We start from the raw sequence: 57,671 nt of genomic DNA, 5'->3' as shown, positions 1-57,671 counted from the left end.
CAGGAAGATGGCCGAAACGACCGTCGTCACGTGCGTGTCAATGATCGTCAAGAAGGCTTTGCCGAAACCTTCCTTGACCGCCGAGGCGACCACCTTGCCGTTGCGCATTTCTTCGCGGATGCGCTCGAAGATCAGCACGTTCGAGTCAACGGCCATGCCGATGGTCAGAATCACGCCGGCGATGCCGGGCAGCGTCAGCGTCGCGCCGAAGATGACCAGCGCCGCCAGCAGCAGAATCAAGTTCAGAATCAGCGCCAGCACCGCGTTGATGCCCGAGCCGCGATAGTAGAAGAGCATGAAGGCGATGACCGCAAGCAGCCCGGCGATAGATGCCGTGACGCCCTGGCGGATGGAGTCTGCGCCTAACGAAGGGCCGACCGTGCGCTCTTCAAGGTAGACCGCCTTCGCCGGCAGCGCACCGGAGCGCAGAATCAACGCCAGGTCTTCGGCCTGCCGCTTGGTGAATGCGCCGGTGATCTGTCCCTGATCGTGAATCTGCCCTTGAATGGTGGCGCGCGATTTGACCTCGTTGTTCAGCACGATGCAGAGGAACTCGCCGATGTTCTTGCCGGTGACCTCGGCAAAACGGGTCGCGCCGCTCGGCGTCAGCGAAAAACTGATCTCGTAATTCGAGCTGCCGGTGGCCGACTGGCGGGCGCTGGCGTCGCGCATGTCCAGGCCGCTGACGACCATGTTCTTTTCAAGGATCACCCACTGCTCGGCGCCGCTGCTGCCTTCGGCGGTGCGCTCGCGATAGGCGAAGACCTCGTACTGGTCGGAATTCGGCAAGCCTTTGACGGCCTGCTCGGCGGCGTCTTTCGTCGGATAGACCGCGGTGTTCTTGGCCTCAAGCCGCAGCTCAAGATTCGAGTCGGCGTTGAGCGTGTTCTTGACGCGCTCGGTGTCGTCAATGCCAGGCATCTGGATGAGAATCTGGTATGTGCCTTCGCCACCCTGACGGACGACGACCGGCTCGGTGACGCCGAAAGCGTTGACGCGGTTTTCAATGATCTGCTTGGCCTGATCGGTGGCGCGGTCGCGCAACTGGTTGGCAAAGCCTTCGTCGAGCGTCGCGGTGATTGTGCTGCCGCGGTCGCTCACTGTCCAGCCCTGGCCGTAATCGCTTTCAATCTCGCGAACGATGTCGCCGTTGCGGGAGCTGTCGGGGACGGTGACGACGACCTGATTGATGCCCTGCGCCTTGATGTCTGTAAACGGCAGGTTTTTCTGCTGCAAGCGCGTCTTGGCGGCTTCGACGTTGCGCTGCGTCATCTTGTTGATGACATCGTCAACCTGCACCTGCATGACGAGATGGCTGCCGCCCTTGAGGTCGAGGCCGAGGTGAATGTTCTCGCCGAGGTTCTGCTTGATCTGCGACCAGCTAGTGAAATCCTGTACGGTCAGCTTATGGTGCGGCTTGAAGATCACCGCTAGCCCGGCCAGCGTGACCAGCAGGATGATGAGCATGCGATTGCGTATATTTTTACCCATAACAGCGTTGCCCTATAAATTGATTACGCTCACTTGGCGGCTTCGACGTCTTTGACGTCTGCGGATTGCAGCCCGGCAATCGAGCTGCGCAGAATTTCAATCGACACCGACTGCGCGACGCGCAGCTGCACGGTGTCGTCTTTCTCTTTGACCTGGACGATGGTGCCGTAGATGCCGCCGCTGGTAATCACCTTGTCGCCCGGCTTGAGCGCCTTGAGCAGTTGATCGCGTTCCAGCTGTTGCTGCTTCTGGCGGCGCTGCTGCGGGCGGATGATCAGGAAATAGAAGATGCCGAAGATCGCTACCCATGGCGCCAGGAGCATGAGGATGTTGCCGCCGCCGGGTTGACCCTGCAAAAGAAAAAGCGGATAAGCGAGAGCGGTTGTCATGTTCATTGATTTTCGTCCGGCACTTCTAGTGGGAGGTTCCGCTCGCGGGGGCTGCGAACCGAAATCCTTCGTGGTAAGGATCAGTCCTGTCCGCGTGCCAGGTCTTCTAGAAAAGAATGTTGAAACTCGTTAAAAGTGCCAAGCGTGATAGCTTGCCTGATTCGCGCCATGGTGTCAAGGTAGAAGCAGACGTTGTGCAACGAACTGAGCGTCGAATAAAGAATCTCGCCGCTCATATACAGATGCCGCAGATAGGCCCGCGAATAACGCGCGCAGACCGGACAGCGACATATCTCGTCGGGCGGGCGCGGGTCATCTTTATAGCGCGCGTTCTTGACGTTGACGCGCCCCTGGCCGGTAAAGAGCTGGCCGTTGCGAGCGTTGCGCGTCGGCATGACGCAATCGAACATGTCAACGCCGCAGGCGACCGCGCTGACGATGTCTTCGGGGGTGCCGACCCCCATCAGGTAGCGCGGCTTGTCGGCGGGCATGCGCGGCGCGATCCCTGCTACGACTTCCCTCATCGCCGCTTTCTCTTCGCCGACCGACAAGCCGCCGATGGCATAGCCGTCAAAGCCCACCTCAAGCAATCCTTCGAGGCTGCGCTCGCGCAGGTCGAGGTAGACGCTTCCTTGATTGATGCCGAAGAGCGCCTGCGCCGGGTTGACGATCTTCAGCCCGACGCGCCCGGCTTCGCGCGGGTCGCTGTGCAATTCGGTGAGCCGTTGTTTCGAGCGCCGCGCCCAGCGCCCGGTAATTTCGAGCGAGGCGCGCGCTTCGGCGACCGTCGCCGGGTAGGGCGTGCATTCGTCGAAGCACATGACGATGTCCGAGCCGAGCGCCGCCTGGATTTCCATCGAGCGTTCGGGCGACAGGAAATGGCGCGCGCCGTCAATATGCGATTGGAACTCGACGCCGTCTTCATTCATGCGACGCAGGTCTGTGAGGCTGAAGACTTGAAAGCCGCCGCTGTCGGTAAGGATGGCGCGCTCCCAGGAGATGAAGCGGTGCAGGCCGCCGAGTTGATTGATCAGGAGATGGCCGGGCCTTAAGTAAAGGTGGTAGGTATTGCCGAGGATGATCTGCGCGCCGGCGTCTTCGAGCATTTGCTGGGTCAACGCCTTGACGCTGCCTTGCGTGCCGACCGGCATGAAGACCGGCGTGTCAATTATTCCATGCGCCGTCGTGATGCGCCCGGCGCGCGCCCCGGTGGCGCTGTCGGATGCGGTGACCTCGAATGAGAATTGTTCAGCCATAAGGTGAAACGTTTATGTTGCCCGTTCTCCCTGATGGCTCGCAAGGCAAGAGGCACTCAGTTGGCGGGCGGGGCGGGCTGTTCGTCTTCGGGGGAAGGGAACTCGATGCGGTCGTACACGTCGCGCAGGTTGAGTGTGCAGCCAATCGAAGTGAGCGTCACGGTGTCGTCCAGATCAGTAAAAGACTCGACTGCCCACTCGCCATTGGGCTGGCGGCTGTGATGTTCAATCCGGGGCTTATCCTGAGCGACGGTGAGGTAATCGATCAGTGATTCAAGGTAGGTAAGATAGCGCAGGAACTTCACGCCGCGATCAAAGGCTCCGGTCATTGGCGACAGGACTTCGACGATGACTCGCGGATTGAGTACCACGTGCTGGTATTCGTCAAGATAGACCGGCGTGCCGCAGACCACGAGCAGGTCAGGATAGGAAAACAGCCCTTCCATCGAATAACGAGTTACTGGAAGCGGGCCGCTACGCACTTTGGTATCTTTCGACCATGCCTGGCAATGTGTCCCTTTCAACTGGCTGCCAACGATGATAACAAGATTGGTGCAGATCGTTCCGTGTGCCGGGCTTTCGCCGGCCATCAGGTAGATCAGCCCGTCGAGAAATTCGTGCCGCTCCTCGGACGCGCGCTCCAACGCCATGTACTCGACTTCGGTGAAAAGCGTTTCGGCTTTCGGCCAGCTCATCGGCGTTCACCTCCCCAGCACAAGATAGCTGCACGGATTATAGCCCCAGCCATCAACCGTACTAAGCGGCGGTCGAGTTACTGCTGCGTCGTCTTGTAGCCGGGCCGCGCCCGCACGATGGCGTCCGGGCGCGTGACTTTGACCGTGATGCGCCGCGACTCGATCTTCTTTTCGTGCGGCGGGTAGTAGCCGAGCAGGTATTGTTTGCGCAGCTCGTCGGCGATGCGCGCCAGCGCCCCTTTCAAGTCGGCGATCTCGTCGGCGCGCTCGATGACGCCGCCCGACAGTCGCGCCAGCTCGTCCAGATACTCGTCAGCCTGACGGTAGGTGCGATCCAGCTCGCGCAGGGCTTTCTGGCGATTCGCCTCGGCCTTCTGCGGGTCGGTGAGCCGTTCGGTATTGAACCGGCGTTCGAGGCGGCGCTCGACATCGGCGCGCGTGCTGTAGCGAATCGGGTAGACGATGACGTCCTCGCTTTCGATGATCGCGTCGAGCGTGTCTTCTTCGACGATCTCGCTGCTGGCGGTGTCAATCCCGTCGGTAAACAGGATGACCGCTTTGCGGCCCTCGATGTCGGCGAGCCGCTCCCAGACGGCGGTGTAGACGGCTTCGTACACCTGTGTATATTCGCCTGAGCGAATGTCGGCGATGGCGCGGCGCAGTTGCTCGCGGTCGCTGGTTAGCTCTGAGAGGACGCGGACGCTGTCGTTGAATTCGATGAGCAAGACTCTATCCTGCGGGCGCAGGTTATCGATAAAGGCGAGCGCCGCATTCTTGATCTGCTGCAACTGGTCGGCGGTCGAGCCAGAAGAGTCCAACAGCAGGGCGACATTGAAGGGCGCTTCCGTGGTGCCGAAGTATTCAATCGCTTGCCGCGTGCCGTCTTCGTAGATGCTAAAGTCGTTTTTGCTCAAGTCGGTCAGGTAACGACCGCCCTTCTCTTTGACGACGACCGGCACCTGCACGAGCGTCGTGTGCAGCTTGATCGGCTCGTCGTCGGATGGCGCGGGCTTCTGTTTATCCGCCTGCGCGAACACCGAGGAGGCCAGCAGTAAGCCGACCAGTGCGAGCATCGAGCATCGAGCGAGCCATTTCATAAAACCACCTCGATGGAGAAAACGTTGGATGACGGCACGCGTTCCATTCTCTGTCGCAGGTATGTTGCGCCGTCCCGGCATTTGGTTGCAAGCCGGGCGGGGCGGCGGCTTCAACGGCGTATGACGTTCTTGTTTCCCGATGGCGGGCGCGCGACGTTCTTATTGCCTGGTGATGGCGTCGGCGGCACGCCGACGCTTTGCGGGCGGCATTCAGTGTAGCCGTGCCTTTGCGCAGCGTTGGGGCATGTCCCGGCCAGGTCGATTGCAAAGGCATCCTTGTTGAACTGACTCTTCACCAGTTCGAGATTCTGTGCGGCCTCCTCGGCGCTGGCATATTTGGCGATGACCAGGAACCGGTTGTCTATGTGATAAACGAGCAGCACGGCATTGCCTATCTTCCCGTATACATGGCCCGCCCCCTCCTCCGCCTTGGCCAGAGTCTTTGCCGAATCGACGGCGAGGGCGGTCAGGCGCGCGTCAACCGGCGGTTTGGGCCCGCCCTCTAGCTGCTGCCGTAATTGGCTCACCTCTTCGCGGGCCTGGTCGAGGTCGGAGGTCAAACGCTGATTTGCGCTCACGAGGACATTCCGCTGCGCTGTGAACCGCAGATACTGGTATATGGAGGAAAAGGTGGTCAGGCCGAGCAGGATAGCGGAGGCGAAGGCGAGCGCAGCGATGGCCTGCTTCAGGAATCGCCGGGATTGGAATGCGCCCCGGAGCGCGCCGAAGCGCCGGCCCGGTTGCGCCGGGCGCGGCCTAATCTCTGGCAGGGCGGCGGCCTCCACAAGCGACTGCGTCAGGTCTTCGAAGGCGGCGGTCATCTCGTTCAGCGGCGAGTTCGGCACGGAAAGCGGCGTCTCGCCGAAGGCGTAAGCGCCGATGTAGGGGATGTTCTTCTTGGCCATGAAGCGGATGGGGTCTTGCCTGTCGGTCTCGCTCAACAGGTCATGCAACCGCGCGGCGGCCTTCTCCTGCCAGTCTTTCAACTTGTCCTCCTCCAGGTAGCGTTCGACCCTGGAGGGCCGCAGGATCAACTTCGGCGGCTCGCGTTCGACGAGCTGCGGCGTCCGTTCGAGGATCTTGTCGGCAATCTTGCGCACACCATCAACGTTCTGCGCGTTGAGCGCGAATAAGAGTACGACGGTGTCGGGCAGTTGCAACGTGCAGATGCCGCCGATGTCTGTCACCCCTGTGCGGCTGTCGATGAGGACGATGTCGGCCAGTCCCTTCACCTGCTTCTTGAAATTCTCCATGAAGCCGAAGCCGAACCACTTGTCATAGAATTCCTTCCAGTCAAAGTCGTTGACGCGGCCCGCGTACTTGCCGTCTTGCCGCCCGGCGGCGAGGATGGAGATCGAGCCGCCGCCGCCGCTATAAGTCGGCACGGGCTGGACGTACTTTTTGACTTTGACGACGTCCTCCGGCAGCGGCCCGGTCGCCTCCCTGAGAATCTGCTTGTAGTCGTAGAGCATGTCGAGCAGGCCGTGGCGGATGTCCAGGTCGTCCATGTCGAAGAAGTGATGCAGACCCGGCGCCTCCAGGTCCCAGTCGATCACCAGCACGTTCAGCCCGTGCTGGCTCGCCAGCAGCCATGCGACGTTCGCCAGCGCCATGCTGCGCCCGACGCCGCCCTTGTAGGAGTAGAAGGTGATGATGGTCGGTTCCGGTATTGCCATTTCAGACTCAAGCCAGAGACGTCAGGGGGCGGACTTCGGTGCGGCTCGCCAGGGAGCGGCTGGCCGGGCCGCTTGGGCCGTCCCCTTCCGGCTGGAGCCAGCGCCCGGAATAGAGGAAGCTGTCCAAGTCGTCGGCTTCGTAAATGAATTCGTGCGGCTTCCCGTGGCGATGATCCCAGCACACCACACGCCAGCATTCGCAGTAGTTCTTGCGGAGCTGTTTTTTCAACTCGTCGGGCACGCTGCCGTCTATGAGCAGGCAGCAGGTGGCCACCTCCGACACCCCGAAGTCAATCATCCTCGCCAGCCGCTCGTACTTTTCGAGGAAGAGCGCGAAGGGGTCTATGAAGAAGACCGTGATCGGCGGGCGTCGGCGCAGGGTGTAGAGGTTCTCGAAGTTATCCGCGAGCTTGTCAATCAACTGCGTCCCCGACTGAAACTCCGATACCTGATCGATATGCTCGGCCACCGTCTTATCGCCGAATGGCTGCCACCGCTCGTTGAGGCCGCCATACCGATTGCTCTGGCTGTCCCTGAGATAGTCGGCCAGGGCCTTAAGTCCCAGCCCCGTGAGCCGCTTGACCACGCCGGCGATTTCGTCTTCCTTCAGCGCGATGACTGCGTAATAGATGTCCGCCATATCAGTCTCCGAGCTGCAATTGCCTCACCCTTTGCAGAGAGTCGTAGAGGGTTTGCCTCTCTTTCTCCCGCCGCAGCTTTTGGTCCGTGGGCGACAGCTTGCACTCCTCCTCGAAATAGATGCCCCATCGGGCCGCCATCAAGTCGGGGCTGCCTTTAATGGACTTAATGATTTCCAGCACGTTGGCCACGTCAGCCGCCACCAGTTGCAGTGACTGCTTGGCGAGCCAGTGGCCGGGCTCCGCCATCAAGCTCCTGAAATTGGTCAGCACCTCCTCTACCAGCTTCCTCAGTTCGCCGATGGCTTCCGCGCTGTCGGGGCTGGCGTGCCAGATCGGCTGACCCTGGAACCGCTTGAGGCCCTGGCGGACCTTGCCCAACAAAGTGACGAAGCCGGTCAACGGCAACCCCGGCAGGTCGGTGCCTTTGGTTAGGATCGTCATGAACAGGGTCGAACTGAAGACCAGCGTGGCGATGCCGAACAGGAACGATTCGCCCGCCGTCTTCAAGTGCGCCGGCGTGAACAGGCCGGCCAGGCGGAAATCAAAATCCCACCTGTACTCGCCCTGGATCAGCCGGGCGGCGCCGGTGATCAGACTGGCGAGGAGAATAATCATCGCGCAGGTAATCGCGCTGCGCAGCGCCAGCCGGTCGGTGGCCAGATACCATTCCTTTTGACGCGTGCGGATCAACAGGTAAGTCGTAATGACGGGCAGCGGCACGACGAAGAGAAACAGCGGCAGACTGGCCTCGAGTTTCATTTCTACTTTCACCGCGCCGATGAGCGCGAGGTTAGCCGGGAGTGCGCCATACAGGACCAGCCCCCACCCCCTGAGCCCGAGCAGCCGGTCCAAACGCACCAGCTTCGCCGGCTCGCTTCTTGGGGCGGCTTTGATCCGTCTGACCTCCGTGGCCATGCGTTCACCTGGCGGCTGGTAACCCGGCCGAATGCCCTGCGGCTTGTCTGTAAACCTTCCTCGGTCATTCGTCCGAGGACGCAGACGCTCGTGACTGCGATCCTGGCGTTTCGTGGCTAGGCGCGGGCCGCCGGTTCAGGCGATCCGCCAGGCCCCGCGACGTGTGAGTTGATCCCATTTCAATAGGCCGCGGGGAGGTTACAAAAAATACATGTTGATGTCAACCTCTTAACCTGGCCTCTTCCCGCGATGCCAGCCCTGACCGCAGCCGCTTACTTTTTGCCCCGCGTTGATGTAGGATGTGCGGCGCACCAGGTTGATTCATCATGCATCAGGCGCTCTCAGGAATTCGCGTGCTCGATCTGTCGCGGCTGCTGCCCGGCCCGTTCGCTTCGATGATGCTCGGCGACCTCGGCGCCGAAGTCATCAAGGTCGAAGAGCCGCGCACCGGCGACCCGACGCGTTGGAGCAAGCCGGCCATCGGCAAACAGAGCGCCGCCTTTCTGCAAGTCAACCGCAACAAGAAATCGATTGCTCTTGATCTCAAGCAACCCGCCGCCCGCGACCTTTTTCTCAGGCTAGCCGAAACCGCCGACGTCGTCCTTGAGCAGTTCCGACCGGGCGTCGTTGATCGTCTGGGGGTTGGCTACGAAGCGTTGAAGCCAGTCAACCCGCGCCTCGTCTACTGCTCGCTCTCGGGCTTCGGGCAGACCGGGCCGCACCGCGAGCGCAGCGGCCACGACATGAATTACCTGGCGCTGGCGGGCGTCCTGGGGCTGACGACCGACGAGCGCGGCAAGCCAGTGATTCCCGGCGTGCAGGTCGCCGATCTGGCCGGCGGCATGGTCGCGGCATTCGCCATCCTCGCCGCGTTGATGGCGCGCGAGCGCACGGGGCAAGGCCAGTACGTGGACGTCTCGATGTTCGATGTGATGCTGGCGATGCTGGCGATCCCTGCGGCGCACCACTTCGCCGGGCATCGCCTTGAGGTCGGCGGCAAGTACGCGCTCAGCGGTGCTTACCCGTTTTATAACGTCTATGAAACGAGTGATGGCCGCTACATGACATTGGGCGCACTGGAGCCGAAGTTCTGGGCGAATTTCTGCCGTGCGGTTGGGCGCGAGCAATGGGCCGCCCGGCAATTCGATGACGGCGAGCGCCGCGAAAATCTTTTCAATGAACTGCGCGCGCTCTTTAAGTCGCGGACGCAGAGCGAATGGATCGAGCTGATGCGCGACGCCGACTGTTGCTGCGAGCCTGTGCTGTCAATGAGTGAAGCCTTCGCGCATGCGCAGACCACGGCCCGCGAAATGGTCAGTCAGGTAGCGACGACAAGCGGCGAGCCGGTCGCGCAGCTCGCGCCGCCTTACAAGCTGAGCGATACGCCGACCGAGATGCGCGTCGGTGCGCCGGCGCTCGGCGCGCACACGGACGAGTTGCTTGAAGCCATTGGCGTCAGCGCACCGGAGCGCGAGCGTTTGCGCGCCGCGGGCGCGATTCGCTGATCGTCGAACGAATGAGGAGATGCACATGGATTACACCTTGACCGAAGAACAAGAGCAGCTCTTGAAGCTCGTCGAGGAGTTCGTGCGCGGCGATGTGAAGCCGTACTTCGAGCAGCACGGCGCAGACGAATTCCCCTGGCCGCTGTTTCGCAAGCTCGGCGAGTTGGGGCTTGCGGCCATCCCTTTCCCGACCGAAACCGGCGGCGGCGGGCTCGATTATTCGACCTACGCGGTTGTCCTCGAAGAGCTGACGCGGCTGGGCAGTCATCTCGGCGGCTTGCTGGCGGTTCACGGCCTGCCGCAGCTCATCATCAATCAATTCGGCACCGCCGAGCAGAAGCAGAAGTACCTGCCGGCGATGGCGCGCGCCGAACTGCTCGGCGCGTTTGCGCTCACCGAGCCACACGCCGGCTCGGACGCGCAGAACATCCATACCCGTGCAGAGCTGCGCGGCGATACCTACGTGCTGCGCGGCCAGAAGATTTGGATCACGCACGGCGGCGAGGCCGATGTTTATATCGTCATGGCAGTGACTGAAAAGGGCAAAGGCGGCCGCGGGATCAGCTCGTTCATCGTCGAGAAGGGCGCACATGGGCTGGCCTTCGGCAAGCGCGAGCGCCCGATGGGCCTGCCGCATCACACCCGCGAGGTCTTCTTTGAAGATTGCGAGGTGCCGCGCGCCAATCTTGTGGGCCGCGAAGGCGACGGGTTCAAGGTGGCGATGACGGCGCTCGATTCGGGGCGCATCACGGTGGCGGCGACTTCCGTAGGCACCGCGCAGCAGGCGTTCGAGCACGCCTTGCGCTATGCGGTCGAGCGCCAGGCGTTCGGCCAGTCAATCGGCAGTTTTCAAGGCATTCAGTTCATGCTCGCAGACATGGCCGCCGGCATCGAAGCGGCGCGCTGTGTCGTGCGCAAAGCCGCGTGGCTCAGAGATCGCGGGCTGCCGTTTAATGCCATCGCTTCGATGGCCAAGCTCTTAGCGACCGACACCGCAATGAAAGTGACGACCGACGCCGTGCAGATTTATGGCGGCTACGGCACGAGCGAAGATTATCCCGTCCAGGCGCTGATGCGCGAAGCCAAGATCGGCCAGATCGTCGAAGGCACCAACCAGATTCAGCGCATGATCATCGCCCGCGAGCTCTTAAAGAAATTTGCGCGGTGATCTGCTCTCCGTCTGCCAACCTTTGTCGTCGCCGGTGAATCGAAGGGGCCGCTATGCAAAACCAACTTGTCAACTGTGCGCGCCGGTCGGCATGGCTTCTGCTGCTGGTCATCGCCTTATCCGGCTCACTTGCGGCGCAGAGCGATGAGACTTCGCGCTCATGGAATCGCCCGGTGAAGCCGTTTCGCATCATCGGCAACATCTATTATGTCGGCGCGACCGAGGTCAGCGCCTTTCTGATCACCTCGCCGCAGGGCCACATCCTGCTCGACAGCGGATTCGCCGAGACCGTGCCGCAGATTCGCGAGAACCTCAAACAGCTCGGCTTTAAGCTCGAAGATGTGCGGCTGCTCATCAATGGCCACGCGCATTATGACCATGCCGGCGGGCTGGCGGAGTTGAAAGCCCTGACCGGCGCGAAACTCGCGGTAAGCGAGGCCGACGCCGCGCAGCTTGCCGTTGGAGGCCGTGGCGATTTCCAGTGGGGCGACACGCTGGCCTTCGCGCCGGTCAAAGCCGACCGCATCCTGCACGACGGCGACACGGTCGAAGTCGGCGGCGTCTGGCTGGTGGCGCACCTGACGCCCGGCCATACCAGGGGCAACACCACCTGGACGATGGAAGTTAAAGATGATGGTAAAACCTATAACGTCGTCTTCATCGGCAGCACCTCGGCCCCCGGCTACAAGCTGGTCAATAATGCGAAGTATCCGAAGATCGTTGCCGATTATCAGCGCAGCTTCCGCGTGCTGGAATCCTTACCGTGCGACGTTTTCCTCGGCCCGCACGGCTCGATGTTCGGCTTGCTCGACAAGATAGCCAAACTCGAACAGGGCGCAGCGGCCAACCCCTTCATTGATCCGCAGGGCTATCGCCAGTTTGTCGAAGAATCAAAAAAGAGCTTCTACGAACAGCTCAAGGCACAGCAGGCGACAAAGGCAAAGTAAGATTCGCTTCAAGGTGCGCCCATGGACTTTGGTCTTTCCGATGAGCAGCAGCAGTACCTGAAATCGCTCGGCGAATTCCTGGCGGCAGAGGTCGCGCCGCACGCCGCCGAGATGGATCGCACGGAGTCCTTCCGGCGCGACACGCTGACCCAGCTTGCGCGCTTCGGCTACACCGGCTTGAACTTTCCCGAAACCTACGGCGGCACCGGCGCCGACTTGCTGACGGCGACGATGGCTTCAATCGAGCTGGCGCGCGCCGACGCGGCGACGGCACTCTCCGTGGGCGCTAGCCTGGCGCTCTGCGGCTATCCCATCTTGAAATACGGCACAGAGGCGCAACGCCGGCATTATCTCCCCCGACTGATCGCCGGCGAATGGATCGGCGCGCTGGCGCTGACCGAGCCGGGCGCGGGGTCAGACCTCGCGGGCGTAAAGACGCGCGCCGTGCGCGAAGGCGATGACCTGGTTCTGAACGGCTCGAAGACCTACATCACCAACGGGCCGATTGCCGACGTGATTCTGACCTTCGTCGTCACAGCGCCCGACCTCGGCACGCGCGGCTACAGCTTGATTCTGGTAGACGGCGACGCGCCGGGCCTGACGCGCGGGCGCAAGCTTGAGAAGATGGGCGTGCGCGGCTCGCCGACCTCCGAGCTGTTTTTTGAAGATTGCCGCGTGCCGGCGGCGAATCTGCTTGGCGAAGAGAACAGCGGCTTTCCGACCTTGATGCAATGTCTCGCTTATGACCGCGTCGGCATGGCCTGTTTCTGCCTCGGCATCGCCAAAGCCAGCCTTGATGAAGCCCTGAAATACGCCACGACGCGGCAGGCGTTCGGCGCGGCTATCGCCGGCTTTGAAGAGATCAGCTTTAAGCTGGCCGAGATGAAGGCCGAGATCGATACGGCAGAGCTATTGATCTATCGCGCCGCCTGGCTGCACGATCAAGGTGAAGACGTGACAGTGGTTGCTTCGATGGCCAAGCTCTACGCCTCTGAGGTCGCCAAGCGCGCTGCCGATTACGCCGTGCAGATTCATGGCGGCGCCGGATACTTTCGCGATTACCGCGTCGAACGCCTCTACCGCGACGCGCGGCTCTGCGAGATCGGCGAAGGCACAAGCGAGATTCAACGCATGATCATCGCCCGCAGTATTCTCGGCACGAGCAAATGAGTGACGATGGCCTGGGAGCGCGGGCGTCTCGCCCACTTGCTGCGCGCATACGCAAGCCCGGCGGGCAAGATGCCCGCGCTCCCAGGCTACGCTGATTAAAAGGGTTTCAGTGCTTGGCCGAGCCGTTTTTGTGAGACTGTCTGCGCCGCCGCTCGACAGGTGAGTGGTTGCGGCTACGCAAATGACGAGCAGAAACGATGCGCGCAATCAGCGACAGGAAATGATCGAATTCGATAGGCTTCTGAGCGACGGCAATCGCTCCGAGTTCCATCGCCCGGTTCAGGTATTGTCTTTCGACGGCGCTCATGGCGACAATCGGAATTCCATCAATGCGCCCGTCGGCGCGCACCAGGCGGATCAAATCCAGGCCATTGATGTTGGGCATGTTGATGTCAGTGACGATTAGATCGGGGCGTTCAGAGACGGCGCGCAGGTAAGCTTCCTCGCCATCAGCCGCGGTGATAACGTCGAATCCTTCAAACTCAAACAGCATGGTCAGCGCCGCCTGCGTATCGGCGTCATCCTCGACCAACAGTATTCTGTTTTTCACTTCCTGTGACATCTCATTGACCAAGTACGACAATTTTCTATTGCCGGTTCAAGCCCGATTATGATGCTATTTGTTACATCCGGCTTAAACTCACAACTTTATTTTGCAACATCCGTGCCGCGAAATTGACTGGTTTTGGCTGGGGAATAAAGGCAAGCAATGTCCACAACATGACGCCGCTTGATGCGAACCGCGTGTTGGCTGACCGTCCGGGTTGTCTTGCTTCGATGCAACCTGCGGCTGATTCCATACTCTGTGAGGGAGTCACCTTAGAACAAAAACTGCCACGCCGCGGTCACGGATTATGTTCTCTATCAAAGCCGCGCGCGCCCGGCGACGGGTTGACGATTAACGGATGAAACGCGCCGCGACAATCAAGCAAACTCCAGCTCGACCGGGTTGGGAATGATCCCGGCGTGATGCGCGCGTTCAAGCAGCAAGCGCACCGCCTCGCGCCCGCGCTCGCCATAATCGATGGTGTAGTCGTTGACATACATGCCGACGAACTGGTCGGTCAGTGACTCTTCCATGCCGCGCCCATACTTCATTGAATGGCGCACCGCCACCTGACGGTGTTGTAAGCCGTACTCGATGGACTGGCGCAGCAGCCGCGACACTTTAGCAATCAGCTCCGTGCCGAGCGACTTCTTGATGGCGTTGCCGCCAAGCGGCAGCGGCAAGCCGGTTTCGACCATCCACCACTCGCCGAGATCGATCACCTTATGAAAGCCGCGCGCCTTATAGGTCAACTGGCCTTCGTGGATCAACAGTCCGGCGTTGACCTCGCCGCTCTCGACCGCGTCCATGATCTGGTCGAACGGCACGACACGGGTTTCGACCTCGCCGAGGCAGAGCCGCAAAGTCAGGTAGGCTGAAGTCATCTCGCCGGGGATGGCAATCGTCTTGCGCCGCGCCTCGTCTATCGAGAGCGGCTGGCGGGCGATTACCAGCGGCCCGTAGTTGTCGCCCATCGAAGCGCCGCTCGTCAGCAGCGCATAGCGGTCGAGCACATAGGCATAGGCGTGAATCGAGATGGCCGTGACGTCCAGCTCGGCATTCATGGCGCGGCGGTTGAGCGTTTCGATGTCCTGGATGACGTGGCGAAACGTCAGCCCTTCGGTATCGATCTGGTCGGTCGCCAGCGCGTAAAACATGAAAGCATCGTCGGGATCGGGACTGTGGCCCAGGGTAATCTCGCGTTTGTCCATCGGGTGTCGTGCGCTTGAAAGCGCGCTCCTTCTTTATACAAAGTAATCATTCAAGATCAGCCACGCAAGCCCATAGCTTGCGCTCACGAAATGGCAAACTATAGCGACCGGCGCAAAGCTTTCGCAAGCTCGCGGGGCTGGGTTATACTTGCCGGTCTATCTTATGCGGCGCGCCGCTGTCTGAGCGCGCCGCCGAAATATTCATGGAGGCCATCAATCAATGACGGTGATCGAGCGAGTAACTGCAAGGGAGATTCTGGATTCACGCGGCAACCCAACAGTCGAAGCAGAAGTGACACTCGTAAGCGGCATCATCGGGCGTGCGGCGGTGCCGTCGGGCGCTTCGACCGGCGAGAACGAAGCGCTTGAGCTGCGCGACGGCGACAAGAAGCGTTACCTCGGCAAAGGCGTCAGCAAGGCCGTCGCCAACATCAACACGCAAATCGCCAAGTTGATCGTCGGGCGCGACGCGCTGATGCAGGCCGATATCGATCTGGCGATGATTCAAGCCGACCAGACCTCGAACAAGCGCAAGCTCGGCGCTAACAGCATCCTTGCCGTGTCGCTAGCGACGGCGCGGGCGGCGGCGGACGCGCTCGGCGTGCCGCTCTACGCTTACCTGGGCGGCGTCGGCGGGCGCACCTTGCCTGTGCCGCTGATGAACATCGTCAATGGCGGCGCGCACGCCGACAATAATGTCGACCTGCAAGAGTTCATGATCGTGCCGGCGGGCTTCGCGTCGTTTTCGGAAGGCTTGCGCGCCGGCGTCGAAGTCTTTCACGCGCTCAAGTCGGTTCTGAAGAAGCGCGGTTACTCAACTTCGGTGGGCGACGAGGGCGGCTTCGCGCCGAACGTGAAATCGAACGAAGAGGCCATTGAATCCATCCTCGAAGCCATCGCGAATGCGGGCTACAAAGCCGGCGAGCAAATCGCCCTGGCGCTCGATGCGGCGTCGAGCGAGTTCTATACGGATGGCGCTTACGTCTTCAAGAAATCGTCCGGCGAGCGCAAGAGTGCAGACGAGATGGTGCGGCTCTACAGTGATTGGGTGAGCAAGTACCCGATTGTTTCTATCGAAGACGGGCTTGCGGAATCCGACTGGCGAGGGTGGGCGACGTTGACCGCAGAGCTTGGCGACCGCGTGCAACTGGTCGGCGATGATCTGTTCGTGACCAACGTGGCCTACCTGTCGCGCGGCATCAGAGAGAAGGCCGCTAATTCGATTCTCATCAAGGTCAACCAGATCGGCTCGCTCACGGAAACGCTCGACACGATTGAGCTGGCGAAGACGCACGGCTACACGTCGGTGATCTCGCACCGCTCGGGCGAAACCGAAGACACCTTTATCGCCGACCTGGCGGTGGCGACCAACGCCGGCCAGATCAAGACCGGCTCGGCGTCGCGCACCGACCGCGTCGCCAAGTACAACCAGTTGCTGCGCATCGAAGAAGAGCTGGGCGCGGCGGCGCGCTTCGCCGGCTTCAATGCCTTTACCAGCGTCGACGTCGAGCGCTTCGGCAAGCGCCCGGCGCGCAACGCGGCGAAGAAGTGACGAAGTCATGACCGCCCTGGAAACGCTCGGCTGGAATGCGCATTTCGACAGCGCCTTCGCGCCGCACCGCGAGCGCGGCGCCGAGGCGGCGCGCGTTGCCCTCGAATATCAGGGCCTCTACCGCGTGATGACCGAGCGCGACGAATTGCTCGCAGAGGTGCGCGGCAAGCTGCGTTACGAAGCGCATGGGCGTGAAGGTTTTCCGGCGGTCGGCGACTGGGTAGCCATCTCCAGGCTGCCGAACGAAGGCCGCGCCGTGATCGAAGCGGTGCTGCCGCGCACCAGCAAGTTCTCGCGCAAGGCGGCGGGCGAAACCAGCGAAGAACAGATCGTCGCCACCAACATTGACACGGTCTTTCTGGTCGTCGGCCTCGACAACAACTACAACCTGCGGCGCATCGAGCGTTACCTGATCCTCGCCTTCGAGAGCGGCGCTCGCCCGGTCATTATCCTGAGCAAAGCCGACCTGGCGAAAGACGTCGAAGCCTGCCTGCGCGAAGTCGAGCCGGTGGCGCTCGGCACGCCGATTCATGCGATCAGCGCCAAGCGTGGCGAAGGCATCGAGCCGCTCGAAGATTATCTCGGCGTCGGCAAGACGATTGCGTTTCTCGGCTCAAGCGGCGTCGGCAAGTCTACGTTGATTAACCGGCTGTTGGGCGAAGAGCGGCAAAAGACACAGGACGTGCGCGAAGAAGACAGCAAGGGAAGGCACACGACGGTGCATCGCGAATTGATCGTGCTGCCGGCGGGCGGCCTGTTGATTGACACGCCGGGCATGCGCGAGTTGCAGTTGTGGGAAGCCGGCGAAGGCTTGACCGACAGCTTCGCGGATATTGAAGAGTTGGCTGGTGATTGTCGTTTCTCGGATTGCAGCCACGAGCGCGAGCCGAATTGTGCGGTGAAAGCGGCGATTGCCTCAGGCACGTTGTCAGCGAGCCGCCTGGAGAATTACAAGAAGATTCAAAAGGAGCTTGAGTTCCTGGAAGCGCGCACTGACGTGCGCTTGCAACAGAGCCGCAAAGAGCGCGACAAGCGGATTCACAAAACCTTCAACCGCATGAAGCCGAAACGCGGATGATGGCAGAGGTCTTTGAAAGTATGTTTTGAAATTCTCAGTGCCGTAGGCACACAATGTTTATAGATGGAGACAAGTCATGAAAATCAAGCTCCGTAGGAGCGAAATGTCGACATTTCGCTCCTACGGAGCTTGATGAAATAGCTGCCTGGCATTCTATAAACATCGCGCTCCTACGGAGCTTAAAATTCCAAAACACGCTCTGAGAAGATTCAACTCGCACCCAGTGATTCCAGCCGCAATCTCAACTCCACCGCATCCTGATAAAACAATGCCGGATCGTCAGCCAGTGCCACATCGCGCGAGCCGTTGAGGATGGCTTGCAGCTTGGGAATCATCGCTTTGCCTCTGGGGCCAGCTTGTGTTTTCAGATATTCAGTTAGTTGCTGTACCAGCGCGGTTGTCTCTCCCTGCGCAATCGCCTCGGCGACAGAGGCGCACCATTGCGCGCCCCATTCATAACTCTGCCCGCCATCACGCCGGTAAGCCAAGTAAGCTTCCATCGCCCGCTGCCGCGCCTCGGCGGCGGCCTGCTGATCACCGGTGGCCTGCTCAAGGTCGTGGAGAATATCCCACGTTGTCCACGGTGTGGCAGCGTGGCCGTAAGGCTGCTTGCACTCGATGGCGCGCATCAGCTCGCGGCGGGCTTCGTCGTAATGTTTCAGCTTGATGAGTGTATTGGCCAGGTTGTTGCGGTCTAACCCTTCATTCTTCTGATCTTGCAACCTGACGTCAATATCCGCCGCCTGCCGGTGGCATTTCACCGCCTCTTCTAGCCGCCCCATCTGGTCATACAGATTGCCTAGCTCGCCCAGGCTGGCGGCCTCACCCGCAAGGTTCTTCTCCCGCACCTCGATTGCCAGCGATTGCCGGTAAGCGGACTCCGCCTGTTCAAATTGCTCGGCTTGGCGGTGTACTACTCCGATCTGATGCCAGTAGATGGCGACGTGTCCCGGGTCGCCCAGACTTTCAAAGCTCAAGCGCGCTTCGGTGAAAGCCGCCAGCGCCTCCTGATACCGCTCTTGCAGCATTCGGACTGTGCCGAGGTTGCCTTTGTTGACGGCCATCCCTCTTCTATCATCAAGTTTCTCAAAACGCCCGATGGCCTCCTGGTAAGCCGCCGTTGCTTCATCTAATCGTCCTAAATCACTCAGGCAATCCGCCGTTTCGGTAATCGCTGTCGAGGCCATCCTTGCGGCGGCAGTGTTCCCCGCATCGGCGAGCGCCTGGAAACGCCGCTGCGCCTCACCGAGCGGCCCGATGGCGGCTTTGGCCTCTCCGCCCTGCTTTAGCACTCTCCCAAATCTGAAATGCGTCATTGCGATGTCATAGCTCGCCCCCGAATACGCCGCTTTCCCTGCTTCCAGCGACCGCTCAAGCAGTTGTTGCGCTGCCTCGTAAGCGGCGGGCAACTGGCCACCTTCCAGCTGCCGGTCAATCTTCGCGCTTTCGGCCAGGTAGCGGGCATGGCTCCACGAGTCCTCTTGATCCAGCCGGAGCGCGGCCCCTTCGCGCGCATGAGTCGCACGGGCGAGCGCCTGTGAACGACCCAGGTGAGCGAGCAGCGCTTCCAGACTTTGCGCCAGATCAATCACTTCTTCCGGCGTCGCGCGCTCCTTGATCCAATCGAGGAGCGCCATCAGGTTGGGCAGTTCCAGCAGCGTCAGCCGAGCCGATAACTCGGCATCCTGAAAGTGTTGCTCATATAGAAACCGCGTCAACTCCAGCATCGCTTCCGCCCGGCGCGAGCGTGCCGCTTCTTGCTCCGCTTCGCCGAGGTCGCGCAGCAGGTAAGGCGGCAGCGCCGGGTCGAGCCGCAAGTGGCCGTAAGGCATCGCTTCCGCCAGTCCGACTTCGATGAGCCCCCGGCCAATATCGAGCGAAATTTCCTTATCAACCCCAAGCACGTAAGGCAGCACCATCAGATTTGCACCGCCGTGAAAGACGCCTAGCGGTTTGATCTGCTGCCGCATTTCGGGAGGCAGGCGGCGCAGCGAGAGTTCGACGCTGGCATAGAGCGAATTCTCGCGCTCGCCCGGATGCTTGCGCTCCAACTCTTCCATCAGCCGCTGTACGTTGCCGGTCGTCGCGCTCACTCCTTGAATAGCGATCTCGCGCGCCAGCAGCGCCAGCGCCCGCGCGTGGCAGCCGACCGCTTCGACCAGCTCTGCGACCTCTGTCGGCGTGTTGCCGGCGTCGTCGTGCTTCGGCTCCAGCCCCTCGCGCTTCATCACCTGGCTGACCAGCTCGATGGCGTCGTTGGGATCAAGCTCGCGCAATTCGGCGGTGCGAGCGACGGGCGCAAACGGCTCCGGCAGCGGCTCGCGCGAAGTAAAGATCAGCCGCGTCGACGGCCCGCCGTCGAGCATGGCGGCGCAAAGGTCGAAGATTTCTTTGAGCGCAGCATCATCTCGCCGCGTCTCCGTGTCACCGCGTCCCCGCGTCCCCGGGTCAGGCAGCACGCTCTCCATGTTGTCCAGCACGATGATCGTCCGCCGGTCACGTAGCGCGCGCTCGACTTCGAGCCGGCCTTGCTTGAATTCTTCCGCACTGTCACCGACGTGCCACTTCTCGCCTTCGGGCAAGAGCTGCTGCCCCAGCTTGATCAGCACGCCGCGCGCGTCGGAGTATTCTTCCAGACTGACAAAGGCGGCGCGCTCGAATCGGCGCGTCTCGACCAGCCAGCGCGCCAATTCCACCGCTAGCGTCGTCTTGCCTTCGCCGCCGCGCCCGCGCACCACCACGTAACGCTGCTCGGTGTTTGCAAGCATGCGCTCCAGCTTCAGCAAGTCGCGGCTGCGCCCGACGAAGCTGTGCGCCGGCGGTTCGGGCAGCGCGCCGAGGCTCAGCCGCCGTCGCTGCTGGTGTAGTCTCTTGCTCTCTTCGGGCAGCAGATGAGTAATCAGGCGCGGGTCATTCTCTTCCTGATACAGCACCGGCACGAACCAGTCTTTGAGCCGCAGCTCGCCCGCGCCCATCACCTGAAAGCGAAAGTCGTCGTCGTACAACGTCTGTTGCCCGGTCAGCATGGCCGTGCCGATACGTTTGCCCTCGGCCAGCTCACCATAGAAGGCCGTCACAAATCGCCGCGCGGTTTCGACCAGCACGCTATGCGTCATCGCCACGACCGACGTGACGCCTTCATCGAGCAGCTTTGCCGCGACCGAAGCCGATGGTTTCGCTTCCGCCGCGCTCTGGCAGGCTTCGAGGAAGACCAGCGGGATGCGGTGTTCTCTGACCAGCGCCGCCAGCTCTTCCGCATCAATCAACTGGCTGGCGCGTTTCTCCGACTTGTCGCTGTCTTTCGGGTCTTCAAAGCAGAGCGCGCCTAGCCCGCGCTGCCGGTCATAAACGCCATGACCATCGAAATGAATCACGTCGAACGGATGTTCCGCCTTTCGCAACGCCTGGCGCAATGCGGGCAAGGTCGGCGGGTCGAGCGCCGTTAGCTCGGCCAGCTCACCCAGCGATTCGATGGCCGCAACCAGTGGGCGGGCGCTGATGCGATGGTCGATGTAGGGGGCGCGCTCGTCTTCGGGGCGTGGGCTAACGAGCAGGATGCGAATGGGCAGGCTCGACGCGACGGCAGGCAGGGCGCGCTGCTTCGGCAAGCAGCGGCGCACGCAGACGGCGTTTTTGCCTTGAAAGAGAAAGCTGCGCTCGTCATGCATCAGCTCCCACGGCAAGGCGAGCAGGGCGCTGGCGGCTTCGTTGGCGGCGGCCTGTTCAGCCTCATTGCTGCCTTCGATCAAGCGGCTGTCAACGAAGATCGAAAAGCGCCGCTCGATGCCGTCTGCCGACTGCTGCCAATCGGCCATCAAGTCGCGCGCCGACTGCGCGACGGTCGCGGCGTCGTAGAGCTGCCGGCCCCACTGCGGCAGTTGCGCTTCGATGCGCCTGGCGCGCTCGGTGAAGAACCTCGTCGGCCAGCGGTAATACTCTTCCAGATACCAGCGCAGCTCGTCGGTTTCAATCGGGCCGAGCGGCGCAGTGAATTGGAACTCGGCGCTTTCGGCGGCGGGGCGAGCCGCATCAGCCGGGTCGTAAATCAATTGCGCCGTCGCGCGGACTCGCCACTTGCCCTCGCTGATTTTTTCGATGCTGGCCTGCTTCAACTTCAATTTAAGCTCAGCGACCGCGTGAGCTGGCGGCTCCGGCGCGGGCTGACGGTCATCAGGCAACTGTTCGCCGAGCGCTGCGAGTATCTGTGGTAGAGCTTCGCTGACCGCGCCGGTTCTGAGCTCGACCGGGATGGCGACCGGCTGCTCATCGAACCAGTTATCGAGCGCCGCAGGCTTGATGCCCGGTAGCAGCAGCGGGATGACGCGGTAGCCGGCATCCTTCTTCTCTCGCTCGACTTCGAGCGCCTTGCTGATCTCTTTGCGCACCCAGGGCGAGTTGACTGTGTCGGGGCTGAACACGACGATGACCTGCCGTGCCTGCTCGATGGCGGCGTTGATTTCAGGGGCGAGCTTGGCACCGCCGCGCAGCTTGCGCGAATCAACCCAGACCGGCAAGCTGTGAGCTTCGAGTGCATCGCGAAGCTCTTTGACGAAAGGGTCGTCGCTGCTGGCGTGTGAGATGAAGATGTAGGCCGAAATGACTGCACCTCTGGACGACGAACCAGAGGCGCGTAGCCTATCACACTCAGCTCTGTTGTTCTACCTCGGCAGGCTCGGCAGTCGGCAGGACGCCGTTTTCTTCGAGAAACTTGCTCAGCACCCACAGCGCGATCAGCGCCAGCACCACAAGATTCGGCAATAACAGCGGAGCGAACGGCGGCGCGCCATGCACAACGTTTTGAAACATACTCGCCGACGGCCCATGCAAGTCTGCCAGCCCGTGCAGCAGAAAGCCCAGTATGCCGATGGCGGCCTGGGCCAGCAAAACCAGCGCACAGAGACCGAGGAAGCGGCGACCGACGCGGACGAAGAACGGCACCAGCAGGAAGCTCACCGCAAAGGCGCTGCTCGCGACCGGCAGCCATTCAATCGGGTGAAAAAAGCCATTCGTCGCATGGTCGGTCAGGCTGAAGATGAAGTTGCCGGCAAAGCCGCCGAGCGCCAGCAACAGCACCCAGTAAGCCCAGGCCATCGTGCCCGCCGTCACCATGCGGTTTAACAACAACAACAACCCCACGCCGGTGTAGGCGAGCGGGGCCGCGAAGGGCGCGGCGTAAGTCAGGCTCTTGACCGTGCGCTCGTAGAAGAAGCGGCTGTCGAGGTGCAGCACGACGCCGGTGATGCCGATGATAATCGCCGCCCAGCCGACCAGATAGCCCAGGTCGCGCCACACCGCCGCATAGCCGAACCGCGCTCTGGCAATCAGCCCGACGAGCAGGATGATCGGAGCCGCCAACGAGAAATAGAGCGGGATGTATTCGCTCTGATGACGAAACTCGTTCGTCGAGTGCGCCAGGTAGATGTCCAGCGCCAGGCACGCGAGATTAAACACCACGAAGGCTTCGATCCAGAGCTGTGGATCATTTAGCCGCGGGTGGCGGCCCGCCCACCGGGTTAGCCTTTCCATGCCCCCTCCGTAACTCGTCGGCCATGCTCTTAAGCTCGACCGTCTTGTAGAGCATCGGGTAATTGCCATGCCACTGCACGAAGTCTGCGCCGCCCATGAACGCCCCGTGCTTCGAGGTGCGCCCGTCATAGTGCCAGAGGTCGAAGTAGATGAAATCAATGGGGTGCGAGAACGGCTCGCCGGCGAGCGCGCCTTCCTGCTTCAAGCCGTTGACGATGTTCAGCGCGTTCTGCACTTTTTCATTCGTGCTGGTGACGACCTGTTCGGCCTGGTCATAGACCCGATTGATTAGCGTGCTGGTGTGGCACTGTGTGCAGGTTCGCGGCAGGCGGGCGATCTCAACCGAGCTGGTATGGCGTGTGTGACAGGCTGTGCAGGTGCCAATTGTGCCATCTTCGTTCGGTCGCCCGACGCTGTGGCACTGAGCGCAGCCGCTGGTCATCGCCGATGTCCCTTCGAGCTTGACGAAGGGGTGAGGCGGGCGCTTGGCATAGCCGGGCTGATACTTTTCGGCGAAGGCGACCTGCTCTGCCGACAAGCCTTGCTCGCCGTAGACCGCCGCCCACGAGACCGCCGCGTGACGGCTGCGAACGAACTCCTGATAAGTGCCCTCGTGACAACTGCGGCAGTTGCCCGCGGTCATCTGTTTGGTGATGACGAAGCCGTGATGATCCTGGCGCTGCTGGTTGTCTGCCGGCTGGTGGCAGTCCAGGCAACTGACGCCTTTCTGAGCGTGGCGGCTCATCTCGTATTCGTGAACGACGGAATACTGCTGCTGAGTATGGCACTCGGCGCACTTGCCTGAGGCGCGGACGAGCGCCGCTTCGGGCTGGTCAGTCTCGACCTTCGGTCGCTGGCGGTTAATCAGGAAGGCGGCGACGATCAACGCAAATCCAATGACGATGGCAAGGAACACAGAACGGAATGACATGGCACAGGTTCACTCTAGCACAGAGGAATTATTTCCAGCGGTCTCGAATCATCGAACTTTCACACTACCGTCTATTTTGCATTTCTGACCGAGCTTGTAAAGGAATCCGCGCCGCCCATTGATGATGCCATGTGCGGCTGTTAGACTGCCTGAGAAATGATGAGATAAGATAGAGTTTCTTGCCGTCGCCATGCAGGCCGCAAGCAGCGCTGACGGCTATCGAGGAGCGTGTTGCAATTTGAGTGAGGGGAAGGCGATCAGAAAAGTTGAAACAGCCATGCCCGCGTGCCGTGTGCTAGACATCGGCTGCGGCGCTAACAAAGTCGCGGGCGCTATCGGCATGGATATGAACCCGCGCACTGCCGCCGACGTGATTCACGATCTCGACGATCTGCCTTATCCGTTCGCCGACGATTCATTTGACGAAGTCATCGGCAGGCACGTTATCGAGCATGTTCAGAACCCCATGGCGGTCATGAGCGAGCTGCACCGCATCACGCGTGCCGGCGGCACGGTCAAACTGCTAGCGCCGCACTGGACGAATCCCGACTTCGCCACAGACCTGACGCATCGCAATCACCTGAACAGCTACTCGTTTCGCAACCTGACCGATGATCGCGCCGTCTTCGACTTCTACGCCGAAGCGCGCTTCAGACAAAAAGTCTGTCGCGTCACCTTACTGAATCTGTGGAAACTGACGGGCCTCGAATACCTGATCAACCTCGACAACCGCCACCCGCGCTGGCGCTTCGTGCGCAAATTCTGGGAGCAGTATCTGAACGCCGTGATGCGCGGCAAAGAAATCTATTTTGAGCTGGAAGTGGTCAAGCCGGGTGTCGGGCGTTAGCTGTTGGTGTCGGGGAAGAGAGCGCCGTGTTATCCGGCACCCGGCACCTGCTAGAATATCAACGGAGGAAAACACGCATTGGTTAGTGTCAAACAGACGCCGCTCGTCCTGGTGATTCTTGATGGCTTCGGGTATTCGCCGAAGCGCGAGGGCAATGCGATTGCGCTCGCGCGCACGCCGCACTTTGATGAGTGGTTTGCGAAGTATCCGAACACGCTCATTGAAACATCGGGCGAAGCCGTCGGCGTCACCGCGGGGCAGATGGGCAACAGCGAGGTTGGCCACCTCAACATCGGCGCCGGACGCATCGTCCGCATGGACATCTCGCGCATCGATCACGCCATCGAGGCCGGCGCGTTTTTCGAGAACACCGAGCTGGTCGCGGCAATGGAGCATGTCAAGAATCAAGGCTCGGCGCTCCACTTGATGGGCCTGGTGTCGCACGGCGGCGTCCATTCGTGGGACGAGCACATCTATGCCTTGCTGCGCATGGCCAAGGAGAGACAGGTCGGGCGCGTCTACGTCCACGCTTTTCTCGATGGCCGCGACACCGCGCCGGATTCGGGCGTCGGCTATGTCGCCGACTTGATCGGGCGCATGCAAGACTACGGCGTTGGGCGCGTCGCTTCGGTTGTCGGGCGTTACTACGCGATGGATCGTGACCAGCGCTGGGAGCGCATCGAGCAGGCGTATCGCTTGCTGCGTTACGGCGTGGGCCGCCCGAGCCATGATGCTTTGCAGGCGATTCGCGACTCTTACGCCGAAGGTGTCTCTGACGAGTTCGTCAAGCCAATTGTGATCGTCGGAGATGATGAAAAGCCGGTGGCGACCGTTAATGATGGCGACAGTGTGATCTTCTTCAACTTTCGCGCCGACCGGGCGCGCGAGATCACGCGGGCGTTCACCGAAGAAGACTTCCCGTTCTTTGATCGCGGCCCGCGACCGGGCATCCGCTTCACTTGCCTGACGCAGTACGACCGCACCTTCCCGCTGCCTGTCGCCTTCGGCCCCGAGTTTCATGAAGAGATACTGGCCGATGTGATGGCCGCCGCCGGCTTGAAGAACCTGCGCATCGCCGAGACGGAAAAGTACGCTCACGTCACCTTCTTCTTCAACGGCGGCGTCGAGAAAGAATATCCCGGCGAGAGGCGCATCCTGATCCCTTCGCCGAAGGTCGCGACCTATGACTTGCAGCCGGAGATGAGCGCCGACACGCTGACTGACACGGTCGTCGAGCAGATCAACAGCGGCGAATTCGACGTGGTGATTATGAACTACGCCAACCCGGATATGGTCGGGCACACCGGCAACCTCGAAGCGACGATCAAGGCTATCGAAACGATTGACCGCGACCTCGGCCGCGTCGTCGAAACGGTGCAGGCCAGAGGCGGCGCGGTGATTATTACCGCCGATCACGGAAACGCCGAGCAGATGATCGACCCGGTGAGCGGACAGATCTTCACGGCGCACACGACCAATCCCGTGCCGCTGATCGTCGTCAGCGATTATCGAGGCCAGTTACGCAAGGGCGGTGCGCTAAGAGACATTGCGCCGACCATGCTCGGCCTGCTCGGATTGCCGCAGCCGCCGCAAATGACCGGCACCGATTTGCGCATGGATGTGTAGCGATGATGTAAGGAGGTGTGAGCGATGTCCGCATCAGATTTAACGCCCGAATTAGCAAAAGAGATTCTCGCCGCCGCCGCGTCGCGCGGCCTTACGGTCGAGGAGTTTCTTGAATCTGTCGCCAGCAACCAACAGAGTGACTCGTCATCTTCACCGCAGAGTGCGACAGATGATGAACATTTTCAACTCACGGCCACGCCCGAAGAATGGAGCCGAGCGTTGCGCGAATGGATAGGTGGATTCCCCTCAGACGCCCCGCCGCTTTCAGATTATGCAGTCAGCCGGGAGAGTATCTACACGAGAGAAGATGAGATGTTATGAATTACGTTGTAGATACCAACGTTCTGCTGCGTTCGGTTCAAAGTAAACATTCCATGCAAAGGGATGCTTACATGGCCATAGCGACACTGCGCAGCCAGGGCGAAAGACTTTGTTTAACCTCACAAAACGTGATTGAGGCTTGGGCGGTGGCAACACGCCCGCTCGCCTACAACGGACTTGGCATGACAATAGAACAAGCCGCACGGCAGTTCGGCAGGATAAAACGTTTTTTTGCGATTCTCCCTGATAATCCAGCTATTCTCGCCGAGTGGGAGCGCCTCGTCGTTCACTATCGAGTGCAGGGCAAGCAGGCTCACGACGCGCGCATCGTTGCGGCGATGAAGGTTCATGGCGTGACGCAATTGCTGACGTTCAACACGGATGACTTCAAACGTTACGCAGACGTCACGGCGGTTCACCCGACGAGCGTCGCCGCGCCGTGACATAATTCACTGACGATAGGAAAAGCATGAAAGTTGGACTCGTAGGATTCGCAGGGTCGGGAAAGACGACCATCTTTAATACGCTCACAGGGCTGGCGGCCGAGGTCGGCGGCTACGGCGCGAAAGAGAAAGCCAACGTCGGCGTCATCAAAGTTCCCGACCACAGGGTTGACGCGCTGGCCAACCTCTTCAACCCGAAAAAGAAGACGTTTGCCGAAATCAGCTTCGTTGACGTCGCCGGGCCGCCGACGGAAAGCGGCGAGCGCTCGGAAGGCGGGCTTGACCCGAAGCTCGTGCAGCACATGCGCGACGTAGACGCCCTGGTTCATGTCGTGCGCGGCTTCGACAATCCGATGCTCTTGCAGGATGCCGACCCGCTGCGCGACATCCGCGGCTTTGACGACGAGCTGATGCTGACCGACCTGGTGCAGATCGAGAATCGCATCCAGCGGCTCAAGAAAGAGAAGGGCAAAGAGCGCGAGGCCGAGTTGATGGTGCAGCTCAAAGCCGCCCTCGAAGACGAGCGCCCGCTGCGCGACCTGGAGCTTGCGCACGAAGACTTGACGCTCGTCGCCGGCTTCCGCTTCTTGAGCCTGAAGCCGCTGCTGCTGCTGTTGAACGTCGATGAGACCAACGCCGCCGGCGAGGTGCCGCCGGGCGTTGTCGAAGTCGCGAAAGCGAAAAATCTCAGCGTCATCGCCATGGCCGGCAAGGTCGAGATGGAGATTGCGCAGCTCGACGCCGAAGAACAGCGCGAGTTTTTAAGCGACCTCGGCATCAAGGAACCGGCGCGCGACCGCTTCATTCGCGCCGCGTATGCGCGGCTCGACCTGATCAGCTTCCTGACTGCCGGCGAAGACGAATGCCGCGCCTGGTCAATCAAACGCGGCACCCATGCCCAGAAGGCCGCCGGCACGATTCATTCCGACATCGAGCGCGGCTTCATCCGCGGCGAGGTCGTGCGCTTTGAAGACCTGATCGCGCTGGGCAGCGAGGCGAAGTGCCGCGAGCAGGGCAAGCTGCGGCTCGAAGGCAAAGACTACGTCGTGCAGGACGGCGACGTCGTCCACTTCCGCTTTAATGTGTGATTTGCCATCTCCGTTTCAATGACCAATGACTACTGACCACCTGCGCGTCATCCTTTTCGACATTGATGGCACACTGATTCGCGCTGTGCGCCGGCCCGAGTATCGCGGGCGCATCCGGCAGATGTTGATCGATCAATTCGGCACCTGCGGGCGCATCAGTGAAGTCGATTTCGGCGGCAAGACCGATCTGGCCATCTACCGCGAAGCGCTCGAATGCGAGGGCTTCACGGCGGAGCAGATCCGCGAGCGGCTGCCACGGCTCGAAGCGACGATGGTCGAAATCCTTGAAGAGATGGCGGCGACCGGCGAAGTCTTTCGCCTCTGCGAAGGGGTCGGCCCATTGCTTGACGCGCTCGCCGCGGATGCGCGCTTTGTGACGAGCCTGCTGACCGGCAATGTCGAGAAGCTGGCCGAGGCGAAGCTGCGCAGCGTCGGCATCTGGTCATACTTCAAAGGGCGCGGCGCGTTTGGCAGCGACGCCGAGGAGCGCGACCACCTGCCGGAGATTGCCGCGGCGCGCATTCAGGAACACTTCGGCGTGACGCTTGCGCCCGACCGCTTTGTGATCGTCGGCGATACGCCGCGCGACATCAAGTGCGCCCGGCACTTTGGTGCGCGGGTGGTGGCTGTCGCCTCAGGGTTTAATGCGCTCGATCAACTTGCCGCGCACCGCCCCGACGCGCTGCTTGCGGACTTGAGCGACACCGCTTCAGTTATCAATCTGCTCGCGGAAATTTGATCACACCGAGCGCGGCATCGCCCCCTTGAGCCGCACCCGCCTGACCGCCTCACCGACGATGGCAATGATGAGCACGCCGATCACCAGGTTGATCGCATCAGCCGCCGTCTTGATCGAACCGGGCCCCACTGTCCGGCGTGACGATCAACGCCTGCGGCGCGGTGTGCTTAATCTGCGAATCAATCCATGCGAGCTGGCGCTCGACTTCAGCGAGCGCGGTGTCGCAGGCCGCTACGAGGTCTTTGTCGTGCAAGGAATTGGCGGCCTGCGAAAGCGAAGTCCAGCAGATGTGCGATTGATGGCCGAGCAGCGCCAGGTCTTGCAAGTCGCGCAGCAACCCCAGACCGCCGACCCGCACGCCGTGAAAGAGCGCGCTACGCACGCGCTCAGGCCCTTCGCTCGGCTGCTTGCCGAAGCGCGCTTCGAGAGACTTGAGCCGCTCGACGTGGGCACGCGTCCAGTCGCATAGCTGCTTGCACATGTCGCGCACGCCGGGGTCGCGCTCGTGGCGGTTGGCCACCAGCAGAAAGGCGTCGGCGAGCTGCTGCTCGCTGGCTTCGGTCATCCCGATGTATTTTGCGACCTGCATCACAGACCTCCTTAGAGCTTGCGTAGGCGCGCCGCCGCGAACTTGAAGTGCGGCTGCTTGCTGACCGGGTCCCAGGCGGTGATCGTCAGCTCGTTGGCGGCCCGCGGTTGCCCCTCGTGATCCCAGTAGCCATAGTGGAAAGGGATGAAGACGTGACCCGGCTCGATGTCGCCGACGCGCGCCGCGGCCTGCACCTTGCCGCGGCGGGTCTCGACTTCGACCATGTCGCCATCTTTGATTTCATAATCCGCGGCGTCAGCTTCCGAGACCTGCACGAACGGGTCGGGCGCCGCGAAGTCGAGCGCCGCCGAGCGCGCCGTCTTCGTCCGCGTGTGAAAGTGGTAGACGACGCGCCCCGTGGTCAGCCATAGCGGGTAATCTTCATCCGGCTCTTCGACCGGCGGCACGTAGTCGGCGGCCTTGATGACGGCGCGGCCTTGCGGGTCTTCGGCGCGGTACTGTTCGGGAGGGACTTCCGCGCCGGTCATGATGTCGTGGCCATAAATTTCGCAGTAGTCGGCGCTCGTGTTGAAGACGCCGTCTTCGTACAATCGCTCCTTGCCTTCGGGGTGCTCGTCGTTACACGGCCACTGGATGCCCGACCCCTGGCTGAGCTTTTCGTAGCTCAAGCCGGTGTAGTCACAGGGGCGGCCCCGCGTGACTTCTTTGAAAGCCGCGAACGCCTCTTCAGGGGTGCGCCACTTGATGAGCGGCGCGCCGTCCTTGTCGCGAAAGTCCATGCGCTCGGCGTAGTGGAGGAAGATGTCGAGGTCGGGCCGCGCCTCGCCTGGCGGCTCGATGGCTTTGTGCGAGATGTGCACCGTGCGGTCGGCGTTGGTGAAGCAGCCGGTCTTCTCGCCCCAGATCGCCGCCGGCAGGACGACGTCGGCGAGCGCCGCCGTCTCGGTCAAGAAGGCGTCCTGCACGACCACGAAGAGGTCGTCTTTGCCGAGGATCGTGCGGATGCGCTTCAGCTCAGGCAGCGACACCGCCGGGTTGGTGCAGACGATCCAGAGCATCTTGATCGAGCCTTCTTCGGCATAACGGAAAATCTTCATCGCATGCGTCGGCGGCAGGTGGTGCGGGATCACCTCCGGGTCTACGTTCCAGATGCGCGCGAGGTCGGCGACGTGGTCGGGGTTCTTGAAATTGCGGAAGGCCACCAGCTCGCCGTTGGCGCCGCACTCGCGGGTGTTCTGCGCCGTCGGCTGGCCGTTCATCTGAAAGACGGTGCTGCCCGGCTTGCCGATCAGGCCGCGGATCAAGTGCAGGTTGTTGACCTGCACGGCTGAAGCCGTCGCCTGCATCGATTGGTAGACGCCCTGCAACACTGTAGACACGAGCGTCGGCGTCGTGCCGAGTATTTCCGCTGCTTCTTCGAGTTGCTTGACCGGCACGCCGGTCAGTTCGCTGACGCGGTTGGCAGGGAACTTGGCGACCATCTCTTCAAGCCCGGCGAAGCCGACCGTGTGCGCGTCAATGAACTCGCGGTCAATGTTGCCGGCCTTGATAATCAAGTGGAGCAGGCCATTCATCAGCGGCAGGTTCGAGCCGACGCGCGGCGCGATGTGCAAGTCGGCTTCTTTCGCCGTCGGCGTCCGGCGCGGGTCTACGACGACGAGCTTCGGCGGGTTGCTGCCGTGCCGGCGGTCGAGGATGCGCATCCATAGCACCGTCTGTGTGCAGGCGATGTTGTGGCCGATGTGGAAGATGGCGTCGGTGACGTCAAAGTCCGTGTACGAGCCGGGGTCGCCGTCCGAGCCGAACGATTCCATCAACGCCATGGCCGCGGTCGCCGTACACAGCCGCGTGTTGCCATCCATGTGTACGGTCTTGACCCCCGCGTCGCCCATGATCGAGAGCGTGTAATACTCTTCAAGAAAAAGCTGCCCGGTGTTGTAGAAGCCGATTGCGTGGCCCGTGTACTTCTCGATCAGCTCTTTCGAGCGCGCGACGACTAGCTCCATCGCCTCGTCCCAACTCGATTCGACGAGCCGGCCATCGCGGCGCACGAGCGGGCGCAGGAGCCGCTCGTTGCTGTGGTTGGCGACCCAGCCGTGCAAGCCCTTGGGGCCGAGCCGCCCGCGGTTGACGCGATCCTCTTTGCGACCGCGGACGCCGACGATGCGGCCATCTTTGACGCCGATGTCGAGCGCGCACCCCGTCGAACAGAGCACGCAGGCCGACTGCACCCAGCGGTCAGGCTCTTCCGTGGTGTTCTCATCAACTCGGATGCGCCAGTGGCTGCTCTTAAACGGCGTCCGTTCGCCCCAGACATCTGCAATGCTGTCACGTGTCTCTTTCATGGTCTTTCTCCAGGTTTGCGCGCGAGCTAGGGAAGTCCCTCATGTCAGCTAGAGGGGTTGAGAAAGGCAGGTACAAGGATGAGAAATTATGGCGAGTATTCCGGAAATAAAATAGAAACAGCTTCATGCCGCAATTGAACTGCAAGCAACATACCGTTTTTCCGGCGGCCTGCATCTGTACCGCCGCGACGAAAGCCTCGCTCGCGTCGCGACGCCGTGGAGCGAGTTTGAGATCGTCAAAAAAAAGGTTGTTGAATTTCTAAGCCGCAGGCTGATAAAATCTTTAACGGCTGGCGGTCTCCTCCCCGACCTAAGACAGACCAGCAAGCACCAGCCACCTCAGCACAGCCCGAGATCAATAGCGTGTCGGACCAGCGGGCGTGCGTCCCTCAACCGGGATTAACGAGCCAATGGGACAGGTTTAGCAGTTAAGGAGTGCAATCATGAAGTTCAGAAATAAGGTGTCCGGGCGCATTGTCGCCACGGCGCTCGTGTGGATGCTGTTGGCCGGGCCGGCGGCAGTCCTGGCGCGCGACAGCGAAAAGAAGAGCGACGACGCGAAACCCGCGCCGCTCAAGAAAACCGAGCCGCTCAAAGATAAAGAGAACCCGGAACTGATCGGCAAGCGCGACATCAACAAGGGCAGCCTCGACTTTTATTCCAACGACAAAGAAGTGGCGCTCGGCCGCCAATTAGCCGCCGAGATTGACCGCGAGGCGAAGTTCATCAACGACCCGGTCATCGGCGAATACATCAACCGCGTCGGCCAGAACATCGTCCTGCACTCGGACGCCAAGATTCCGTTTACCATCAAGGTCATCGATTCGGCGGACGTCAATGCGTTCGCGTTGCCGGGCGGCTTCCTCTACGTCAACAGCGGCTTGATTCTGGCCGCCGACAACGAGTCGGAGATTGCCGGGGTGATGGCGCACGAGATCGCCCACGTCGCGGCACGCCACGGCGTCGAGCAGGCATCGAAAGGCCGCCTGTTTCAATACCTGTCGATCCCGCTGATCTTCGTCGGCGGGCCGCTCGGCGCGATTGCCCAGAATGCCGTCAACATCCTGGTGCCGCTGTCGTTTCTGAAGTTCAGCCGCGGCGCTGAAGAAGAGGCCGACCTTCTCGGCTTGCAGTACATGTGGGCGTCGGGCTATGACCCGACCTCCATGCTGAGCTTCTTTGAAAAACTGAAGACCAGAGAGAAGAAGAAGCCCGGCACGCTTGAAAAGATTTTCAGCACGCACCCGGCGACCGGCGACCGCATTCAGAAAGCCCACCAGATGTTGGTGCGCTTCCCCGACCGCGACGAGTACACGATCACGACCTCTGAGTTCAACAACGTCAAGGCAAAGCTGCTGGCGATTACCAATCAGGCCAAGCTCAACGGCGACGGCAGCCCGACCTTGCGCCGCAAGCCGACGCTCAAGCGTAACGACGGCGACCAGCCTGCGGACGCCGAGCCGAAGGACAAGCCGACGCTCAGGCGCAAGCCCGATAGCGGCAATTAAGACGACGCGGCGACGCGGCGAGAGAAAAAGCAGACGCGGGGACGCGGCGACGCGGCGACGCAGTGAGGGAAAGAGACAGAGCTAACCGCTTGTTTTCCTTTCGCCGCGTCCCCGCGTTACTCTTCCCGCGTCGCCGTGTCGCCTTAATTACCATGCCGCCGCGCCGCGCATGGCCTCGTTCCTTGACCATCGCGCTCGCCGTGTGTTACCAATAACCCTCCGCATATCTGCAAATAGGCGGATGCGGCCATCGCGCCGCTTGTACTTCATCGCTAACACCCTCGGGAGGAATCATGCGCCGCGCCCTCGGCCTTTTGGTCTTTGCACTTATGCTGATTACCGCGGGACGTCTGGCCCTTACCGTAGCCCGCACGGCGAGCCCCGAGCGCGGCACGGCTCAGAAGCAAGGCGGCGGCGGGCCGCAGTTACTCGGCGGGCCGCATCAAATAACCATCACGCCCATCGGCCCCGATCAGGCGACCATTGATCGCACGAAAAACGACCTGCTCAAAAACTCCGCGGTGACGACGCGCTTGAAGAACACGCGTTACCGCCTCGTGAATTTCGAGTTGATCGAGCCCGACCCGAAGGCGAGCGATAAGACCGAAGCGCCGACCCAGTACCGCGCGCAGTTTTTCGATTACAGCAACAACAGAGCCTACGTCGCCACCGGCAACGTCAAAGACGCGAGCTTACAGCTCACCGAAACCAAGCAACAGCCGAATGTCAGCGAAGAGGAATTCGCTGACGCGGTCAACCTGCTTACGCGCGACAAACAATTCGGCGCGGCGCTGCGCACACACAAGCTTGAGCCTTACCGCCCGATGCCGCCGCTGGTGGCGCTGGATGAGCCCGTCGGCAAAGTCGAACGCACCATCACGGTCGGGTTGATGCCCGCCGACGGCAAGCAGGGCAACGAAGTCGTCGGCGTCAACTTGATTCGCCAGACGGTGGTGCGCTACGCCGGGGGCGCGCCGCCGACATCGAGCGCCACCGACAGCAACTGCGGCCTGTCGAGCGCCGGGCAGGCAACCACCAGCAGCGGCACGGCGGGTCAGTACGATGTCGTCATCTCGCGCAATGGCCAGGAATTCTGGCGCTTCACCTGCATCCGCCCCGCGGCGTCGTCGGGCGTCAACAAGTCCGGCATCGACCTGAAGAACGTCAAGTACCGCGGCAAGCTGGTCTTGAAAGAGGCGCACGCGCCGATCCTCAACGTGCAATACGAGCGCAATCTCTGCGGCCCTTACCGCGACTGGTCATACTCGGAGAGCTATTTCGATGCCGTCGGCACCGACGTGCCGGGAACCAATGGCGGCATCCGCATCTGTACTGCGCCGCCGCAGACGGTTCTCGATAATGGCACCGACAACGGCACCTTCAGGGGCATAGCCATCTGGGACCGCGAAGATGTCACTCTGGTAAGCGAATTAGAGGCCGGCTGGTATCGTTACGTCAGCAAGTGGGTCTTCCGTGATTCGGGGGTGATCGAGCCGCGCTTTGGCTTCACGGCGACGACCAACAGTTGCGTCTGTCATAACCACGTGCATCACGTCTACTGGCGTCTCGACTTTGACCTCAACACAGACATCAACAACGCCGCCTTTGAAAGCCGCAATGGCCTGCTGAGCCCCATCAATGTCGAAGCGATGTTGCAGCGCGTCAAGGACGAAGATCAATCCTTCGTCGTGCGCAACTTGGTCAGCGGCGAATCGGCAACCATCTTTCCGGGCCCCAAAGACGGCAACTATGACAAGTACGGCAAAGGCGACCTCTGGTTCCTGAAGTACAAGTCGGACGAGATTGACGACGGCAACGGCATCGGCACTTCGATTAACATCGCGCCGTTCGTCAACGGCGAAAGCCTGAACAGCACAGACCTGGTCGTCTGGTATGCCGGTCACTGGGTACACGACCATTTCGACATACCGCCATCGGACGCCGAGGGGCCGGAAATACTCGGGCCTGAAATCGTCTTGCAGGGGTACTGAAACCGGCGGCGGCCGTGGCGCGGTCTGTCAGATGGTGCAAGGACGACGGCAGGGTGAACGACAAGATTGTTGATAGAGAGACGCTGATTGCCGCGCGCCGCGAGTGGCGCGAGCGCGGCCGACGGGTCGTCTTCACCAACGGCTGTTTCGACCTGCTGCACCCTGGCCATGTGCGTTACCTGGCGGCGGCGCGGGCGCTCGGCGATGCGCTCGTCGTGGCGCTCAACAGCGATGCCTCTGTGCGGCGCTTGAAAGGCGCAGGCCGACCGATTCTTAACCAGGACGAGCGCGCCGAAGTGATGGCGGCGCTTGAATCGGTTGACTGGGTGACCGTCTTTGACGAAGACACGCCGCGCGAGCTGATCGCCGCCCTGCTTCCAGACGTGCTGGTTAAAGGCGGCGACTGGCCGCTTGAAGCCATCGTCGGGCGCGAAGAAGTCGAAGCCGCCGGCGGTCGCGTTCTCGCCTTAACCTACCTCGAAGGCGCTTCGACGACCGACATCATCGAGCGCATCCGCTTTCAAGATCGAGAGAAGAATTAAACGCGGAGGCACGGAGGGAGCACGGAGAAGACTCTGTGCCTCCGTGTCTCCGTGTCTAACCTGTTTTCGGAATTTCTGGTCCTGACGCACTTGTTTGACGCCGCCGCGAGCCCTCTTGTATGTTGATCGTCAAGGCACAACCATGAAGCACATCATCGTCGGCACCGCCGGCCACATCGATCACGGGAAGACGGCGCTGGTCAAAGCTCTCACAGGCATTGACGCCGACCGTCTCAAAGAAGAGAAAGCCCGCGGCATCACCATTGACATCGGCTTTGCCGACCTGGCGGTTGGCGATTACCGCTTCGGCTTTGTTGATGTGCCCGGCCACGAGCGTTTCGTCAAGAATATGCTGGCCGGCGCTCACGGCCTCGATCTGGTGATGCTGGTCGTCGCCGCCGACGAATCGATCATGCCGCAGACCCGTGAGCATTTCGACATCTGCCGCTTGCTGCGCGTCAAGGCAGGGCTCGTCGCGCTGACCAAAGCCGATCTGGTTGATGAAGAATTGCTGGAGCTGGCGCGCGCCGAGGTCGAAGACTTCGTTACGGGCTCGTTTCTCGAAGCCGCGCCGATCATCCCGGTCAGCTCGCGCACCGGCGCAGGCATCGAAGAGCTGAAGCAGGCGCTCGTCACGCTTGCCGCCGGCATTCAACCAAAGAACACCGCCGCCGTGCCGCGCCTGCCTGTGGATCGCGCGTTCTCGATCAAAGGCTTCGGCACGGTCGTCACCGGGACGCTGATCGCCGGCGAGCTGAAGACCGGCGACGAGGTCGAAGTCTTGCCCGCCGGCGTCCGCACGCGCATCCGCAACCTTCAGGTTCACGGCCACGACACCGAGCGGGCGCTGGCCGGTCAGCGCACCGCCATCAACCTGCAAGGCATCGCCCTGGAGCAAGCCGAGCGCGGCAGCGTGCTGTCGCCCGCCGGTCGTTTGCAAGCGACCTCGATGATCGATGCGCGGTTAGATTTGTTGTCGAGCGCGCCGCGCCCGCTGCTCCAGCGCGCCCGCGTCCGCCTGCACCACGGCACGGTCGAAGTCATGGCCCGCCTGGTCATCTTGCAAGCACCGGACGAACAGGGCGGCGTCATCGAACCGGGTGACAGCCGCATCGTCCAGCTCCGCCTGGAAGAAGCCATCACGGCGCTTCCCGCGGACCGCTTCATCATTCGCAGCTACTCGCCGCAGATCACCATCGGCGGCGGCCTCGTCATCGATGCGCTGCCTGAAAAACACCGCCTGCGCGACCGCGCGGCGCGCGTCTGGCTCGAACGCCTGGAGCAGGCCGACGCCGTAGAGCGCGCGGCGCTATTCATCGAGATGGCCGGGCCGCGCGCCATGAGCGCCGCCGAGCTGGCCGCCCGCAGCGGCGCGACCGACGCGCAGATCAACGAGTTTGCTGCCGCCTTGATTCAAGCGGGCAGGGTAATGGAAATCACCGGCGCGCCGCTCGTGCTGCTGGCGGCTGAAAGCTACAAGGAGCTGGCGGCGCAGGTGCTGACGGTGCTCGCAGAGCATCACCGGCGCGAGCCATTGTCGCTCGGCATCAGCCGCGAAGAGGTGCGCGAGCGCCTCTTCAGCGCCTCGCGGATGGAAGTCTTTCGCGCCGTCATCGCGCGGCTGACCGAAGAAGGGCGGATCGCCGCCGAGCGCGAAACGCTGCGCTTGCCGTCGCACAAACCCGCATTGTCGGGCGCTGATATGACCGCCAAACAGGCTTTGGAAGCCGCTTTCAAGACGGCGGGCTGGCAGGCCCCGACGCTCGAAGAGGCGGCGGCGAGCGCCGGTCTCAAGATAGAGATGGCGCGCAAGCTGCTGACCTTGCTGGCCGCCGAGCAACGCATCGTGCGCATCGGCGATTTCGTCTTTCACCGCGAAGCCATTGACGAGCTGAAATCGCGTGTGCGGGCGCAGAAGGCCCGCAGCCCGAAGATCGACGTGGCGGTCTTTAAAGAGATCACCGGCGGCCTGACGCGCAAGTACGCCATCCCCTTGCTCGAATTTCTCGACCGCGAGCGCATCACCCGTCGAGTCGGCAACGAGCGCGAAATCCTCTGACCGAAGAACACACACCGCTTGCCTAAAAACAGTCATTAACGTCTCAACGCGCCCCGGCGAGGCAGCGACTTCTGCCGGCGTTTCTGTCCTTAAGCCACGACAGGGTTGACGGCAATAAGCGCGGCGCGCAGGGTACTGCCTCGTGCGTCGCGGGGCACAGCGATTGCCTTCTGATCAACGACGCTCAGTTCGTTGAGCGATTATCGCACAAGGAGAATGTATGTCAGCAAACGTAAGCACAGCAAAAACGGCTCAACATGGTCAGGCAGGTCCGGACGCAGTTGAGCAGACAGCGCGCACCATCGACGAGAAGGTGAAGCAGGGCACGGGCCTCAGCCTTTTTCATGTCTTAACGCTCGGGTCCATCGGCGCATCCATCGCTCTGTATATCGCCGGCAAGAAAGACCTGGCCATCTTCATCGGCCTGTGGCCACCGACGTTCCAGGCGCTCAAGGCCGCTTCGCAGTCAAAGCAAGCGGGCGAATAAGCCGCTTCGCTCTCATCCCACAGGAGGCGGCTGTTAATCAGGCAGCCGCCTCCTCTTCGTTAGCCTGCCGCAGAAAGGCTCCCCGAAAAATCACATCAGCGGGCTTTTTCACTTCATCGTGTCTACTGAAGCCGCGCAGGCCGGCCCGAATCTGCTTCGCTTCTTCAGAAGCCTTGCCAGAGCGAGTGCAGGCTGGCCGCAGACGTGATAGAGTTGCGCCACACAGGAGGAAGCCCATGCGTTTCTTAAAACCAGCGAGACACCATCTGCTGACCGTCATGGCCACGGGGATGTGCATGGCAGTCGCCATCGGGGCGCAACATCGCGCCGAGGGCTTGCTTGAGCGCGCCTTCAGCGGCAAAGCGCGCGTCATTGAGCTGTCGCACGATCTGGGCACCAGTACGCCAACCTTCGGCGGCGAGCGCGATGCCTTTCGCTACGAGCAGTTGAGCGAAATCGAGCGCGACGGCTATGCGTCGGGAGCCGTGCGCCTGCCCGAACATTTCGGCACACATGTTGATTCACCGGGCCATTTCATCAAAGGCGGGGCGACGATTGACCGCATAGATGTACGCCGCTTCATCGCTCCCGCCGTGGTGATAGACATTCGCAAGCAGGCGCAAGCGGACGCCGATTATCGTTTGACGGTTGCGGACATTCAGAATTGGGAACGCGCGGGCCGCATCCCCGACGGCGCGGCGGTCTTGTTGCTGACTGGCTGGGACGCGCGCTATAGCGACTGGCAGCAATACCGCAACCCGGATAAGGCGGGCGTGCTGCATTTTCCGGGTTATTCCGAAGAGGCGATCAAGTATCTCGTCGGCTCGCGCCGCATCAATGCGCTCGGCATCGACACGCTGTCGATAGATTACGGCGCGTCGAAAGACTTTGCCGGCCATAAGCTGTCGCACGCCGCCGGGCTTTATCACATCGAGAACCTGACCCGCCTCGATCAGTTGCCGGCGCGCGGGGCGGCCATCTTCGTTGGCCCGCTGGCGATTACGAATGGCTCCGGCAGCCCGGCGCGCGTGCTCGCCATCGCTCCGTAGAGCGGCGCGATGCGGGTTGGCCCAGGTAATCGTTCTCACTTCGCTTGCGTGCGGCCCTTGCCTCATTGTCGGGTCACTGCGTCACCCGCGCCAATTCGCGCGAAGACGGCGCAGCTATGCGGTTGAAGAATGAACTCATCACCTGCCGTCAGGGTTGGCGTGATTGCCGAGCCCGGCCCGGCCCACTCCGCATCGGCAGAGTCGAGCCGCTTTTCCCATCGCCCAGCCGGCCAATCAGCCGCGACCGGCGCAGGCTCGGCTGCAAAATTCATCACCGCGACAATCTCGCTTTCGGCGGTCCAGCGGCGCAGCATCAACAGCCGCTTGCTCAACACCCGCGCTTCAAGATTCGCTTTATCCAGTGTCGCCAGGGCCGGCGTCGTTTTGCGGAGCCGCAGCAGCGCCGTGTAGAAAGCCAGCATCGTTTGCTGTTGGCCGTGGCGGCGGCTTTCCCAATTGAGGATTGACGCCTCAAAAGTCTTCAAGCCCTGCGGGTCGGGCGGCTCGCCGGCCCATTTGAAGGCCGCGAACTCGGCCTTGCGACCCTGGCGCACCGCCGCCACCAGCGCTTCATCCTCGTGGCTGATGAAGTAGAGGAACGGCGCCTGCTCGCCATACTCTTCGCCCATAAACAGGAGCGGCACGTAAGGCGACAAGAGCACGGCGCAGGCGGCGAGCTTCTGTGCCTCGAATGAGATCAGCGCCGACAGCCGCTCGCCGAGCATGCGGTTGCCGATCTGATCGTGGTTGGTCGAGAAGACGACCAGCCGTCGCCCCGGCAAATCCTTCGACGAGCTTCCATGCATGCGCTTCCGATACGGCGAATATTCCCACGAGTAAACAAAGCCTTCGCGGTAGGCTTTCGCCAGATGCACGATCTGCCCGAAGTCTTCGTAGTAGCCGTGGCGCTCGCCGGTCAGCAGCGTGCGCAGCGCGTGATGAAAGTCGTCGCACCATTGCGCGTCTATGCCATAGCCGCCTGCCTCTCTTGCCGCCGTCACCCTTCTGTCGTTCAAGTCACTTTCGGCAATCAGGTGGTGCGTCTTGCCGAATCTCCGGGAGCAGGCGGCAACCGCCTCGGCCAGCTCTTCCAAAAAGTGTTTGGCCCCATGATCGAGGATGGCGTGCGTGGCGTCGAGCCGCAGCCCGTCCATGTGATAATGCTCCAGCCAGTGCAGCGCGTTATTGATGAAGTAGTCGCGCACGCCGTGGCTGTAAGGGCCATCGAAGTTGATGGCATTCCCCCAGGGCGTCCGGTAGGTGTCGGTGAAGTAGGGCGCAAAGCATGAGAGGTAATTGCCTTCCGGCCCGAGGTGGTTATAGACGACGTCGAGAATCACCGCCAGCCCCGCGCGGTGGCAGGCATTGACCAGTTGCTTGAGCCCTTCGGGGCCGCCGTAAGAGTTCTGCGCCGCGTAGGGGTAGACGCCATCGTAGCCCCAATTACGCTGACCAGTAAACTGTGCGACCGGCATGATCTCAAGCGCAGTGACGCCGAGGCGCTTCAGGTCGTCGAGGCGCGGGATGATCGCCGCAAAGGTGCCTTCGGCGGTGAAGGTGCCGACGTGCAGCTCATAGATAATCAGCTCGTCCAGCGCAACATTCTGCCAGCCGCCGTCTTGCCATTCAAAGGCTCGGTGATCGATGACCGCCGAAGGCTGGTGCACGCCTTCGGGCTGATGGCTCGAAGCCGGGTCGGGCCGCTCGTCGCGGCCAAGCTGGTAAAGGTAGCGCGTGCCGGGCTCGACCGATTCCGCCGTCGCCTGCCAGTAGCCATAATCGTCCTGGCGCATCGGAATCACCCGCGGCTGCGGGCTGACAATTTTGACGGCGACCTGGTTCAACCGCGGCCCCCAGACGACGAACTGACATCTGCCATTGCCGAGATAAGTCGCTCCTGGTTTCATAGGTCCTTCGCTGTTTGAATGGGTCAATTATTGCCCTCTGCCTGAGCAATAATGTCCACTGGCTGACAAGCCCGTCTGTCATTGGCCCAGGCAAACCTCTAGCTTAATCGGCGTGATCAGGGCTGGAAGAAGACCCATCAACCCTTTATCCGCCGCCCGCTCGAACAATTGCGATCTATAAACGCGGTACTTTGCTGACCCAGGTTAGCTTCTGCTTAGTCTGGTGCTGTCTGGTGCGCTTGCATAAAGATCAGCCCCTCCCAATTATTGGGATTTAGCAAAAGCTATTCCTCAGCTTGACGAGACGCGAGTTGACCCCATATTCTATCAAGCCGTTTGCCAGTAACGGCCCTAAGGACGCTCGTATGGCAACCATGCAGAAACCGAATAGATTCGGGGAGGCGTCTGTAGAGCCGTCTGACCTGAGCGCCGCGCTGGAGCCGGCTGTCGCCGAGACGCCATCACCCGACCTCATGAAAGAAGCCGCCGTCACGCAACCACGCAATAGTCCCATTGAAGAGATCGAGCAGTTTTTCGATCTGGCCGTTGACGAGCTGGTTGCCCTGCGGACCCGCGCCGAAGCCGACGCCATCGAGCGCGCCGCCGACCTGATCTTGGAAAGCGAGGCGCGCGGCGGGCGCGTCCATGTCACAGGCATCGGCAAGAGCGAGCATATCGCCCGCTACGTTGCCGCACTGCTCTCTAGCACCGGCACGCCGGCTTACTTCCTGCACGCCACCGAATGCGTTCACGGCTCGGTCGGTCAGGTCTGCGCCGACGACATCACCATCGCCATCTCCAACAGCGGCACGACGCCTGAGCTGCTGCATGCGCTCGACGTGCTGCGCGCCTCGGCGACCAAAGTGATCGCGGTGACCGGCGACGTGAATTCGCCGCTGGCGCGCATGGCCGACGTGCTGTTGTACGCAGGAGTGGAAAATGAAGGAGGGGCGCTGAACATCGTTCCGCGCGCCAGCATTCTGGCGAAGGTCTATGTGCTGTGCGCGCTGTCGGTCGCCCTGGAAGCGCACAAAGAACTGACCCGCGAGCAGTACGCGCGCTGGCATCCGGGCGGCGCGCTCGGCAGGCTAGCGCGCGGCGAATGACCCACCACGACTACCGCCTACAAGCTGCGTCGGTTAACTGACGCTGACGGTCTATTGCCACTCGTGATGATAACTTGTGCTGGCATCAGCAAGCGGCCCGCGTCGTAGTGTGGCTGCAAACGCTCGGCGACCTGCTAGGCGATAGATAATTATTTATCAGCCCTGACCTCCAACACTTCGGTGCGTAAAGTAAGTTAAAATTTAAAGGAATACAAAGAGCCTAACAAAAAAAAGTTGCAAACCATCGATATAGTGCTATAATGCGCCGCGGAGGTAATCGTCATTGCCGTTCTGGCATGTTCGCGGAATGCTACTCTGATCAATTTGTGAGATCAATACATCGCTCCTTTTGAGTGCGCCTTCGGGCTATCCGGATAACAAGAAGTCCTCGCTGAAGCTAAGTCAACTGGGTCACTGACTCCTGTTTAAGCAGGAGCGTATACAGAGAATCGCTATGGCTCCGAACAAGTCATTGCGATTCAAATCGACTCGCCCACATCTTTAATATCACTGTATCGCCAGAATGAGTTGCGAATACAGAAAATGCTAGAGGGAGTTTCATGCGAAGCTTCTTCTACATTGCCCTGAAAACCTCAGGAAATATCGAAAGGAGACTGAAAACCATGTTTCAATTGAAAACGAGGAAGGATCGCTTTGGCGCGATGCTGGTCGCTTTATGCTTCCTGGTCTTGTTAGGTTCTGCAAGCCCAGCTTTTGCCCAATCTGCTGGCGGTGGATTTGGCGGCGCGATTTTAGAGCTTGGCCCGCCATCTAATGACACGGTTAAAAACATCATCAGTGCCACACCGGCCAACGGCACATTCTACGCCGAAGGCCTTGTCTATCTGCGGGGGACCGTGCGGAACTGTGCGATTTCCGACGCGGCCAAGAGTTCAGTGTTTCTTTTTGGCGATGGACAGATCGTCGGCGTTTACAAAATTTGGGGGGTCAAGCGCGTGGCTACGACGGATGTAACCACGGTCGTCGGTGGGACCGGCAACAACCTCACGGGCGTTACGGAAGCCGGCGTGAACATGAGCATCGACCTGGGAAGCTACAACGGCACCCTGCAACTACAAGGAACCATCGGCAGAGTGTTTGGGTCGATTGAAACGGGCAATACGAACCCGCCCATCGTCGCGAACCCTGGTTTCCCCCCGGTCGGGCATCCTCTCACAGACATCCTGGCAGTTGTCGGGGGAACCGGGACATTCCGCGGAGCAAGCGGTGACGCTCTGCTCACGCCGCTCACCGGCGAAGCCAATAACACTACCGGGTCTTCTCCCTGCGCGGGAGGCTTCTTCCAGGTTACACTGAACGAAGCTTTTAGGTTCCCGCGCTTTACAAATATCCTCCCCTTCTAGATGGACGGCATACCAAGATGCCGAATGGATTTGCGAGCTTCTCAATGAACCCGGCCCTCTACTCCGAACCGTAGTGTGCCGATCATATAGAGAAATCCTTAAACGGTAAGTCGGTCAGCTTGATCGTTGCGATGGTAGACATCTGTGAGGATCGTCTCCTTTGAATCGAGCTGACCAACTTATTGTTTGTTTTCGCAAGTGCAGGTGGTTGCCTTAATCTTTGAGGCTCCAGGCGTCAGCACTATATGTCACTGCCTTGAAATAGCAGGCGCAACGCCTTATCTGAATCAACTCGCTTCCCAACTTCGCTATTGCGTTCGGTTGCCGCTCGTGATGATGATCTGCGCCGGCATCAGCAAGCGGCCGGCGTCGTAGTGGGGCTGCAAGCGCTCGGCGACTTGCTGTTTGACCTGCGTTAATTCGTCAGGCGTCAGCCGCGCGACTTTGGCGCGCAGCGAGTCGCTGATTTCCGAGCGCAGTTGCCAGAACTCGGCGGGCGTGAGCGCCGCTTCGATGTGAAAATCAAATACCTGCTCCTTGACGTTGACGGCGCCCGCCTGTTTGAGCAAGCCGGCGAGCTTGCCCCGCTCAGCGAACCGAAAAGCACCCGGCGCGTCCGGCGCTTCGGGCGGCGACGCGATGTAGGCCGCCAATATGTCTGTGATGATGCTGAAGAAAGGGTTCGCGGCTTGCCCGCTCCAGACCGCGAGCGCAATAGTGCCGCCGGGCTTCAAGACGCGGAGCATTTCTCTGAGTGAGGCGAGCGTGTCATCAAAGAACATCGCGCCGAGCCGCGACACCACGGCGTCAAATGTTTCGTCGGCGAAGGGCAGGCGGTCGGCGGCGCACTGCTTGAATTCGATGTTCGCAATGCCCGACTGCTCAGCCCGGCGGGCGGCGGCGGCAACCATTTCGGCGACCGCATCGGTGCAGACGACGCGGCCCCGCGGCGCGGCCAGGCGGGCAATCTCAAGCGCTGGCTCGCCTGTGCCGCCGGCAATGTCTAGCACCTGCTGTCCGCTCGTGATGCGCGCCGCCTGAATCAGTGCCGCGCTGATGGGGGCGAACAACTGCCGCACGGTGGCCGCATGTTTTTCCCAGTAAGGCGCCGACTCGCGCCACTCGGCGATGATGTTGCGGTCTTCAGACATGGCCTGATTATAGCCCATCCACCTGCCGCGCAATATGAGCGATGAGGATAGGCAAAAAAATACCCGCTTCAAAGCTCCCCCCAGATGCCATTGAAGCGGGTCGGTGTCTCGCCGAAAAACTGGTAGACGAGACAACTTGAAAAACCTTTTACGACCTTCGCGCCGGCCTCTTAAATTTCAGCCGGCCACTGTGATCCCCTTGCCTGCCGCGCCCTTCGCTATGATTGCAAGCACGTCAGGTCATAGGGCAATGTGCGTGCCATTTGTGCAGCCCATGATTGCTGGTCGGAAGTTAATGAAAAATGGAAAGCTTTAGGGCAAATGGGGAGTCGAGCGGTAGACAGGGAAGTACGAAATTATGACGTGGCGTATGAATTAAAAACAAGCCTTGCCATCAGACGGCTTCGCCATCGTACCTCTTGAATACGAGCGCCGAGTTTTTCGAGCCGAAGGCGATGCAGTTGACCAGCGCCGCATCGATGCGCATGGCGCGGCCCTGATTCGCCACGTAATCGAGATCACATTCGGGGTCGGCGGCTTCGATGTTGATCGTCGGCGGCGCGAAATTATCCCGCATGGCCATCAAGGTGGCGACGGTGCTGGCGGCTCCCGAAGCGCCTTGCGGGTGGCCGATCATTGACTTGGTTGAGCTGGCGGCAACCTCGCGGGCGCGGTCGCCGAAGGCAATGCGCACGGCTGCCGATTCCGTCTTATCGTTAATCCGTGTCGCCGTGCCGTGCAGGTTCAGGTAATCGATCTCGGCCATAGTTAGCCCCGCGCCTTCGACCGCCATGCGCATGGCGCGGGCGGCGTCGTGACCGGTCGGCGCGATCTGTACGCGGTGATAGGCGTCGCAGGTCGAAGCGTAGCCGACCAGCTCGGCATAAATCTTCGCGCCGCGCTGGCGTGCATGCTCCAGCTCTTCAAGGACGAGAATCCATGCGCCTTCGCCCAGCACAAAGCCGTCGCGGTCGGCATTAAACGGGCGCGAGGCGTGCTCGGGCTGCTCGTTCCAGCGCGTCGTGACGGTCCCCATGCGGCAAAAGGCGGTCATCAAGCCGAAGGTGATACAGGCTTCGACGCCGCCGCTGATGATGGCGTCGAACTGGCTGAGGCGAATGGCGTTCCAGGCATAGCCCATCGCGTCGCTTGAGCTGGTGCAGCCGGTCGAAACGACATGGCTACAGCCATGAATCTGGTAACGCATATTGATCTCGCTCGACAGCATGCCGACAAAAGAAGCGACGATGGAGTAAGGGCTGACGCGGCGGTAAGCGGCGTCATGGTCGGCGCGATCATAATATTGCTTATACTGGCGCTCGGCGAATTCGATGCCGCCGGCGCCGGTGCCGACGACGACGCCGATGCGCTCGCGCTCTTGCTCACCGAGCGCATCAAGCGCGATGCCGGCGTCGGCAGCGGCCTCTTCGGCGGCATAGAAAGCCATCGGCACGGCGCGCTGCACGCGGTCTTTGTCCTTTTTGGAGATAAAGCGGTCGAAGTCGAAATCTTTGACCTCAGCCGCAACCCGGCAGGAGAGCTGTGAAGCGTCGAAGAGCGTTATCGGCCCGGTGCCGCTGACGCCATTGCGGGTGGCCTGCCAGTAGGCATCACGCCCGATGCCGTTAGGGCTGACAGCTCCCAGTCCGGTGATGACGACGCGCTTCAAGCTCATACGGGCTCCTCCTCTGGATGTGGCGCAAGGCGGTTAGCTTGCGCAAGTCCGAGCGCAAGCTAACAGCTTGCGCCACATGGCTCAGGCAATTCCCTTACGTGGGCTGACATTCTAGCAGTAGCCCGTTGTCAGTTGCCAGTAAAGAGCAGGCAAATGATGGATGGCCTGGCGATGAAATTAAAGGCACACCGTTCTAACGGTATCGAATAACTGGCAACTGCCCTAAGGGTGTGCGGTTTCGCTGACGACCGGCGAGGGTTTGCTCTCGTTATTGAAACGGTCTATCGCGGTCACGCGGTAGAAGTAGGTTTGATCGATCTGCACGCGGTCGTCGCGAAAAGTGACCGGCGTGATAGGCTGCGGCGTCAGCTTGATCCATTGACCATCGGGCGCGGCGGCTGAAGCGGCGCGGTAGACGTTGTAGCCGATCACATCGCCTTCCGCCGCCGAAGGCCAGAAGAGACTGATGACGCCGTTGGCCGAGGCAATCGTCACCGGTTCGGGCGCGGCGGGCGGGAAGGTGTCTATGGGCGTGAAGCGCAGCGCCGGGCTGTCGGCGCTTTCAATCAACCCGTTTGCGCCCTGCGACAGCGCCCGCACGACATAGATGTAGGCGACCGCATACTGAAACTTGGTGTCGGTGAAGGTCGTCGCCGTGATCGGCTCCGGGTTGAGCGGCGCACCGATGTTGGCGCGCTTGGCGTTGCGGCGGTAAAGGTTATAGCCGACAACCGTCGCCGGCTGCGTCCCGTCAACGTTGGCTTCCGGGGCCGTCCACGAAAGCGTCACAATGTCTTGATCGGTCCTGGCGACGGTCAAACTCGTCGGCGGCAGCGCAATGCCCGGCGCCGGCTCGATGGCGACGCTGTTTGAAAAGAGCGCCGCCTGCTCGCGCTTGTTGACATAACGGATGGCGTAACGCAGCCGCGTCTCCGCCAGGGTGCCTGTGAGATTGATGACGTCGGTGTATTCCAGGCGGCCCAGTTGTGTGACCTGCGCCTCGATCTGCGCGCGGTCGAGGTAGCCGACCTTCTGCGCCTTCTCTTCAAATTCGTCGGGGTCAAGCACAGGCAACTGGTCGCGCGTTTCGGTCAGGCGAAATATCTCGACTCCGGCAATGTAGTTGCGATCCGCCTCCTTAGCGACGAGGCGCGGCGCCGGCCAGCCCAGCATGACTTTGCCGCCGCGCTGAATGGCCGACAAATCGGCGGTGCGCTCGGTGAAGCGGGCCGGCGGCACCGGCGCGCCGACTTTGCCGCAGGCGGTCAGGCTGATTGCAACGGCGAGGATGAGAGCGAAGTAGAGGGCGACGCGGGGACGCGGCGAAGGGGAGACACGGCGAAGGATGATTCGATTGCGCATGTCTCCGTGTCTCCGCGTCACCGTGCCGCCGCGTCCCTTTTGCTTTTTACAGTATGTACCGGCTGAGGTCTTCGTTCTTAACGATGTGGGCAAGCTGCTTCTGCACGTAGGCCGCGTCAATCGTTACGTTTTTCTCTTCGAGGTCAGGCCCGGCGAACGAGTACTCGTCGAGCAGCGTCTCCATGATCGTGTGCAGGCGGCGCGCGCCGATGTCTTCGGTCTGCTCGTTGACCGAGAAGGCGAAGCGCGCGATGGCGTCAATGGCGTCTTCGGTGAACTTGATGTCAATGCCCTCGGTCTCCAGCAGCGCCTCGTACTGGCGGGTCAGCGAGTTCTTCGGCTCGGTGAGGATGCGCTTGAAGTCTTCGACCGTCAGCGGCTTCAGCTCGACGCGGATGGGGAAGCGGCCCTGGAGTTCGGGAATCAGGTCCGAGGGCTTCGAGACGTGAAAAGCGCCCGCCGCGATGAACAGGATATGATCGGTCTTCACCATGCCGTAGCGCGTGTTGATCGTTGTGCCTTCGACAATGGGCAGGATGTCGCGCTGCACGCCTTCGCGCGACACATCGGGGCCGTGGCCGCCTTCGCGCCCGGCGATCTTGTCAATCTCGTCGAGGAAGATGATCCCTGCGCTTTCGACGCGCTCGATGGCGGCGCGCGCCACCTGATCCATATCGATGAGCTTCTGCTCTTCTTCCTGAATCAGATACTCCATCGCCTCATCGACACGCATCTTGCGCTGCTTGGGCCGCCCGCCGAACATATTCGGGAACATATCGCGCAGGTTGATGTCCATCTCTTCGATGCCTTGCGGCGTAATGATCTCGAAATGGCCGGGCGAGTTGCGCTCCTGAACTTCGATCTCGACGATGCGCGCATTGAGCCGGCCCTCGCGCAACTGCTGGCGCAGCTTCTCGCGTGTGCGCTCGAAGGCTTCGAGCGACGAGGAGCCATCGGCGGGCTCGTCCACCTGCTTCGAGCGTGGCAGCAGCAGGTCAAGCACGCGCTCTTCGGCATTCTGCTCGGCCTTGTCGGCGACTTCGCTGATCTTCTCTTCGCGAACCAGATCGATGCCGATCTCGACGAGGTCGCGGATCATCGATTCGACATCGCGCCCGACGTAACCGACTTCGGTAAACTTCGAGGCTTCGACTTTGAGAAAGGGCGAATTCGAGAGGCGCGCCAAGCGGCGGGCAATCTCGGTTTTGCCGATGCCGGTCGAGCCGATCATGATGATATTTTTGGGAATGACATCCTGCGCCATGTCGGGAGCCAGCTTCTGCCGGCGGATGCGGTTGCGCAGGGCGATAGCGACGGCGCGTTTGGCGGCGTGCTGGCCGACAACATACTTGTCCAGCTCAGTAACAATTTGCCGCGGCGTCATCTCATCGAGCCGGGGGGCATCACTCACTTCACCTGAAAGATAAATGACCATAGTCTATTCAACAGTCTACCGCGTATGGCGTTGAGGGCTCACGTCGTTTGACAGCGGGTTTAGCGGCCCGACGTGCAACGTCTTTAGACCAAGCATTCAAGCAGCTCGCGTCAGCGTAAAACAGCGGCGAACGCGCACCCAAACTATAGCAGTTGCCAGCCGCCAGTTGCCAGTTGCCAGTTCTTCGTTGTCAGCCAGTGACGAAGGGCCACGACGCCAGATTCAAAATCAGCAACTGGCAGCTGGCAACTGCTTGAGAACTGGCGACGGGCGACTGCTCAGATTTCTTCAAGCACCAGGCTGGCATTCGTGTAGATGCAGATTTCGGCGGCGATCTTCATGGCTTCGACGGCGATCTCTTTAGCCGACATCTCGGTGTTGCGCAGCAGGGCGCGCGCCGCGGCGGTCGCAAACGGGCCGCCCGAGCCGATGGCGACAATGCCATCGTCCGGCTCGATGACGTCGCCGCCGCCGCTGATGACTAGCGAGGCTTTGTCATCGGCGACAATCAACAGCGCTTCAAGATGGCGCAGGTACTTGTCGGTTCGCCATTCCTTGCCCAGCTCGACGGCGGCGCGTTGCAACTGGCCGTGATACTGTTCGAGCTTGGCTTCGAAGCGCGCAAACAGCGTGAAGGCGTCGGCGGTCGAGCCGGCAAACCCGGCGATGATCTTATCGTTATAAAGCCGGCGCACTTTGCGCGCCCCGCTCTTCATGACGGTCTTATCAAAAGTGACCTGGCCGTCGCCGGCAACCGCGACATGGCTATCGCGGCGCACGGCTAGAATCGTCGTGCTGCGCACTCGCGGTCGCGTTTCTGATGATTTCTTCGGCATAGAAGGCGACTATAATCTCCCATCACAGCGCCGTCAAGAAATCGCCATTCAGATGATGTCGGCAGGCTCGGCTAGGCGTTGCTCACGGCGATGAGACAGAAGCGGGTTTCTGCGCCGACGCCGAGGCGCTCAGGCTGGAAGCGGAAAGCGCCGTCCTCTGCTTCGACGCGCAGCGCCGCCCCGGTCAGCAGGTCGGTGATGGTGATTTGTTGGCTGGCGCCGATGGCCCGCGCCATCGGCGTAATGTCGAAGGCGGTGGAGTGGAATTGATGCCAGGCTTCGGAAATCTGCGCCAGGTAACCGACAGTGCGGTTGGCGTCCTGCCGCATAAACGCGACCGCGCCCCAGACGCGGCTGTCGAATAGAGCGAATGCGCCCTGCTTGAAGACCTCCGCCGAGGTCAGCCTGAGCAGTTGCTCATAGCCCTGTCGCAGCGCGAGGTCGAGCGCTTCGTCCATGAGGGGCTTGAGGCGCTGCACGGGGAGCTTTTCGCGCTTGCCTTCCATCTGCCCTTCGTGGATCAAGGCCGAGCCGGGAAGCGCCAGAATCAGCGCCGCCGCGGCGAGGTTGCCGGCGTGACTGAAGACCGTCGCGGCGCGCGCCTCGTCATGGTTTTCGATGAAAAAGAGCGACGCCCGCATCGTCGCCTCAGGCAGCGCCAGGCGCTCGATGACCTGCGCCGCGTTACGCGCTTCAAGGGCGTCGAGCAGTTTTTTCTCGTAGCACAGATCGAAGCCGAGCGCCCGCAGGTAGGCTTCCTGATCCCAGTAAGCTTCGGCGATGAACTTGAAATCCGGGCGGTGCTTCTTAACCGTGCTGATGGCCTCGTCCCAGAATTCGCCGGGCATACGCGCCTCGAACCATTCGTCCGTAGCGAGCCCGTACCACTGCCGGCGGAAATAATCGCGCAGGACGAGCATGGCCATGTCGCAACGCACGCCGTCGGCATGGTCGCTGATCCATAGCAGCGTATCGATCATGCGCTCACGCGTCGCCGGGTTGCTGTAATCAAGCTGCGCCGTGTCGTTCCAGGGCGGGAAAAAGGGGTCGCGCCCAAAGGCGATCATCTCGCCCGATGGGTGCAAGAAGAATTCGCTCGTTTGCTGGTTGCGGGCGCGCGGGAAGCTGTTGATGAAGAGGTCGGCACTTTCGTCTATCCAGGGCGAATCAATCGCCATGTGATTCGAAACGAAATCTACGATGACCGCGAGCCCGGCTTTGTGCGCCCGCCGGACGAGCGCGGTGAAACCGTCTTTGCCGCCGTGCCGCTTACTGAACTTGTAACGCGGCACGGCGTAAGGCGAGCCTTCAAAATCTTCGCTGATGATTCGGGAGATGCGGCGCGCGCCCTGGCTGATCTCCCAGACGCCCATCGGCCAGAGGCTGTCGAAGCCGAGCGCCGCCAGTTCGGTCAGCTCGGCTTCGCTGATATCATCGAAGCTCTGAGCGTGAACCCGCGTGTTGATTTCAAATATTCGCAAGTGGGATTCTCAACCTGTAAGAGTGCCGCGAGAAATGGGCAACGCCAAGACGCAGGGAAAGACCGCCCGAATCTCTCGCCGCGTCGCCTCGGTCGCCGCGTCCCCGCGTCGGGGTTATTCAGTGGCCAGTGACCCGCCCCTGGCCGGGCGTGCTTATATCTTCCTCCAACCCATCGAGCCAAGAAAAGCGCACCGCTTCGGCCAGGTAAAGCCGTTTATCAGGCGGCAGCGAGGTCAAATAACGGTCGCGGTTGCGTAATCCGTCCTCGGTGATGGCCTGAAGCACCTGCTTGCCGCGCGCGCTCAAGGTGACGAGCAATTGCGGGCGGTGCGAATTGGTTTCGTAAGTCAGGTCGAGCAGGCCAGCCTGCTGCATGCGCTTGCAAAGCTGCCCGGTAGCCGTACGGTCGCGCACCAGATGTTCGGCTAAAACCCTGAGCGGCAAGGTCGTTTCGCCTAAACAGTGGACGGCTAAGAGGACCTGGTAATGCTCTAACGTCGTATTGTGCGCCGCCGCCGCCCGGGCGTAAAAGTCATCCACCGTGCGGAGGTAATTTCGTGCTGCCGTAAGCTGCTCGTAAATATCGGCTTCTAAGTCGTTTACCTTTTCACTGCGAGACATCTAAATATTCCACTCCTTGCATCTAGCTACTCGGACAATTATGTTGTATGATATGACTTTAGATGATAATATTATGTAGTGCAATACAGGATGTCAACCATTATTTGTAGTTGACAAACCAACAAGGCGCCGCTTAACCGCAAGGGGCGCCTTTTAGTTCGGCATGATAATGGCTAAACAGGCGAAAGGCAGAATGAAAAGCAGGATGGACAAAGACCTACTTTTAGAGACGACCGAGGAAGGGCACGAAGATTTCGGCCCCGCTGTCGGCATTGAGCGCATTGTCGCCGAAATTGATGAGGACGAAGCCGAGTCCCTCTGGGAAAGTGTTGCTGTAGAAGAAGAAGAGACGCCTGAGGTTTCTGAAGAAGCTGCCGACGACGTTGACGTCGATCTGGAGCCCGGCAAAGACGAGTCACTCGACCCTATGCGGCTCTATCTGCGCGAGATGAGTTCCGTGCCCTTGCTGACCCGCGAAGACGAGATTCGCATCGCCAAGCGTATCGAGCGCGGCAACAAGCGCATCTACAAGGCGCTGTCGCGGTCGTTCATCACCATCGATGAGATCAAAGAGCTGTTCGAACAGCTACAGGCGGGTGAGATCAACCCCCAGGACATCGTCGATGTGGCCACCGACCCCGAGGCCGAAGAGGCGCTTGAGGAGCAGCGCGAAGAGATTCGCCTGCATGTGCTGGCCGAGTTCGAGCAGATCATGAAGGGTCACGACAAGCTGCTCAAGCTCGGTGTCAAGATCGAAGACGAGCCGAAATCTTCCAAGAAGCTCAAACGCATGCGCCGGCAGTACGCGCATCAGCTGGTTGAGATGTCGAAGCGCGTCCGCACCTTCACCTTCAGCATGGAGATGCGCCGCCGCTTCATGGAAGCCATCGAATACGTCGTCAAGCACATCCGCGACGCCGAAATGGATTTACAGCGCATCGAGCGGGCGCTTGAGAACAAGCGGCGCAAGGACATCGATGATCTGAAGAAGCAGCAGCGCGCTTTGCGCAAGTCGATTCGGGAAGTCGAGCACCGCTACATGGCTTCCGCGGTCGACATCAAGCGCACGCATCAGACGATCATCGCTTCAGAAATGGAAGTCGAGCAGGCGAAGCGCGAGATGATCGAGGCCAACCTGCGGCTGGTGATCTCGATTGCCAAGAATTACATCAACCGCGGCCTGCACTTCCTCGACCTGATTCAGGAAGGCAATATCGGCTTGATGCGAGCCGTCGAGAAGTTCGACTGGCGGCGCGGCTACAAGTTTTCGACCTACGCGACCTGGTGGATTCGCCAGGCGGTGACGCGCGCCATCGCCGATCAGGGGCGCACCATCCGCGTCCCCGTGCATATGGTCGAAGTCATCAACAAGATTCTCCGCACACAGCGCCTGATGGTGCAGGAGCTAGGGCGCGAGCCGACTCACGAAGAGCTGGCGCGGCGCGTTGATATGCCGGCGTGGAAGGTGCGCAAGGCGTTGAAAATTGCGCAGCAGCCGATCTCGCTGGAAACGCCCATCGGCGATGACGGCGAGACGACCATCGCCAGTTTCATCGAAGACCGGCGCTCGGCGAACCCCGCCGAAACCGCGATCACCAACAACCTGCGCGAGCTGACGGAAGATGTGCTGTCGACGCTAACGCCGCGCGAGAAAGAGATCATCAAGATGCGCTTCGGGCTCGATCAATCGGGCGAAGAGCGCACCCTTGAAGAGGTCGGCAAGCACTTCAACGTCACCCGCGAGCGCATTCGCCAGATCGAGGCAAAGGCGCTGGCGAAGCTGCGCCACCCGTCGCGCTCGCGGCGGCTGCGCGCTTTCCTCGATGGCACCGCCATCGCGTCGTGAGCCGCAGACAACAGCCTTGAGAAGACGAAGGGGCCGCCGACGCGGCCCCTTACCTTTTGCGGCAAGGCCGTTCACGGCAAACGGTCGAGCGCCGCTTTGACCGCTTGCAGCGTTCGCACAGGCGTGTCGGTGGGGACCGAGCAGCCGGGCGCGATCAACAGGCCGCGCGGCCCGACTTCCTGAATCGCGTTTGTAATCTGCTTCACAATTTCAGGCGGCGCCAGGTGCGCGGCGGCGACTTCGTCCATGCCGCCCATCACGGCTTTGTTCGACCGACGGCGGCCTTCGGCAAGCGCGGGCGGGGTCGAGAAGTGCGACCAGTTCATGGCGCTTGCGGGGAAATCGCTCACCGCGTCGAAGTGAATCTTTTTGCCGTGAACGTGCAGCACGTTGAAGGGCGCGTCGCGCACCGCTTCGAGCACCTTCAGGTCGAAAGGGCGGCCCCAGGTCTGATACGCTTCGGCGCTCATCACTTCATCGCTCGCCGCGCCGAGCGAGAGAAAAATCCCCGCCGCGCCGCGCTCGATTGCCGCCCGCGCATAGCTCGCCAGCGACGTGGCGATCACGTCCAGAGCCGCAAGCAAAGCCTCAGGGTGGCGCTCGCGAGCCTCCTGAAGGTTTCCTGTGCGTGTCAGCCGGCGCGCGGTCGTCCAGGGGCTGAAGATCGTATCGATGAACAGCGCCTCGCCGCCGATCTCGTCGTTGATGAGCGACAGCGCCGCGAGTTGTTCGCTCCAGCAATCTGCGCCGCCGCCGACCGGCTCAAGCCGTTGCCAATCGTCGGCGCTGTCTATGGCTTCAAGCCTCGCAGGCAGCGGGTACGGATAATCGTTCATCACTTTTAAGAAGTCGAGGTCATAAGCGCGGTAGAAATCCAGCTCGGCTTCGGCGTGCTTGCGGCCCGGCCCGTGCTGCAAGCCGAAGTGATACCAGAAACTGAATGGCGGGCGGTCCACTGCTTCACCCTTGAGCGCCTGCATCACACGGTCAATCTTGTTCAATGTGTTATTGCCTCCCGTCGGTTTATCTCTGCCAGTCTATTGCGGCGGCGGCGCCAATTCAACCAACCGGCGAAAACCTGTGCAAAGGCCGGAGCGTGATTCGTTCAACCTTTGCAAGCGATAGACATTGACGACGCGCGGCGCGGGTTATGGAACAAACCCACATGGCCGGCGTCTAATCATCAAGCAAAACCGTTCAAACTTCGTGGCACGCTTTCTTATGCCGTTACCAGGCCGGGCAAGTGCCGGCACGGTTTACGCGGATCAGCCAATAGGAGAAAAAGCATGAGCTTCAAGCCGTCCATCGCCTGGCTGATGGCTGTAGTCATCTGCATTGGGGTCGCGCCGGTCGCGGCCTTTCAAAGCGCCGCCAAGAAAGAAGACGCGGCCAAAGCGCGCGACGAGCGCCGCAAGAAAGCCCTGAGCATGACGGACGAGATTATCAAGGATGCGCAAGCCTTGCAGTTACCGGAAAACCGCCTGCGCCTTCTGGTGCAGACGGCAAGCGCCGTCTGGGCAGCGGATGAAAAGCGCGCTCGCCTGCTCATCAAGAGCGCCCAGGAGAGCCTGAAAGAACTACAAGCCGCGATTGATAATAAAGACCCACAGTACCTACAGCTCGATTCGTTTGTTTCACAAATGCGCTCCGAGATGCTGAACACGGTGGCGCAGCACGACCCCGAGCTGGCGCTCGAAATGCTGCGGGCGACGCGACCGAGCAACGGCGGCCAACTGCCGGCGGGGCAGGACGGTTTAGAGACACAGTTGGAGATGCAACTGGCGCATCGCCTTGCCGACAAAGACACGGCCAAAGCCCTTGAGATGGGCGAGCGGGTTCTCGCCAACGGTGTCTCCTACGACGTGTTCAACCTCGCCAACGCCTTGAATCTCCACAGTCGCCAAGCCGGGCAGAAACTCTTTGACGACATGCTGGCGCGCTTGCAGACAGAGAACTACGCCACAAACCGCGCGGCGCTCTATGTCGCGCTGAACCTGCTGCATACGTGGGCGCAGCCTCGCACCCCGGCAGAGACCGGCGAGCAAGAGAGCGGCGCGGTCCCACAGTTAAGACTCAGCGACCAGGCGGCGCGCGACATTTGCGGCATGATTCTTCGCGCCGTACTCGATAATTCGGCAAGCGGCGGCGCGAGCGGGCGCATCCCGATGGGCAGCACCCTCGACGTGCTGCGACAGTTGCAGCCGCTAATGCCGACGATTGAAAAGCTGGCGCCCCGGCAGGCGGCCCCGCTGCAAGCGCGCATGGCCGAGATGCAGCGATTCACCGAGATGCAGAATGGCCCGTGGGCAAAAGCGCAGGAGTTGATCAACAACGGCTCGGTCAACGACTTGCTGGCCGCCGCCGGCAACTGGCCGCCGGAGATGCAGAATCAATTCTTTCAGGCGGCGGTCTGGAAAGCCCAAAACGATGGCAAGAGTGAATTGGCGCGGCAGATCATGGAGGAAAAGATTACCGACCCCAGACTGCGCCAGGAGATGCAGGCGAACCTTGACCGTCAAACCGCCGAGCGCATGATCAATGAAGGCAAGCTCGCAGAAGCGCGCGCCCTGGTGCCGCGCCTGCCGACGGCGGCGGATCGCATCGGCTATCTCATACGGCTGGCAACAATGGTGATAGGAAAGGGTGATAAGAACGAGGCCGAGCAATTGTTGAGCGAGGCGATGGCACAGACCGGCAATCGCGCTGAGAATTACCCGATGCTGTATGCGCAACTGGCCATCGCCAATGCTTATCGCGGGCTCGATCCCTCGAAAAGCACGCCGATTATTGAATCGGCGATTGACCGTCTGAATGAGCTAACCAGCGCCGCCGCGACGCTCAATGGCTTCGACGTGCAGTATTTCCGCAACGACGAGTTCGTATTGTCGAATGGCAATCCGCTCAGCCAGTTGCTTCAACAGATCGGCGCCCAACTCGGTGGCATAGCCGAGAAGGACGCGGATCAGGCGCGGACGCTGGCCGAACGGGTTGGGCGACTGGAGATGAAGACCTGGCTGTTGGTGACCATGCTGCCGCCGCTGCTCAGCGAGCAGGACGAGGCGTCAATCGAGACGCTTCATCTATCGCCGCGGAGAACCTTCCAGAGCATCCCGTTTTCGCCGCGCGCTTCGGGCGTAATCATTGATAAATGATAAGCCGGCGCGAAAGGCTCAGGTGAGAAAAACCGAGCCTTTCAAGTGCGCTGCCGCCGCGGGTTGAACAGGGACGCGGGTTGACACTGCTTCAAGCGGTCTGCTACTTTTTTCACTTGATTTTGCAGGCGCGTAGCTCAGGGGTAGAGCACTACCTTGACACGGTAGGGGTCCGCGGTTCAAATCCGCGCGTGCCTATTCTTTCTATTTCCAAGACTCTCAAAGCTTTGGCCGCCTCCGACGGCGCGTCAACTTCTCGCCTTACAGACCGGTTTGGCAGACTTTTGGCAGACTCCGGATCGGCTATTCGGGGTCTGCCTTCGTTCATAGTCGCTAACCAGCCT

The 57,671-nt window shown here is 61.1% G+C and carries 45 protein-coding genes, 1 tRNA gene and 1 pseudogene (1 of these 47 running past the window's edge); 23 read left to right on the top strand and 24 right to left on the bottom strand.

What is annotated here, in order from left to right; all coding sequences use genetic code 11:
* The 8 genes from secD to VJ464_20255 form a co-directional block, all read right to left on the bottom strand.
* On the bottom strand, positions 1–1,491 hold the 5' portion of the coding sequence (gene secD / locus VJ464_20290) for a protein translocase subunit SecD (GenBank protein ID HKQ07475.1). Its footprint begins 150 nt before the window's first position; only the first 1,491 of its 1,641 coding nucleotides appear in the window; it begins with the start codon at positions 1,489–1,491; its stop codon lies off the left edge, out of view.
* Positions 1,492–1,520: 29 nt separating this feature from the next.
* The gene (gene yajC, locus VJ464_20285; GenBank protein ID HKQ07474.1) at positions 1,521–1,886 is read right to left on the bottom strand and encodes a preprotein translocase subunit YajC; all 366 of its coding nucleotides are present in this window, start codon (positions 1,884–1,886) and stop codon (positions 1,521–1,523) included.
* A 74-nt stretch (positions 1,887–1,960) separates the two neighbouring features.
* Complete coding sequence (gene tgt, locus VJ464_20280; protein ID HKQ07473.1) at positions 1,961–3,136, bottom strand: tRNA guanosine(34) transglycosylase Tgt; 1,176 nt, start codon at positions 3,134–3,136, stop codon at positions 1,961–1,963.
* 56 nt (positions 3,137–3,192) lie between these two features.
* A complete protein-coding gene (locus VJ464_20275; protein ID HKQ07472.1) occupies positions 3,193–3,831 on the bottom strand; it encodes a Uma2 family endonuclease in 639 nt (212 codons plus the stop codon).
* Positions 3,832–3,908: 77 nt separating this feature from the next.
* Entirely contained in the window at positions 3,909–4,928 is a 1,020-nt protein-coding gene (locus VJ464_20270) for a VWA domain-containing protein (protein HKQ07471.1), read from the bottom strand.
* 110 nt (positions 4,929–5,038) lie between these two features.
* The gene (locus VJ464_20265) at positions 5,039–6,604 is read right to left on the bottom strand and encodes a hypothetical protein (protein ID HKQ07470.1); all 1,566 of its coding nucleotides are present in this window, start codon (positions 6,602–6,604) and stop codon (positions 5,039–5,041) included.
* 7 nt (positions 6,605–6,611) lie between these two features.
* Positions 6,612–7,244: a hypothetical protein gene (locus VJ464_20260; GenBank protein ID HKQ07469.1), complete on the bottom strand. Its 633-nt coding sequence runs from the start codon at positions 7,242–7,244 to the stop codon at positions 6,612–6,614.
* A gap of 1 nt (position 7,245) precedes the next feature.
* The gene (locus VJ464_20255; protein ID HKQ07468.1) at positions 7,246–8,160 is read right to left on the bottom strand and encodes a hypothetical protein; all 915 of its coding nucleotides are present in this window, start codon (positions 8,158–8,160) and stop codon (positions 7,246–7,248) included.
* Positions 8,161–8,486: 326 nt separating this feature from the next.
* Between VJ464_20255 and VJ464_20250 the strand changes: the two genes are divergently transcribed.
* From VJ464_20250 to VJ464_20235, 4 genes are read left to right on the top strand one after another with little or no spacing between them, the layout of a single operon-like run.
* The gene (locus tag VJ464_20250; protein HKQ07467.1) at positions 8,487–9,665 is read left to right on the top strand and encodes a CaiB/BaiF CoA-transferase family protein; all 1,179 of its coding nucleotides are present in this window, start codon (positions 8,487–8,489) and stop codon (positions 9,663–9,665) included.
* A gap of 25 nt (positions 9,666–9,690) precedes the next feature.
* Positions 9,691–10,833 carry an acyl-CoA dehydrogenase family protein gene (locus VJ464_20245; GenBank protein HKQ07466.1) on the top strand — a complete coding sequence of 381 codons (1,143 nt, stop codon included), beginning with the start codon at positions 9,691–9,693 and terminating at the stop codon, positions 10,831–10,833.
* Between the two features lie 53 nt (positions 10,834–10,886).
* Complete coding sequence (gene bla, locus VJ464_20240) at positions 10,887–11,780, top strand: subclass B3 metallo-beta-lactamase (protein ID HKQ07465.1); 894 nt, start codon at positions 10,887–10,889, stop codon at positions 11,778–11,780.
* 21 nt (positions 11,781–11,801) lie between these two features.
* Positions 11,802–12,950, top strand: coding sequence for an acyl-CoA dehydrogenase family protein (locus VJ464_20235; GenBank protein HKQ07464.1), 1,149 nt, complete (start codon positions 11,802–11,804; stop codon positions 12,948–12,950).
* Between the two features lie 106 nt (positions 12,951–13,056).
* On the opposite strand, the gene VJ464_20230 is transcribed toward VJ464_20235, so the two are convergent.
* Both VJ464_20230 and VJ464_20225 read right to left on the bottom strand, forming a co-directional pair.
* Positions 13,057–13,500 carry a response regulator gene (locus VJ464_20230; GenBank protein HKQ07463.1) on the bottom strand — a complete coding sequence of 148 codons (444 nt, stop codon included), beginning with the start codon at positions 13,498–13,500 and terminating at the stop codon, positions 13,057–13,059.
* 374 nt (positions 13,501–13,874) lie between these two features.
* Positions 13,875–14,708 (bottom strand): MqnA/MqnD/SBP family protein, encoded by an 834-nt coding sequence (locus VJ464_20225; protein ID HKQ07462.1) that lies wholly within the window; start codon positions 14,706–14,708, stop codon positions 13,875–13,877.
* Positions 14,709–14,928: 220 nt separating this feature from the next.
* Here VJ464_20225 and eno point away from each other — a divergent pair, with 220 nt between their 5' ends.
* A complete protein-coding gene (gene eno, locus VJ464_20220; protein HKQ07461.1) occupies positions 14,929–16,260 on the top strand; it encodes a phosphopyruvate hydratase in 1,332 nt (443 codons plus the stop codon).
* A 7-nt stretch (positions 16,261–16,267) separates the two neighbouring features.
* Positions 16,268–17,338, top strand: a complete 1,071-nt coding sequence (gene rsgA, locus VJ464_20215) for a ribosome small subunit-dependent GTPase A (protein HKQ07460.1) — start codon at positions 16,268–16,270, stop codon at positions 17,336–17,338.
* A gap of 209 nt (positions 17,339–17,547) precedes the next feature.
* On the opposite strand, the gene VJ464_20210 is transcribed toward rsgA, so the two are convergent.
* The 3 genes from VJ464_20210 to VJ464_20200 form a co-directional block, all read right to left on the bottom strand.
* The gene (locus tag VJ464_20210) at positions 17,548–21,918 is read right to left on the bottom strand and encodes a tetratricopeptide repeat protein (protein ID HKQ07459.1); all 4,371 of its coding nucleotides are present in this window, start codon (positions 21,916–21,918) and stop codon (positions 17,548–17,550) included.
* A 64-nt stretch (positions 21,919–21,982) separates the two neighbouring features.
* Positions 21,983–22,864: a hypothetical protein gene (locus tag VJ464_20205; protein ID HKQ07458.1), complete on the bottom strand. Its 882-nt coding sequence runs from the start codon at positions 22,862–22,864 to the stop codon at positions 21,983–21,985.
* Positions 22,818–23,795 (bottom strand): ammonia-forming cytochrome c nitrite reductase subunit c552, encoded by a 978-nt coding sequence (locus VJ464_20200; GenBank protein HKQ07457.1) that lies wholly within the window; start codon positions 23,793–23,795, stop codon positions 22,818–22,820. The genes VJ464_20205 and VJ464_20200 overlap by 47 nt, the downstream gene beginning before the upstream one ends.
* Before the next feature lie 277 nt (positions 23,796–24,072).
* Here VJ464_20200 and VJ464_20195 point away from each other — a divergent pair, with 277 nt between their 5' ends.
* The 6 genes from VJ464_20195 to VJ464_20170 all read left to right on the top strand — a co-directional run bounded on the left by VJ464_20195 (position 24,073) and on the right by VJ464_20170 (position 28,859).
* A complete protein-coding gene (locus VJ464_20195) occupies positions 24,073–24,642 on the top strand; it encodes a methyltransferase domain-containing protein (GenBank protein HKQ07456.1) in 570 nt (189 codons plus the stop codon).
* 78 nt (positions 24,643–24,720) lie between these two features.
* Positions 24,721–26,268, top strand: coding sequence for a 2,3-bisphosphoglycerate-independent phosphoglycerate mutase (gene gpmI / locus VJ464_20190; protein HKQ07455.1), 1,548 nt, complete (start codon positions 24,721–24,723; stop codon positions 26,266–26,268).
* Positions 26,269–26,292: 24 nt separating this feature from the next.
* A complete protein-coding gene (locus tag VJ464_20185; protein HKQ07454.1) occupies positions 26,293–26,589 on the top strand; it encodes a hypothetical protein in 297 nt (98 codons plus the stop codon).
* Positions 26,586–27,032 (top strand): type II toxin-antitoxin system VapC family toxin, encoded by a 447-nt coding sequence (locus tag VJ464_20180; GenBank protein ID HKQ07453.1) that lies wholly within the window; start codon positions 26,586–26,588, stop codon positions 27,030–27,032. The genes VJ464_20185 and VJ464_20180 overlap by 4 nt, the downstream gene beginning before the upstream one ends.
* 26 nt (positions 27,033–27,058) lie before the next feature.
* On the top strand, positions 27,059–28,120 hold the full coding sequence (ychF, locus tag VJ464_20175; protein ID HKQ07452.1) for a redox-regulated ATPase YchF: 1,062 nt from the start codon (positions 27,059–27,061) through the stop codon (positions 28,118–28,120).
* Between the two features lie 25 nt (positions 28,121–28,145).
* A complete protein-coding gene (locus tag VJ464_20170; GenBank protein ID HKQ07451.1) occupies positions 28,146–28,859 on the top strand; it encodes a haloacid dehalogenase-like hydrolase in 714 nt (237 codons plus the stop codon).
* A gap of 97 nt (positions 28,860–28,956) precedes the next feature.
* Here the strand turns inward: VJ464_20170 and VJ464_20165 are convergent, their stop codons facing one another.
* Both VJ464_20165 and VJ464_20160 read right to left on the bottom strand, forming a co-directional pair.
* Positions 28,957–29,448, bottom strand: coding sequence for a molybdopterin oxidoreductase (locus VJ464_20165; protein ID HKQ07450.1), 492 nt, complete (start codon positions 29,446–29,448; stop codon positions 28,957–28,959).
* A gap of 11 nt (positions 29,449–29,459) precedes the next feature.
* Positions 29,460–31,754 (bottom strand): nitrate reductase, encoded by a 2,295-nt coding sequence (locus VJ464_20160; GenBank protein HKQ07449.1) that lies wholly within the window; start codon positions 31,752–31,754, stop codon positions 29,460–29,462.
* A 443-nt stretch (positions 31,755–32,197) separates the two neighbouring features.
* Here VJ464_20160 and VJ464_20155 point away from each other — a divergent pair, with 443 nt between their 5' ends.
* The 6 genes and pseudogenes from VJ464_20155 to VJ464_20130 all read left to right on the top strand — a co-directional run bounded on the left by VJ464_20155 (position 32,198) and on the right by VJ464_20130 (position 39,390).
* Positions 32,198–33,262: a M48 family metallopeptidase gene (locus tag VJ464_20155; protein HKQ07448.1), complete on the top strand. Its 1,065-nt coding sequence runs from the start codon at positions 32,198–32,200 to the stop codon at positions 33,260–33,262.
* A gap of 329 nt (positions 33,263–33,591) precedes the next feature.
* Positions 33,592–35,253 (top strand): hypothetical protein, encoded by a 1,662-nt coding sequence (locus tag VJ464_20150; GenBank protein ID HKQ07447.1) that lies wholly within the window; start codon positions 33,592–33,594, stop codon positions 35,251–35,253.
* Between the two features lie 107 nt (positions 35,254–35,360).
* A pseudogene (gene rfaE2, locus VJ464_20145) lies at positions 35,361–35,795 on the top strand (D-glycero-beta-D-manno-heptose 1-phosphate adenylyltransferase).
* Between the two features lie 142 nt (positions 35,796–35,937).
* Positions 35,938–37,854: a selenocysteine-specific translation elongation factor gene (gene selB / locus VJ464_20140; protein ID HKQ07446.1), complete on the top strand. Its 1,917-nt coding sequence runs from the start codon at positions 35,938–35,940 to the stop codon at positions 37,852–37,854.
* Positions 37,855–38,074: 220 nt separating this feature from the next.
* Positions 38,075–38,341, top strand: a complete 267-nt coding sequence (locus tag VJ464_20135; GenBank protein HKQ07445.1) for a hypothetical protein — start codon at positions 38,075–38,077, stop codon at positions 38,339–38,341.
* Positions 38,342–38,577: 236 nt separating this feature from the next.
* The gene (locus VJ464_20130) at positions 38,578–39,390 is read left to right on the top strand and encodes a cyclase family protein (protein HKQ07444.1); all 813 of its coding nucleotides are present in this window, start codon (positions 38,578–38,580) and stop codon (positions 39,388–39,390) included.
* Positions 39,391–39,452: 62 nt separating this feature from the next.
* On the opposite strand, the gene treZ is transcribed toward VJ464_20130, so the two are convergent.
* Positions 39,453–41,297 (bottom strand): malto-oligosyltrehalose trehalohydrolase, encoded by a 1,845-nt coding sequence (treZ, locus tag VJ464_20125; protein ID HKQ07443.1) that lies wholly within the window; start codon positions 41,295–41,297, stop codon positions 39,453–39,455.
* A gap of 365 nt (positions 41,298–41,662) precedes the next feature.
* Here treZ and VJ464_20120 point away from each other — a divergent pair, with 365 nt between their 5' ends.
* The gene (locus VJ464_20120) at positions 41,663–42,403 is read left to right on the top strand and encodes an SIS domain-containing protein (protein ID HKQ07442.1); all 741 of its coding nucleotides are present in this window, start codon (positions 41,663–41,665) and stop codon (positions 42,401–42,403) included.
* Positions 42,404–42,963: 560 nt separating this feature from the next.
* Complete coding sequence (locus tag VJ464_20115; GenBank protein HKQ07441.1) at positions 42,964–43,767, top strand: hypothetical protein; 804 nt, start codon at positions 42,964–42,966, stop codon at positions 43,765–43,767.
* 308 nt (positions 43,768–44,075) lie between these two features.
* On the opposite strand, the gene VJ464_20110 is transcribed toward VJ464_20115, so the two are convergent.
* The 7 genes from VJ464_20110 to VJ464_20080 form a co-directional block, all read right to left on the bottom strand.
* Positions 44,076–44,936, bottom strand: coding sequence for a class I SAM-dependent methyltransferase (locus VJ464_20110; protein HKQ07440.1), 861 nt, complete (start codon positions 44,934–44,936; stop codon positions 44,076–44,078).
* A 376-nt stretch (positions 44,937–45,312) separates the two neighbouring features.
* Positions 45,313–46,593 (bottom strand): beta-ketoacyl-ACP synthase II, encoded by a 1,281-nt coding sequence (locus VJ464_20105; GenBank protein ID HKQ07439.1) that lies wholly within the window; start codon positions 46,591–46,593, stop codon positions 45,313–45,315.
* Positions 46,594–46,815: 222 nt separating this feature from the next.
* Positions 46,816–47,955: a fibronectin type III domain-containing protein gene (locus VJ464_20100; protein HKQ07438.1), complete on the bottom strand. Its 1,140-nt coding sequence runs from the start codon at positions 47,953–47,955 to the stop codon at positions 46,816–46,818.
* Positions 47,956–48,001: 46 nt separating this feature from the next.
* Positions 48,002–49,390 carry an ATP-dependent protease ATPase subunit HslU gene (gene hslU, locus VJ464_20095; GenBank protein HKQ07437.1) on the bottom strand — a complete coding sequence of 463 codons (1,389 nt, stop codon included), beginning with the start codon at positions 49,388–49,390 and terminating at the stop codon, positions 48,002–48,004.
* Between the two features lie 278 nt (positions 49,391–49,668).
* Complete coding sequence (gene hslV / locus VJ464_20090) at positions 49,669–50,226, bottom strand: ATP-dependent protease subunit HslV (GenBank protein HKQ07436.1); 558 nt, start codon at positions 50,224–50,226, stop codon at positions 49,669–49,671.
* Between the two features lie 71 nt (positions 50,227–50,297).
* Positions 50,298–51,707 carry an alpha-amylase family glycosyl hydrolase gene (locus VJ464_20085; protein HKQ07435.1) on the bottom strand — a complete coding sequence of 470 codons (1,410 nt, stop codon included), beginning with the start codon at positions 51,705–51,707 and terminating at the stop codon, positions 50,298–50,300.
* A 118-nt stretch (positions 51,708–51,825) separates the two neighbouring features.
* A complete protein-coding gene (locus VJ464_20080) occupies positions 51,826–52,329 on the bottom strand; it encodes a hypothetical protein (GenBank protein ID HKQ07434.1) in 504 nt (167 codons plus the stop codon).
* A 193-nt stretch (positions 52,330–52,522) separates the two neighbouring features.
* On the opposite strand from VJ464_20080, the gene rpoD reads away from it, so the two are divergent.
* Positions 52,523–54,175: an RNA polymerase sigma factor RpoD gene (rpoD, locus tag VJ464_20075; protein ID HKQ07433.1), complete on the top strand. Its 1,653-nt coding sequence runs from the start codon at positions 52,523–52,525 to the stop codon at positions 54,173–54,175.
* Positions 54,176–54,246: 71 nt separating this feature from the next.
* Here the strand turns inward: rpoD and VJ464_20070 are convergent, their stop codons facing one another.
* Complete coding sequence (locus VJ464_20070; protein ID HKQ07432.1) at positions 54,247–55,176, bottom strand: uroporphyrinogen decarboxylase family protein; 930 nt, start codon at positions 55,174–55,176, stop codon at positions 54,247–54,249.
* Positions 55,177–55,461: 285 nt separating this feature from the next.
* Here VJ464_20070 and VJ464_20065 point away from each other — a divergent pair, with 285 nt between their 5' ends.
* Both VJ464_20065 and VJ464_20060 read left to right on the top strand, forming a co-directional pair.
* The gene (locus VJ464_20065; protein ID HKQ07431.1) at positions 55,462–57,327 is read left to right on the top strand and encodes a hypothetical protein; all 1,866 of its coding nucleotides are present in this window, start codon (positions 55,462–55,464) and stop codon (positions 57,325–57,327) included.
* A gap of 126 nt (positions 57,328–57,453) precedes the next feature.
* Positions 57,454–57,525: transfer RNA gene (locus VJ464_20060), tRNA-Val, on the top strand.
* The last annotated feature ends 146 nt before the right edge of the window (positions 57,526–57,671 follow it).

It is taken from the genome of Blastocatellia bacterium (assembly GCA_035275065.1).
In the GTDB taxonomy this organism is placed as follows: domain Bacteria; phylum Acidobacteriota; class Blastocatellia; order UBA7656; family UBA7656; genus DATENM01.
The sequence above is the reverse complement of the archived record's forward strand: the minus strand, read 5'-3'. Positions and strand labels throughout refer to the sequence as shown.

Bases quoted from the DNA above. Each gene is read 5' to 3' on its own strand.
- yajC (HKQ07474.1), bottom strand. From the start codon at position 1,886: ATGAACATGACAACCGCTCTCGCTTATCCGCTTTTTCTTTTGCAGGGT.
- tgt (HKQ07473.1), bottom strand. From the start codon at position 3,136: ATGGCTGAACAATTCTCATTCGAGGTCACCGCATCCGACAGCGCCACC.
- VJ464_20275 (HKQ07472.1), bottom strand. From the start codon at position 3,831: ATGAGCTGGCCGAAAGCCGAAACGCTTTTCACCGAAGTCGAGTACATG.
- VJ464_20270 (HKQ07471.1), bottom strand. From the start codon at position 4,928: ATGAAATGGCTCGCTCGATGCTCGATGCTCGCACTGGTCGGCTTACTG.
- VJ464_20265 (HKQ07470.1), bottom strand. From the start codon at position 6,604: ATGGCAATACCGGAACCGACCATCATCACCTTCTACTCCTACAAGGGC.
- VJ464_20260 (HKQ07469.1), bottom strand. From the start codon at position 7,244: ATGGCGGACATCTATTACGCAGTCATCGCGCTGAAGGAAGACGAAATC.
- VJ464_20255 (HKQ07468.1), bottom strand. From the start codon at position 8,160: ATGGCCACGGAGGTCAGACGGATCAAAGCCGCCCCAAGAAGCGAGCCG.
- VJ464_20250 (HKQ07467.1), top strand. From the start codon at position 8,487: ATGCATCAGGCGCTCTCAGGAATTCGCGTGCTCGATCTGTCGCGGCTG.
- VJ464_20245 (HKQ07466.1), top strand. From the start codon at position 9,691: ATGGATTACACCTTGACCGAAGAACAAGAGCAGCTCTTGAAGCTCGTC.
- bla (HKQ07465.1), top strand. From the start codon at position 10,887: ATGCAAAACCAACTTGTCAACTGTGCGCGCCGGTCGGCATGGCTTCTG.
- VJ464_20235 (HKQ07464.1), top strand. From the start codon at position 11,802: ATGGACTTTGGTCTTTCCGATGAGCAGCAGCAGTACCTGAAATCGCTC.
- VJ464_20225 (HKQ07462.1), bottom strand. From the start codon at position 14,708: ATGGACAAACGCGAGATTACCCTGGGCCACAGTCCCGATCCCGACGAT.
- eno (HKQ07461.1), top strand. From the start codon at position 14,929: ATGACGGTGATCGAGCGAGTAACTGCAAGGGAGATTCTGGATTCACGC.
- rsgA (HKQ07460.1), top strand. From the start codon at position 16,268: ATGACCGCCCTGGAAACGCTCGGCTGGAATGCGCATTTCGACAGCGCC.
- VJ464_20205 (HKQ07458.1), bottom strand. From the start codon at position 22,864: ATGGAAAGGCTAACCCGGTGGGCGGGCCGCCACCCGCGGCTAAATGAT.
- VJ464_20200 (HKQ07457.1), bottom strand. From the start codon at position 23,795: ATGTCATTCCGTTCTGTGTTCCTTGCCATCGTCATTGGATTTGCGTTG.
- VJ464_20195 (HKQ07456.1), top strand. From the start codon at position 24,073: ATGCCCGCGTGCCGTGTGCTAGACATCGGCTGCGGCGCTAACAAAGTC.
- VJ464_20185 (HKQ07454.1), top strand. From the start codon at position 26,293: ATGTCCGCATCAGATTTAACGCCCGAATTAGCAAAAGAGATTCTCGCC.
- VJ464_20180 (HKQ07453.1), top strand. From the start codon at position 26,586: ATGAATTACGTTGTAGATACCAACGTTCTGCTGCGTTCGGTTCAAAGT.
- ychF (HKQ07452.1), top strand. From the start codon at position 27,059: ATGAAAGTTGGACTCGTAGGATTCGCAGGGTCGGGAAAGACGACCATC.
- VJ464_20170 (HKQ07451.1), top strand. From the start codon at position 28,146: ATGACTACTGACCACCTGCGCGTCATCCTTTTCGACATTGATGGCACA.
- VJ464_20165 (HKQ07450.1), bottom strand. From the start codon at position 29,448: ATGCAGGTCGCAAAATACATCGGGATGACCGAAGCCAGCGAGCAGCAG.
- VJ464_20160 (HKQ07449.1), bottom strand. From the start codon at position 31,754: ATGAAAGAGACACGTGACAGCATTGCAGATGTCTGGGGCGAACGGACG.
- VJ464_20155 (HKQ07448.1), top strand. From the start codon at position 32,198: ATGAAGTTCAGAAATAAGGTGTCCGGGCGCATTGTCGCCACGGCGCTC.
- VJ464_20150 (HKQ07447.1), top strand. From the start codon at position 33,592: ATGCTGATTACCGCGGGACGTCTGGCCCTTACCGTAGCCCGCACGGCG.
- selB (HKQ07446.1), top strand. From the start codon at position 35,938: ATGAAGCACATCATCGTCGGCACCGCCGGCCACATCGATCACGGGAAG.
- VJ464_20135 (HKQ07445.1), top strand. From the start codon at position 38,075: ATGTCAGCAAACGTAAGCACAGCAAAAACGGCTCAACATGGTCAGGCA.
- VJ464_20130 (HKQ07444.1), top strand. From the start codon at position 38,578: ATGCGTTTCTTAAAACCAGCGAGACACCATCTGCTGACCGTCATGGCC.
- treZ (HKQ07443.1), bottom strand. From the start codon at position 41,297: ATGAAACCAGGAGCGACTTATCTCGGCAATGGCAGATGTCAGTTCGTC.
- VJ464_20120 (HKQ07442.1), top strand. From the start codon at position 41,663: ATGGCAACCATGCAGAAACCGAATAGATTCGGGGAGGCGTCTGTAGAG.
- VJ464_20115 (HKQ07441.1), top strand. From the start codon at position 42,964: ATGCGAAGCTTCTTCTACATTGCCCTGAAAACCTCAGGAAATATCGAA.
- VJ464_20110 (HKQ07440.1), bottom strand. From the start codon at position 44,936: ATGGGCTATAATCAGGCCATGTCTGAAGACCGCAACATCATCGCCGAG.
- VJ464_20105 (HKQ07439.1), bottom strand. From the start codon at position 46,593: ATGAGCTTGAAGCGCGTCGTCATCACCGGACTGGGAGCTGTCAGCCCT.
- VJ464_20100 (HKQ07438.1), bottom strand. From the start codon at position 47,955: ATGCGCAATCGAATCATCCTTCGCCGTGTCTCCCCTTCGCCGCGTCCC.
- hslU (HKQ07437.1), bottom strand. From the start codon at position 49,390: ATGGTCATTTATCTTTCAGGTGAAGTGAGTGATGCCCCCCGGCTCGAT.
- hslV (HKQ07436.1), bottom strand. From the start codon at position 50,226: ATGCCGAAGAAATCATCAGAAACGCGACCGCGAGTGCGCAGCACGACG.
- VJ464_20080 (HKQ07434.1), bottom strand. From the start codon at position 52,329: ATGTCTCGCAGTGAAAAGGTAAACGACTTAGAAGCCGATATTTACGAG.
- rpoD (HKQ07433.1), top strand. From the start codon at position 52,523: ATGAAAAGCAGGATGGACAAAGACCTACTTTTAGAGACGACCGAGGAA.
- VJ464_20065 (HKQ07431.1), top strand. From the start codon at position 55,462: ATGAGCTTCAAGCCGTCCATCGCCTGGCTGATGGCTGTAGTCATCTGC.